Genomic DNA, 55,776 nt, shown 5'->3' with positions numbered 1-55,776 from the left:
ACTCGAACACCGGTTACAACGTCCTCGGCCTGCTGGTCGAGAAGACCACCCGGAAACCGCTGGAACGCGTGCTCGCCGAGCGGATCACCGGGCCGCTGCACCTGCGCGACACCTCGCTCCCCCGCGACTTCCCGTTCCTGATCCGCCCGGCCGCCCGCGGCTACGAGCAGCTGTACGACGCGCCGCGCGGCCTGACCGATCTCACCACCTACAACTACACGCGCTATTTCGGCGCGGGCGGCATGGTGTCGTCGGGCAAGGACCTCAACCGGTTCTTCGAGGCGCTGCTCGGCGGGCGCCTGCTGCCCGCGGACCTGCTGAAGCAGATGAAGACGACGGTCCCGATGGGCGGCGGCTCGGAGTACGGCCTCGGCCTGATGAAGGTGAACCTCAAGACCGCCGGCGCCTGCGCGGAGGACCACGTCGTCTGGGGGCACGGCGGTGACCTGCCGGGCTTCAACACCCTCAGCTTCCACGACGACGCGGGCAAGGACATCTCGACGCTGGCCACCGTCGACCTCACCGCGTCGCCGGAGGCCGACCTCAAGCGCCAGCTGCCCATGGTCAGCGAGTTCTGCACCCCGGTCGTGCCCTCGACCAGGGCGGTCGCCCAGGCCCCGGTGCCCAGCCTGTAGGCCGCTTACACTCACCCGTATGACAGCTACGACCAGCTCGTCAGCGGCGACGGCCACCCCGTCGCCGCTGGCGGACGCGACTCGCGACGAGGCGAGCCTGCGCCGGTTCCTGCACGGGCTGCCTGGTGTCGACCAGGTCGGCGTCGAGCAGCGGGCGGCGGGACTCGGCACGCGCAGCATCAAGAAGGCCGCCAAGCTCTGGGCGATCGACACCGCCATCTCGATGGTCGACCTGACGACCCTCGAAGGCGCCGACACCCAGGGCAAGGTCCGCGCGCTCGCGGCCAAGGCCAAGCGGCCGGACCCGGAACGCCCGGACACCCCGCAGGTCGCGGCCGTCTGCGTGTACCCGGACATGGTCGAGACGGCTGTCGAGGCGCTTCGCGGCACCGGCATCCACGTCGCGAGTGTGGCCACCGGCTTCCCGGCGGGCCGCACGAGCCGCGAGATCAAGCTGGCCGACACCAAGATCGCCGTGGACGCCGGCGCCGCCGAGATCGACATGGTGATCGATCGCGGCGCGTTCCTGGAAGGCCGCTATCTGGAGGTCTTCGAGGAGATCCAGGCCATCAAGGCCGCCTGTGGCAGCGCTCACCTCAAGGTCATCCTCGAAACCGGCGAGCTCGCCACCTACGACAACGTCCGCCGCGCGTCCTGGCTCGCGCTGCTCGCGGGCGGCGACTTCATCAAGACCTCCACCGGCAAGGTCTCGCCCGCCGCGACGCTGCCGGTCACCCACGTGATGCTGCAGGCCGTCCGCGACTGGTTCGTCCAGACCGGTGAACTGCGCGGCGTCAAACCGGCCGGGGGCATCCGGACGACCAAGGACGCGATCAAGTACCTGGTCGCGGTGCACGAGGTCGCCGGCGAGCAGTGGCTGAACCCGGATCTCTTCCGGTTCGGGGCGTCCAGCCTGCTCAACGACCTCCTGCTGCAGCGCCGCACCCAGGCCGACGGCCACTACAGCGGTCCCGACTACGTGACGGTGGACTGATCCATGGGCATCTTCGAGTACGCGCCCGCGCCCGAATCGCGCGACCTCGCGAACCTCAAGTCGCATTACCGGCCGTTCGTGAACGGCGAATTCGTCGACGGCTCGGGTGAGCCGCTCAAGACGATCAACCCGGCCACCGAAGAGGTGCTCGCCGAGGTCGGCACCGCGTCGGTGTCCGATGTGGACACCGCGGTCAAGGCGGCTCGCAAGGCGTACAACAACGTCTGGTCCAAGATGCCGGGCTCCGAACGCGCCAAGTACCTCTTCCGCATCGCGCGCCTGATCCAGGAGCGGTCGCGGGAGCTGGCCGTGCTGGAAAGTCTCGACAACGGCAAGCCGATCAAGGAATCGCGGGATTCCGACGTGCCGACGGCCGCCGCGCACTTCTTCTACCACGCGGGCTGGGCCGACAAGCTCGATTACGCGGGCTACGGCCCGAACCCGAAGCCGCTCGGCGTCGCGGGCCAGGTCATCCCGTGGAACTTCCCGCTGCTGATGCTGGCGTGGAAGATCGCGCCCGCGCTGGCCACCGGCAACACGGTGGTGCTCAAGCCCGCGGAGACCACGCCGCTGACCGCGCTCGTGTTCGCGGAGATCTGCCAGCAGGCCGAACTCCCGCCCGGCGTGGTCAACATCCTGCCCGGCGCCGGGGACATCGGCGCCGCGCTGGTGGGCCACGGCGACGTGAACAAGGTCGCCTTCACCGGATCGACCGAGGTCGGCAAGGCCATCCAGCGCCAGATCGCGGGTACCGCGAAGAAGCTGACGCTGGAGCTGGGCGGCAAGGCCGCGAACGTCGTCTTCGATGACGCTCCGCTGGATCAGGCCGTCGAGGGGATCGTCAACGGGATCTTCTTCAACCAGGGCCACGTCTGCTGCGCGGGCTCGCGGCTGCTGGTGCAGGAGTCCATCGCCGGCGAGCTGCTCGAAAAGCTGCGCTACCGCGTCTCGACGCTGCGGCTGGGCGACCCGCTGGACAAGAACACCGACATCGGCGCGATCAACTCCGCCGAGCAGCTCGCGAAGATCAAGGGCCTCGTGGAGTCCGGCGACGCCGAGGGCGCGCAGCGCTGGACCAGCCCGTGCCCGGTGCCGGAGCGCGGTTTCTTCTTCGCTCCCACGGTGTTCTCCGACGTCCAGCAGTCGATGCGCATCGCCCGCGAGGAGATCTTCGGCCCGGTGCTTTCGGTGCTGACCTTCCGCACGCCGGACGAGGCCGTCACCAAGGCGAACAACACGCCGTACGGGCTCTCCGCCGGAATCTGGACCGAAAAGGGCTCGCGCATCCTCTGGATGGCGAACCAGCTCCGCGCCGGTGTCGTCTGGGCCAACACGTTCAACCGCTTCGATCCCGCCGCGCCGTTCGGCGGCTACCAGGAGTCGGGTTTCGGCCGCGAAGGCGGACGCACCGGACTGGAGGCCTACCTCGATGTCTGACCGTATTTCGGTGGCGAAGACCTACAAGCTCTACATCGGCGGCAAGTTCCCGCGTTCGGAGTCGGGCCGGGTGTATCCGGTCACCGACACCAAGGGCAAGTTCCTGGCGAACGCCTCGCACGCGTCGCGCAAGGACGTCCGTGACGCGGTTTCCGCCGCCCGCAAGGCTTTCGGCGGCTGGTCGGCGGCGACCGCGTACAACCGCGGCCAGGTGCTGTACAGGGTGGCGGAGATGCTGGAAGGTCGCCGCGAGCAGTTCGTCGCGGAAGTCTCCGCGTCCGAAGGCGTCGCGACCAAGAAGGCTCAGTCCACTGTGGACGCTTCGATCGACCGCTGGGTCTGGTACGCGGGCTGGACGGACAAGATCGCGACCGTGCTCGGCGCGGCCAACCCCGTCGCGGGCCCGTACTTCTCCTTCACGGTCCCGGAACCGACCGGCGTCGTGGGCGTGCTCGCGCCGCAGCGGTCGTCGTTGCTGGGCCTGGTGAGCGTGCTGGCGCCGGTGCTGGCGACCGGCTCGACCGCGGTCGTCGTCTCCAGCGCGGACCGGCCGCTGCCCGCGATCACGCTTTCGGAGGTCCTGGCGACCTCCGACCTGCCTGGCGGCGTCGCGAACATCCTGACCGGCCGCGCGTCGGAGCTCGGCCCGTGGCTCGCGTCGCACGGTGACGTCAACGCCCTCGACCCGACCGGCGCGGAGCCGTCCGCGCGGGCGGATCTGGCGCGTGAGGCGGCGGGCACCGTTAAGCGGGTCCTGACCGTCCCGGACGCCGAGCCGGACTGGACCGCCGACGCCGACATCGCGCGGCTGCGGCGATACCTGGAGGCGAAGACCGTCTGGCACCCGCTGGGTGTCTGAGCCGGCCCGTTTTCCGCAGTTGGACACCTGACCGCGCGGGCAAATGTCAGGAAAGGGTCGTTCAGGACGTTTCATGTCCTGAACGACCCTTTCCTGACATCCGGGACTTCAGGAACTCACGGGTCGAGATCGGCCCCGGTCAGCGCCCGGCCCGGCAGCGGCCCGTTCGAGCCCTCGGCCCGCAAACCGTCGATCATGATCCCGATGCACCGCCGCGTCGCCATCCGCGCGACCTCTTCGCCCTTGCCTGGCATCTGCCGCAGCAGCGTCGCGAACAGGATCGCGACGTCACCCGTGGCGACGTCCGTCCGGAGCCTGCCCTCCGCCTGCGCGCCCTGGACGAAAGAGTCCATAACCAGGAGCAACTCGTCACGCAGGGCCTTGATCGCGGGGTCGCTCTTCAGGATCGCCAGCGCCCGCGGCGACACCATCGCGAGCTGAATGCTCAGCTGCAACTCCATCGACTGATGCAGGAGCCGGATCAGGGCCTCCCAGTCCGAAGACTCCTGGTCCTTCGCGGCCTTCGCGTCCCTGAGAACCCGGTCGAAGTTGTCGACGGCGACCGCCCGGATCAACGCGTCCCGGTCCGGGAAGCGCCGGTAAAGGGTGCCGACTCCGACGCCGGCCGAGCGCGCGATCTCCTCCATCGGGACCTCGGCGCCCTGGGCGGCGAAGATGACTCTCGCGGCGGCCAGGATCTGATCCCGGTTCCGGCGCGCGTCGGCGCGCAAGCGGGTCTCGGGGTCGGCTGTCATGGTCCTCGCCTCTCGAAGGTCCTTCAGGGCCGTGATTCTCGCACGTAAGGGCGTGCCCTTCACGCCTCCCGGGAAACCACCCCTTCGCGAGTGGACGACCTCCCTCCACTTGAGTACCTTGGTGACATAAGCGGAATGAATCCATCCGCATATGTTTTTGGGGCCCCTGTCCGATTCCGCCCGAACCCACCCGACATCTGGGGAGGACACTCCGATGACCGACGTCGAGGAAACCACCGCGACCTTGCCGCTGGCCCGCAAATGCCCGTTTTCACCGCCGCCCGAATACGAGCGGCTTCGCCGGGAAAGTCCGGTTTCCCGGGTCGGTCTCCCGTCCGGTCAAACCGCTTGGGCGCTCACCCGGCTCGAGGACATCCGCGAAATGCTGAGCAGTCCGCATTTCAGCTCCGACCGGCAGAGTCCGTCGTTCCCGCTGATGGTGGCCCGGCAGATCCGGCGCGAGGACAAGCCGTTCCGCCCGTCCCTCATCGCGATGGACCCGCCGGAACACAGCAAGGCCAGGCGTGACGTCGTCGGGGAATTCACCGTCAAGCGCATGAAAGCGCTTCAGCCGCGTATTCAGCAGATCGTCGACGAGCATATCGACGCCATGCTCGCCGGCCCCAAACCCGCCGATCTCGTCCAGGCGCTTTCCCTGCCGGTTCCGTCCTTGGTGATCTGCGAACTGCTCGGTGTCCCCTATTCGGACCACGAGTTCTTCCAGTCCTGCAGTTCCCGGATGCTCAGCCGGGAAGTCACCGCCGAAGAACGGATGACCGCGTTCGAGTCGCTCGAGAACTATCTCGACGAACTCGTCACGAAGAAGGAGGCGAACGCCACCGAGGACGACCTCCTCGGCCGCCAGATCCTGAAGCAGCGCGAAACGGGCGAAGCCGACCACGGCGAACTCGTCGGGCTGGCGTTCCTGCTGCTCATCGCGGGACACGAGACGACGGCGAACATGATCTCGCTCGGCACGGCGACCCTGCTGGAGAACCCCGACCAGCTGGCGAAGATCAAGGCCGATCCGGGCAAGACCCTCGCCGCGATCGAGGAGCTCCTGCGGGTCTTCACCATCGCGGAGACGGCGACCTCACGCTTCGCCACGGCGGACGTCGAGATCGGCGGCACGCTCATCCGCGCGGGTGAAGGCGTCGTCGGCCTGAGCAACGCGGGCAACCACGATCCGGAAGGCTTCGAGAACCCGGACGCCTTCGACATCGAACGCGGCGCGCGGCACCACGTCGCCTTCGGATTCGGTGTGCACCAATGCCTCGGCCAGAACTTGGCGAGGTTGGAACTCCAGATCGTGTTCGATACGTTGTTCCGGCGAGTGCCGGGCATCCGGATCGCCGTACCGGTCGACGAACTGCCGTTCAAGCACGATTCGACGATCTACGGCCTCCACGCCCTGCCGGTCACCTGGTAGGAGGAGCCATGAAGATCATCGCGGACACCGGGAAATGTGTCGGTGCGGGCCAGTGCGTGCTCACCGATCCCGATCTGTTCGACCAGAGCGAGGACGACGGAACGGTCCTCCTGCTGAACGCCGAGCCCGAAGGCGAAGAGGCGCAGGAGAACGCGCGCACCGCCGTGCACATCTGCCCGGGTCAGGCCCTTTCGCTCGCGTGAGGCGTGGGGCTCGTGAGTGGCGTTTCGGGTTCTAACCCGAAACGCCACTCACGACCACCCGGCTTGGGTCCCTGAAGTACATGAAGGCCCCCTTCCTTGCGCCTGGCGCAAGGAAGGGGGCTTTCATGTACATGGGAAGGTGTGAAGGTCGAGTTTCCTCGGCTGAGCCGAGTGAAGGGGCCCTTCACGCGCCGCCGTGGTGATTGCTGTGGTTGCTGGTGCAGGTGAGCTGCCGGTGGCGATCTCTGAAGGTAGTGAAGGCCTCCTTCACTACCTTCAGGGTAGGCAAGGAGGCCTTCACGGACCCGACCCGTGATCAGCCACAGCCAAATCAGTAGGTACTTAAGGCAACCTTCGTTCTAACCCGAAACGCCACTCACGACCACCCCGACCCAGGCCCTACTTGACCGCGCCCATCGAAAGCCCCCGTACCAGGTGGTTCTGCGCGATCCAGCCGACGATCATCACCGGTAGCGAAGCGAGCAGCGCGGCGGCCGAAAGCTGCGCCCAGTACAGGCCCTCGCTGGTGATGAAGCCGACCAGGAACACCGGCACCGTCCCGGCGCGCGCGGCGGTGAGGTTGACCGAATAGAAGAACTCGGTCCACGAGAAGATCACGCAGATCAGCGCGGTCGCGGCCACCCCGGGCGCGACCACCGGCATGATGATCTTCCGCAGCAGGATCGGCAGCGTCGCCCCGTCGATCCGGCCCGCCTCGATCATCTCGTGCGGCACCTCCAGGAAGAACGACCGCATCATCCAGATGGCCAGCGGCAGGTTCATCGAGGTGTACAGGATGATCAGCGCCCACACGTTGTCCAGCAGCTGGGTGTTCTGCGAGATCACGTAAAGCGGGATGATCGCCGCCACGATCGGCAGCATCTTCGTCGACAGGAAGAAGCCGAGCGCGTTGCTCGTCCCCTTCACCGGCGCCAGCGAGAGCGCGTACGCCGCCGGGATTCCCAGCAGCAGCACGAAAAGCGTCGAAACCACGGTCACGAACGCCGAATTCGACAGGTACGGCAGGAATCCGCGTTCGAGTACGCCAGCGAACTGGTCGAGCGTCGGGGTGAACAGCAGCCGAGGCGGGTCGGTGTAGGCGTCGGCCTCCTGCTTGAAGGCCGTGAGGATCATCCAGAGCAGCGGGAACACGAACAGGATCGCGAGCACCCAGGTCGCGACCGTCAGCGCGCCGGGGCAGAAACGGCTTTTCATTTCCCGCCTCCCTGTACCGAGAACGTGCGGAACATCAGCCGCAGCGCGAAGGTCGCGACGATCATCGTCAGGATCACGACGATCACGCCCATCGCGGACGACTGCCCGATGTCGAAACCTTGGAACGCCCGCTGGTAGATGTAGAACGGCAGGTTCGTGCTGGCCGTCCCCGGGCCGCCTTGGGTCATCAGGAAGATCGCGTCGAAGCTGTTGACGATGTAGATCGCGCCCAGCAGCGTCGCCAGCTGCAGGAACCGGCTCAGATGCGGCAGTGTGATCGCGGTGAACGTCCGCCAGCGGCCGGCGCCGTCGACCGAAGCGGCCTCCAGCACGTCCTTCGGCTGGCTTTGGAGCCCGGCCAGGATCAGCAGCATCATGAACGGCGTCCACTGCCAGACGACCTGCGCCATCACGGCGGCCAGCGGGAACTCCGAGAGCCAGTCGACGTCGGTGCCGAACACGAAGTGCAGCAACCCGTACGTCGGGTCGAACATCGTCGTCTTCCACAGCAGCGCGCCCGCCGCGGGCAGGATGAGGAACGGCGTGATCAGCAGGGTCCGGACCACGCCGCGGCCGAGGAACTTCCGGTCCAGCAGGATCGCCAGCCCCAGGCCGAGCAGCAGCGAGAAGAACACGCACACCACCGTGAGGACCACGGTGTTCAGCAGCGCCCCGAGGAACGTCGAGTCGGCGAAGACGTCGATGTAGTTCCGCAGCCCGACGAAATGCCGCGAACCCGGCCGCACCAGGTTCCACGACTGGAACGAGTAGAACACCGTCAGCACGAACGGCAACTGCGTCACGGCGACGACGAACAGCAGCGCGGGCAGCAGCGGCAGCCGTCGTTTGAACGGCGTATCGGTGCCACGCTTCGGAGCCGCCTTCTTCGCGTGGGCGGGCTCTGGGCGAGCAGGAGCGGAGATCGTGGCCATCACTGCACCTCCTGATACGACTTGCCGACGGTCTGCGCGTACTCCTGCGACTGTTCGAGCGCTTCGTCCACGGTGATCTGGCCCGCGATCGCCGCCGAGAGCTGCTGGCTCACCCGAGTGCCGAGGTCCTGGAACTCGGGGATGCCGACGAACTGGATCCCGGGATAGGGCACCGGATTCGCCATCGCCTTGCGCTGGTCGGCGTCCGCGATGCCGTCCAGCGTCGGCTGCGCGTAGGCCTTGGCGGCCTCGCGGTACTGCGGGATGTCGTAGGTCGACTTCCGCACACCCGGCGGGACGCGGTTCCAATCGCCGAACTCCTGGGCGACCCGCTGCACGTACGCCTTGTCGGTCATCCAGGACATGAACTTGAAGGCAATGTCCTTGTCCTTGGCGACCTTGGGGATCGCCAAAGCCCACGTGTAAAGCCAGCCGCTGGACTGCGTCTTCTCCACCGGCGCCGGCGCGTAGCCGGACTTCCCGACGACCTTGCTGGCCGACGGGTCCTCGTTCGTCCCCGCCATGACCGTGGCGTCGTACCACATGGCGGCCTGACCCTGGGTGTACCGCGTGCCGCATTCGGAGAAGCCCGCGCTCGACGCCCCGACCTCGCCGTGGTTCCGCACGAGGTTCACGTAGAACTCGGCAGCGGCCTTGAACTCGGGGCTGGTCAGTTTCGCGTTCCAGTCCTTGTCGAACCACTGCGCGCCGAAGGTGTTGGCGACCGTGGTGAACGGCGCGAGACTCTCACCCCAGCCAGGCTTGCCGCGCAGGCAGATCCCGGCGATGCCCTTGGCCTTGTCGTCGAGTTTCGCGGCGTACTCGGCGATCTGGGTCCACGTCGGTTTGGCGGGCATGGTGATCCCGGCCTGCTCGAACAGATCCTTCCGGTAGGCCAGGAACGACGACTCGCCGTAGAACGGCACCGCGTACATGGACCCGTTGTGCGACAGGGATTCCTTGATACTCGGGATGAAGTCGTCCGCGTCGTAGGACGGATTCGCCGCGATATGCGGACCGAGGTCTTCGAGCCAGCCGTTCGCCGCCCACTGCGGCGCCTCGTAGTTGCTGATCATGACGACGTCGAACTCGCCGCCTTCGGTGGCCGTCGACGCGGTGATCTTCGCGCGGGCCTGGTTCTCCGGCAGCGATACGAATTTGAGGCTGACGCCGGGATTCGCCTTCTCGAACTCGCCGGAAAGCTCGATGGCGTCCTTCATCTGCGGGTTCGCGACGATCGCGACGACGAGCGTCCGGTCGCCGGTCCCGAGCGCGCCCGCCCCGGCGCATCCGGTGAGGGTCAGCAGGAGTACCGCGAGCAGAGCGGCCGCTTTACGCACTTTCGCCTCCCGGTATGACCTGCACCTTCAAGCCGGCGCCGCTGCGCATGAGGGCGAGAGCGTCGGGGTACTGCTCCAGCGGCAGGGTGTCGGTGAGCAGCGCGGCGGTGTCGACCGCGCCGTCGGCGACCAAGTCGAGCGCGGTACCGAAGCTGTTCATGACGGCCATCGAGCCGACGACGGTGATCTCGTCGTTGTAGATCCGGAACGGCGAAAGCGCGACGCGTGCTTCGGCGGGCGCGACGCCGAAGACCAGCAGGCGGCCTCCGCGCTGAAGCGAGTCGAAAGCGGCTTCGATGGCGGGCGCGGCGCCGGTGCAGTCCGCGGCGGCGTCGAACTTCTCGTCGTCCAGGTCCTTCACGTCACCCGCGACCGCGGCCGCGCCGAGGTCCATGGCGCGGCCGAGCCGGGAGGTGTTGCGGTCGACCACCGTGACGTGGGCGCCCGCGCGCTGCAGCAACTGCTGCATGATCAACCCCATCGTGCCCGCGCCGACGACGAGGAACCGCTCCCCCGCCTCGACGCCGATCCGGCGCACGCCGTGGACCGCGCAGGAGACCGGCTCGACGAGGGCACCCTGTTCCCAGGTCATCGTGTCCGGCATGCGGTAGCAGTTCGCGGAGGGAACGGCGACGTACTCGGCGAAAGCGCCGTTCACGGTGTCGCCGGTCGCGTTCCAGTTCTCGCAGAGGTTGCCGCGGCCGGACCGGCAAGGCTTGCAGTAGCCGCAGAACAGTGACGGGTCGACGGCCACCCGGTCGCCGATCTTCCAGCCGCCCGGCACGTCCGCGCCGAGTTCGACGATCTCGCCCGCGAATTCGTGGCCGGGGACGATCGGATAGGGCGTCGGCGGGAAATGCCCGTCGGCGATGTGGAGGTCGGTCCCGCAGATCCCGCAGGCACCCACCTTGACGACGACCTGGCGATCCCCCGGTTTCGGGTCGGGTACCTCGCCGACCCTGATCTCCCCGGGCTTGTCCACGATCGCGGCACGCATGCCAGCTCCTCTTCTCTCCGCTCATATGAGCGGGCTGGTCTTATGCTTCGGACTGCATGTCCAGGCATGGTGAACTTTTCCCTGGTGTTACGTCAACCTTTCGGGTTGATTTCGCGTTATAGTGCTCATATGAGCGCGAAGAAACAGGGTCCCGGCCTGGTGGAGTCGCTGCGCCTGGCCGCGGTGGCCCGGCGCTTCTACGAACAGGGCGCCTCGAAACTCGAGATCGCCGAAGAGTTCGGGATCAGCCGGTTCAAGGTCGCGCGAATGCTGGACACGGCCAGGGAAAGCGGCATCGTCAAGGTCGAGTTCCACCTGCCCGCGCCGGTCGATCTCGTACTGTCCGAGGAGATCCGTGCCGCGTACCGGCTGGACCGGGTCTTGGTGCTCGAACGAGCACCGGAACCGGAATCCCGCGAGGTGGCCCGGCGCAAGATCGGCGCGCTCGCCGCCCGCCTCCTGACCGAAATCGTCACTCCCGGCGACGTCCTCGGCCTGTCGTGGGCACGTTCGGTGAACGCGATGACCGACGCGATCGAGTCCCTGCCGAAATGCCCGATCGTGCAACTGTGCGGCGTGCAGGCGGGGATGGACATGCGCGACCGGTCGGTGGAGACGGTCAGCCGGGTCGCGTCGGTGTCCGGCGGCGCTTCGTACCCGATCTTCGGCCCGCTCGTCCTCCCCGACCGCCGCACTACCGAAACACTGCGCAGGCAGCCGGGGATCGCGGAGACCTTCGGGCAGTTCAAGAACCTGACCAAGGCCGTCGTCAGCATCGGCGCGTGGAAACCCGAAGAGTCGACGGTGTACGACGCGCTCGACGAGGCCGAACGGAGCGCGATCGCGAAACGCGGCGCCAAGGCCGAGGTCTCGGCGCGCCTGTTCGACGCCGACGGCAACCCGATGTCCACCGGCCTGGCCCACCACGTCCTGGCCATCAGCGCCGAGGAACTCCTTGCCGTCCCCGAAGTGATCGCGCTGGGCTACACAGAGCCGAAAGCCGAAGCGATAGACGCCGTCCTGCGCTCCGGCATGGTCTCGACCCTGATCACCGACGCCGCCGCGGCCGTCCCGCTGCTCCGCCTGGCCGAGGCCCGCCCGCTCCCTTGACCCCGTGTCGTCCGCCCAATCACGCGTGATCGCTCCCCAATCACGCGAGTTCCGCCTTCAATCACGCGAGATCGCGAAACCGGGCCGCCTCGTCCTGCGCCGCCATCACCTCGTCGCCATGACGGAACGCCCACTCCCCGAAGGCCTCGATGGGCGCCAGCAACGTGGTCCCGAGATCCGTCAGCGAGTACTCGACCTTCGCCGTCCGCCCGCAGTCGCGCCGGTGGACGAGACCGTTGGACTCCAGCCGCCGGACCGTCTCCGTGAGCACCTTCGTGCTGATCCCGCCCAGCCGCCGCCGTAGTTCGGCCGGGCGCTGCGGTCCATCACGCAGTGCCCACAGCACGACGGGGTTCCACGTGTTCGCCATCAGGTCGAAGGCCAGCCGGGCACGGCAATCGGCGAGGAAGACGTCGTTCATCGGACCTCCGGTAACCATTCGGTACCCGCGCGGCTTTCTACGGTCGGTGTGGTCACTCGATCTTAGGGAGCAGCAAATGCGTATCGGTATTTTCGGGGCGGGCGGGATGGCGGAGGCGCTCGGCGGCCAGTGGTCCGGGCACGACGTGATGGTCGCGGCGCGCGATCAGGCCAAGGCCGCCAAGATCTCCGCACGGGTCGGAACCTGGGCGGAGACCGCCCGCGCGAGCGACGTGATCCTGCTCGCCCTCCCCGCCGCTTCGGTACTGGAAGTCCTTGCCGCGGCGGGGAATCTCGACGGGAAGGTGCTCGTCGACTGCACGAACGCGGTCGGTCCCGGCGCCGTGCTCACGGTCCCCGACCAGGCCGCCCGGATCGCCGCCGCCGCACCCGGCGCGCACGTGGTCAAGGCGTTCAACCTGTGCCACGTGGACGTCTGGCGGATGACCCCGCCGATGTTCGGCGGCCGCCCGCTCGCGGTGCCGCTCTGTGGTGCACCGGAGGCCGTCGAGGTGGTGAGCGCGCTGGTCCGCGACCTCGGCTGCACGCCACTGAACGCCGGCGGGCTCGATCGGGCAGGGCTCATGGAGGCGACCATGGCGTTCATGGTCGGTCTCTGGTTCGACGGCCACGACGCCCAGGCCTGCTTCCCGCCCCTTCCGGCCTGATTTCAGGGTCGTCCCCGATGTGCCGGGCCGGGTGGTGACGCGACCCTGTGCGCCATGCGGACGAAGACCTGGCGACAGCTGACCGTGTGGCTGCACATCGTCACGTCGGTGGGCTGGATGGGACAAGCCCTGGCGTTGTTCACCTTGCTGGTGATCGGCCGCACCAGCGACGACCGTGAGATTCGCGTGGCGGCGACGTCGATGGCGCACGAGATCGACACGTTCCTGCTGGCGCCGCTGGCCAACGCGTCGGCCTTCACCGGCTTCATGCTCGCCGCCGCGACGGCCTGGGGGTTCACCCGGCACTGGTGGGTGCTGGCGAAGTTCGCCATCACGCTCGTCCAGCTCTACGCCGGGATCTTCCTGCTGTCGGGGGCTTTGCGGGATTCCGTGGGCGGTGACCCGCCGCCGGTGCCGTTGGTCGCCGGGACCGCGCTGATGGCGAGCGCGTTGGCGTTCCAGGCGTGGCTTTCGGTGGCGAAACCGTGGGGCAAGGTCCGCTCCGGCGTGAAGCCGCCGACCGCGCCGACGTGGGTGTTCGCCGCCGCGGTCTTCGCGCCGCTCACCGACATCACGGTGGGGCTGCTCGTGGGCTATCCGCTGCCCGTGCTCTCGCTGGCGGTGCTGATCGTTCAGCTGGTCCGCCGCCGGCGAGAGCTGGGTCAGGCGTCCATGACGCCGGTGGCCTGAGACCAGACACAACGCCAGGTGCCGCCGTCATCGGTGTAGACGTCGGTGTGCCAGGCCTCGTGCCGCGGGATGTCCGCGCCGTCGACGGTGAGCTCGATGAAGCACCGGTAGCGGAGGACGACGACGTCGGTGCCGGCGATGGCGTCCATGTCGCCGTTCAGCTCCAGCTTCCGGTAGGCGACCCGCCCGGTGGTGAGGAGATCCAGGTATTCGGCCTTCGTCCACACGGTGCCGGTCGGGTTGCACAACCGGTACTCCTCGGCGTGCAAGCGGTCGTAGGTGCCGCGATCCACGTCGAGGAGACAGCGGATCCGCTCCTGCTCGGCCTCGATCACTCGGCCGGCCACGTCGTCGGTCATACCCCGCTCCCATTCACTGTCCTGCCCAGGAACGCGCCAGGCGTCAGAGCCGGTCCACCGCCGTGATCCGGATGACCGCCGAGCCCGCCTCGTCCGAAGCCGCCAGATCGACCTCCGCGCCGATGCCCCAGTCGTGGTCGCCCGCCGGATCGTCGAAGATCTGCCGCACCCGCCAGATCTCCTTCTCCTGCTCGATGATCAGCAGCTTCGGCCCGCGCGCGTCCGGGCCGATGCCGAGCGTTTCGTGCTCGTCGTAGTAGTCCTCGATGGCGTCTTCCCACGCGTCCGCGTCCCAGCCCGACGCGGCGTCCAGCTCGCCGAGCGCGTCGTAGGCACGCCGCGAAGCCAGCTCCACCCGGCGGAACAGCTCGTTGCGCACGAGCACCCGGAACGCCCGCTCGTTCCGCGTGACCGCGGGCGGCTCGGACGGCGGCCGCGTCGAAACCGGACCCTCCTCTTCAGGATGCCGCAAGGCTTCCCATTCGTCCAGGAGGCTGGAGTCGACCTGGCGCACGAGTTCGCCGAGCCATTCGATGAGGTCCTGCAACCCCTCGTTCTTGGCCTCGTCGGGCACCGTGTGCCGCAGCGAGTCGTAGGTGTCGGTGAGGTACCGCAGCACCAGCCCTTCCGAGCGGGCCAGCTGGTAGAAACCGATGTACTCCACGAAGTTCATCGCGCGCTCGTACATGTCGCGCACGACGGACTTCGGCTTGAGCTCGTAGTCCTCGACCCACGGATGTCCTTGCCGGTAGCGGGAATACGCCGCCTCCAGCAGCTCTTCCAGCGGCTTCGGGTACGTGACGTTTTCGAGCAGCTCCATCCGCTCGTCGTACTCGATGCCCTCGGCCTTCATCGCCTGCACGGCCTCGCCACGCGCCTTGAACTGCTGCTGAGACAGCACCGGACGCGGATTGTCCACAGTGGATTCCACAATGGACACGACGTCGAGCGGATACGAGGGCGACTCGACGTCGAGGAGTTCGATCGCCGCCAGCGCGAACGGCGAAAGCGGCTGGTTCAGCGCGAAATCGAACTGCAGGTCCACGGTCAGCCGGACGATGCGACCCTGCTCGTCGGGTTCGTCGAGCCGTTCCACGACACCGGCCGCGAGCAGCGCGCGGTAGATCGCGATCGCGCGCAGGATCAGTTTCCGCTGGGCGGGACGGTCGGAGTGGTTGTCCTCCAGCAGATGCCGCATCGAGTCGAACGCGTTGCCCGGCCGGGAGATCACGTTCAGCAGCATCGAGTGGCTGACGTGGAAACTCGACGTCAGCGGCTCCGGCTCGGCCGCGATCAGCCGGTCGAAGGTGCTCTCCGTCCAGTTGACGAACCCCTCGGGCGCCTTCTTCCGGACGATCTTCTTTTTCTTCTTGGGATCGTCGCCCGCCTTCTCCAGCGCCTTGGCGTTTTCGACGACGTGGTCCGGCGCCTGCACGACGACGTAGCCGTCGGTGTCGTACCCGGCCCGGCCCGCGCGGCCGGCGATCTGGTGGAACTCGCGCGCCTTGAGATGCCGTTGCCGCACACCGTCGTACTTCGTCAACGCTGAAAAGACCACTGTGCGGATCGGTACGTTGATGCCGACGCCGAGCGTGTCGGTCCCGCAGATCACCTTCAGCAGCCCGGCCTGCGCCAGCTGCTCGACCAGGCGCCGGTACTTCGGCAGCATGCCGGCGTGGTGCACGCCGATCCCGTGCCGGACCAGCCTCGACAGCGTCTTACCGAACCCGGCCGAGAAGCGGAAGTCGCCGAGCATCTCGGCGATGGCCTCTTTCTCCGCCTTCGAAGTGACGTTGATGCTCATCAGCGTCTGCGCGCGCTCGATCGCCGCGGCCTGCGAGAAGTGCACGACGTAGACCGGCGACTGCCCGCCGTTGAGCAGCTCGGACATCGTCTCGTGCAACGGCGTCAGCGCGTAGCGGAAGGTGAGCGGCACCGGCCGCTCCGCCGAGGTGACCACGGCCGTCGGACGGCCGGTGCGGCGGGTGAGGTCCTTTTCGAAGAACGAGACGTCGCCCAGCGTGGCCGACATGAGCACGAACTGTGCCTTCGGCAGTTCCAGCAGCGGCACCTGCCAGGCCCAGCCGCGATCCGGCTCCGAGTAGAAGTGGAACTCGTCCGCGATGACCTGGCCGACCGGCGCGTCGGCACCGAACCGCAACGCCATGTTCGCCAGGATTTCCGCCGTGCAGCAGATGATCGGCGCGTCGGCGTTGACCGCCGAGTCGCCGGTCATCATGCCCACGTTGTCCGCGCCGAAGATCTCGATGAGCTGGAAGAACTTCTCCGAGACGAGCGCCTTGATGGGAGCGGTGTAGAAGCTGCGGCGGCCGTGCGCGAGCGCGGTGAAGTGCGCCCCGACGGCGACCAGGCTCTTCCCCGAGCCCGTCGGGGTCGACAGGATGAGGTTCGCGCCGGAGACCACCTCGATGATGGCCTCTTCCTGCGCGGGGTACAGCTCCAACCCGCGCTCGGCCGTCCAGGTGGAGAAGGCTTCGAACAGCGAGTCGGGGTCGGGATCCGCAGGCAGGAGGTCTGTAAGTGTCATCAGAGGACCTATCGTGCCATCCGTTGGTCGCTTCTTGCCCAGGGGTGATCGCGCCCATCGGCGGAAACCCGTAGGCTTCGCGGTACCGCGCACCTTCCGGCACCATCGACCGGCCGCGCGCACACAGGCGGTAATCCGAGAGGGCTAAAGGAATGGCACAGGACATCATCCCGATCGAACTCGGCCTGCCACAGGGTGACGTCGTCACCCTCTGGGCGCCGCGCTGGCGGGAAGACGGCGAGGAATGGGAAGCCTTCCTCGGCGACGAGGAAGACCTGTACGCCTTCCCGGACGCCGCGCATCTCGCCGCCTTCGTGCGGACCTCCGAGCAGCACGACCTGCTCGACCACCCCGCGTGGGAGGTCGTCCCGGCGCTGAACGTGCCCGAGCTCATCCCGGACGACGACCACACCTACGACCTGGTGGGCGTCCCCGAGCTGGTGGCCGAGAAGCCGGACCAGTGGACGCTCGGCGAGCTGGCCGAGATCATCGGCATCGTGCGTTCGCTCGCGGACGTGTGCGAGCTCGAAGAGGTCCACGAAGTCCTCGACGCGCACGAGAGCTTCTCGCTGCTCGACCAGGGCACGCTGCCCTTCTCCGGCCGCGACGGCGAGCGCCTCTGGGCGGACCTGTCGCAGGCGGTCTCGGAGAAGTGGGACACCGTCCTCGACGCGATCGACGGCCTGGTGACCGTCCCCGACGTCGACGAGAAGGTGCTGGAGCAGACGGCGGAGGAGCTCGCGACCTTCCTCGCGGAGTCCGCCGAGGCCGAAGCGGCCGCCGTCGACGCGGACCTCATCGACGACTCGGACGACGAAGACGAGGAAGACGACGAGCCCGTCGGCTTCTGGGGCGAGGTCGGCATCGACCCGATCAAGATCATCACCTCCGGCGCCGAGTACTACACGCTGCGCTGCTACCTCGACGACAAGCCGATCTTCCTCGGCAGCGAAGGCGAGATCGACGTCTTCACCTCCGAGAAGGCCCTCATCCGCGCGATCGCGGACGGCAAGGAGCTGGCGGGCAACGACCTCGCCGGAGTGTCCACTTGGGACGAGGTGACCACGAAGGCCACCGCGGGCGAGCTCGAGATCGAGGTCGACACCGAGAACACCTACGTGCTGAACGGGATCGCCGACGACATCGCCGAAGGCCCGGAGTCGATCGACCCGACCCAGCTGGAGCTGGCCGTCGAGCTGATCACCGACGCCGCCGAGTGGGCCGAGGACGACAGCGTCGAAACCGCGCTGGCCGCCAACGAAAGCCTCGGCTGGCTGGTGTCGTTCGTGCTGCGGCCGGACCCGTCGCGGCTGGAGCCGAGCGCTCCGTTCGACGCCGAGCAGTCCGAGTGGCGCAAGCTCGTCGAGACCTTCGAGAACCGGCTCACGGTTCTCTGATCCACCCCGGAAAGGGCCCCTCAGGTTCGTCCTGAGGGGCCCTTTTCGTCTTTGACGGGCACCAGGGCGACGGCCAGCGCCGGGAAGATCGCGGCCACGCAGAACGCCAGCGCGTACCGCGAATCACCGATCACGAGGCCCAGCATCGGCGGCGTCAGCGCCGCGGCGATGTTCTGGCCGGTGTTCTGCGTGCCCATCGCCCGCCCCGCCCACGCGAGCCCGGCCATCTCCGCCGACGCGGTGAACCCGAGTCCGTTGTCCGACACGGTGATCACCGCGGCCAGGACGAGCGCGAGCAGCACCAGCCACGGCCATGTCGCGTCGCCGAGCGCGACCAGCAGCATCACCGCGCCGCTCGCGATCGCCAGCTGCCGCATCGGCCGCAGCCTGCTGCCGACGCGATCGGACCAGTAGCCCGACACCAGCCTGCCCAGCGCGCCGAGGATCTGGACGGCGCCGACGAACCAGCCCGCGGACGCCGCCGTCCAGCCGTGCATGGTCACCAGGTACACGGGGGTGAACGCGGAGACCGTGAACTGCGGGACGACGAGCAGCGCGCTCGCGCCATGGACCCGCCACAACGCCGGCCTCCGGTACGGCGACGGTGGCTTCTCCCCCGTCGTCCCGGATTCCGGACGCGGTGGGTCGATCAGGAGCCAGGCGACCAGCAGCGCGACACCGATCGCGGTCAGCGCGGGCAGCAGGAGCGAAACCTGGAAACCCCAGCGGTCCGCGAGCGGCGGGAGTCCGAAGGCGGCGACGCCCACCCCGAGCGGCTGCGCCATCTGGCGGATGCCCATCGCGAAGCCGCGCTCGGCCGGGCCGAACCAGCCCAGGACGGCCCGGCCGCTCGCGGCGTTCACTGACGCGGTGCTCGCGCCGGCGAGCAAGAACACCCCAAAGAGGATCCCGAGCGAGTGGTCACCGGCGGCCGCGTACACGAGGAGTAACCCCGATACGCCGAGCCCGATGGCCATTACCAAACGCTCTCCGTAACGGTCCGCGGCCGCGCCCCACAGGATCAAGGTGAACAGCAGGCCAAGACTCGGCGCCGCGACCACGGTTCCCGCCTCGGCGAGCGTGAGACCCTCCGCACGCTGCATCGACGGCACCAGGAACGGGAGCCCGTAGAGGAAGGAACAGCTCGCGGTCTGCGCGGCGAGGCCGAGCGCGAGGATGAGCCAGCGTCGTTTGCCGCCGATCCTCACGTCCGCGACCTGCGTCATTTTCGCCACCGTTCCACTATTTGGGATAGCACTCCTATATAGTGAACGATAGTTGTCGCTGCTAACTAACGCAAGGCCGCGTAGCCGGGCTTGATGACCGTGTTGATGATGTCGAGCCGCTGGTCGAAATCGAGGAAGGCGGATTTCATCGCATTGATCGTGAACCACTCGAGATCGGCCAACCCGAAGCCGAACGCTTCGCTCAGCGCCGCGAATTCGCTGGTCATCGAGCAGCCGCTCATCAGCCGGTTGTCGGTGTTGACGGTGACCCGGAACCGCAGCCTGGCGAGCAGGCCGATCGGATGCTCGGCGATCGAGCGCGCCGCTCCCGTCTGGACATTGGACGTGGGGCAGATCTCGAGCGGGATCCGCCGGTCGCGGACGTAGGCGGCCAACCGTCCCAAATGGACCGTGCCGTCACTGTCGGTCTTGATGTCGTCGACGATGCGCACGCCGTGGCCAAGCCGCTCGGCCCCGCAATGCTGAATCGCCTCCCAAATGGACGCGAGGCCGAACGCCTCCCCGGCATGAATGGTGAAATGCGCATTATTCGTCCGCAGAAACTCGAATGCGTCGAGATTTCTGGTAGGCGGGAATCCGTCTTCCGGTCCGGCGATGTCGAACCCGACCACGCCGGCGTCGCGGTAGCGCACGGCCAGCCCGGCGATCTCCAGCGCCCTGGCGTGCTGGCGCATCGCGCAGAGCAACGTCCCGACGCGGATCCGGCCGCCGCCGTCCGCCACTCTCCGTTCACCTTCGGCGAACCCGGCCTGAATCGCCTCGACCACCGCATCGAGTGACAGTCCGCGTTCGACGAAGAGTTCTGGGGCGTAACGCACCTCGGCGTAGACGACGCCGTCGGCCGCCAGGTCTTCAACCGCCTCGGCGGCCACTCTGACCAGCGCTTCCTCGGTCTGCATGACGCCGCAGGTATGCGCGAACGTCTCAAGGTACGAGACGAGGGAGCCGGAATCGGCGGCGTCGCGGAACCAGCGGCCGAGTTCCACGGGATCCGTGGCCGGCAAGGCCTCGTAGCCGGTCTGTTCGGCGAGTTCGGCGACGGTGGCGGCACGCAATCCGCCGTCCAGGTGGTCGTGGAGGAGAACCTTGGGAGCGCGGGCCAGTACCGCCTCCGGGATGCGGGAACTGCTGCTTTCAGAGGACATACGTAACGGTAACCAGCCTGTCATTCCCCTACATGGCTGTAAGTCTCATGCTTGACTTAACCCTCGGCTTTGTGGATCACCGGCTGAATCGGCCATCAGGGCAGAGCTCGGCATTGTCCGATACCCGGGGGCCATACGCAGAGCAATTCCGCAATGGATAAGCTTCACGTCACGTCCCTCCCATTTCCCCGCCCACGAAGGACACCGCAGTGACCACTGACAACCACATTGCAGCCCCGTCCTTCGACCGGATGCGCAACATGCTGGTGCGCGCGGCCGAAGTGCGTGAGAGCGAACAGCAGCAGATCTTCGACGCGCTGGACGACATCTACGCACGTCTGGCCCCGGTCGACTCGCTCGGCGCGGTGCGCAAGCGGCTCTCCGAGATGCCCGACCGCACCGAGACCAGCGTGCTCGCCGAGCGGCTCGACGAGACCATGTCGCGGCTCGAAGCGCAGGACACCGCGATCGCCGCGCTGACCCGCGCCGTCGAAAGCATCGTCGACAAGCTGGCCAAGCCGTTCGCTCAGCTCGACGGCCGCCTCGACGGCATGGCCGCGCGTCTGGAAGGCGTCGGGGGCCGGATGGACGGGCTCGAGGACAAGCTCCAGAACATCCACCGCCGTCTCGACGAGCTCGGCGCGCACCTCGACAAGCAGGACGTGAAGACCGACACGCTGCCGCAGTCGGTGATCGGCCCGGTGCGCGAGCGCGTCGAGCAGGCCGAGTCCACCCTGCGGGACCGCGTCGACACCGTCGACCGCGAGCTGCGCACCCGCGTCGAGAACCTCGACAAGGCGACCAAGGAAAGCCTCACCGCGAACACCGAGGCGCTCAAGACCGCGCTGACCGAGACCGGCGAGATGATCGACGCCTCGGAGCGGCTCGACGGCCTCGGCGACCGCCTGGAGAAGGTCACCTCGCGGCTCGACGACCTGGCGGAGCGGCTCGACAAGGTCGAGGACGGCTTCACCGGGCGCCTCGGCGACCTCGACGGCTCGATCCGCTCCGGCCTGTCGAAGGTCGAGAGCACGCTGCAGAAGCAGCCGGACACCGACTCGGTCGACTCGCTGGTGCGCAAGAGCAACGACGAGTCCGTGCGCCGTATCGGCGGCCAGCTGGACGAGGCCATGGCGACCTTCGCGGAGCTGATGCTCGGCGGTGGACCGGCCGTGCAGCAGATCTCCCCGCCGCCGCCCGCCCCGCGTCAGCCGCGTCGCAGCTCTCGCAACGGCAGGGCGCCGAAGGCGGCCGACGCCAAGGCGAAGGCCGACGGCGGCGACGAGTCCTCGGACTGACGCCCTCGCTTGACGCGTGAAGGCCCCCTTCCCACGGCTTCGCCTGGGACGGGGGCCTTCACGCTTTCTCGGGCCACGACCTGCGTTTAGCGGGCTAAACGCGATCCGCTTCCCCGCGTTTCGTCCTCTGGATGCGGTACTTGCGCGTGCAACTACCGCATCCAGAGGACGAAATGCGGGGGGTGCCGGGGCGCGGACGCGCGAAGGCCCCCTTTGGGACGTTGAGCGTCTCAAAGGGGACCTTCAGTGCACAGAGGGTCGCGAGCAGGGCGACCACCGGATCGCGTTTAGCCCGCTAAACGCAGGTCAGGGGCGCACGGTCTCCAGGACGAGCGGAGCGGAGGCCGAAGGCCCAGCGGAGCCGACCGCGTAGGCGTCTTCGAGCGCAGCGAGAGCCGAAGGAACAGCCTCCGGCGTATCGGTGTGCAGCTCCAGCAGCGGCTCCCCGGCCGACACGGTGTCGCCCGGCTTCGCCAGGCACAGGACACCCGCGGCGGCCTGCACCGGATCCTCCTTGCGCGCCCGCCCGGCCCCGAGCCGCCAAGCGGCGACCCCGACCGCATAAGCGTCCAAACGCGACAAAACCCCATCGGCGGGCGCCGGAACCACGTGCACATGGCGAGGCCGCGGCAAAGCGGCCTCCGGATCCCCGCCCTGAGCGGCGATCATCCGGCACCACGTCTCGTAAGCCCGGCCGGAAGCCAGCACCTCAGCCGGGTCCACATCGGACAATCCGGCCAGCGCCAGCATCTCCCGCGCCAACGCCACGGTCAGCTCGACGACGTCGGAAGGACCGCCGCCCCGCAGCACCTCGACCGACTCCGCGACCTCGATCGCGTTGCCGACCGCGTGGCCCAACGGCACGTTCATGTCCGTGATCAGCGCCGTCGTCGCGACACCGTGCGCGGTCCCGATCTCCACCAGCGTCCGCGCGAGTTCACGGGCCTGCGGCAACGTCTTCATGAACGCGCCCGAACCCGTCTTCACGTCGAGCACCAGCCCGGCCGAGCCCTCGGCGATCTTCTTGCTCATGATCGAGCTCGCGATCAGCGGAATCGACTCCACCGTCGAAGTCACGTCCCGCAACGCGTACAGCTTCTTGTCCGCCGGAGCCAGCCCGGAAGTCGCCGCACAGACCACCGCGCCGACCTCGTCGAGCTGCCGGACGATCTCCGATGTCGACAAAGAGGCACGCCAGCCGGGGATCGACTCCAGTTTGTCCAGCGTCCCGCCAGTGTGCCCGAGCCCGCGCCCGGACAGCTGCGGCACGGCCGCGCCACAAGCCGCGACGAGCGGCGCCAGCGGGAGCGTGATCTTGTCGCCGACCCCGCCCGTCGAATGCTTGTCGATCGTCGGACGGCTGACCTTCAGGTCCAGCCGCTCCCCCGACGAGATCATCGCGCCGGTCCAGCGCGCGATCTCCCCGGAGTCCATGCCCCGCAGGAAGATGGCCATCGCGAGCGCGGCCATCTGCTCCTCGGCGATGTCGCCGCGCGTGTACGCGTCGATGGTCCAGTCGATCTGCTCGTCGGTGAGCCGTCCACCGTCCCGCTTCGCGCGGATGACGTCGACGGCGGCGAACCCGCTCACGGCAGGTCGTCCGGCCCGAACGCGTCCGGCAGCACCGCCGACATCGGCAGGATGCCGCTCGGGGTGTCCACCAGGCAGTCGGAACCGCCGTGCTCGAACAGGATCTGACGACAGCGCCCGCACGGCATCAGCAGAGCCCCTTCACCGCTGCGGCACGCGACGGCGACGAGCTTGCCGCCGCCGGTCAGCCGCAGCTGCCCCGCCATCGTGCATTCCGCGCACATTCCCAAGCCGTACGAGGCGTTCTCGACGTTGCAGCCGACGACGATCCGGCCGTCGTCCACCACCGCGGCGACACCGACGTGCAGGCCCGAGTACGGCGCGTACGCCGACTTCGCCGCCTCGATGGCCTGAGCCCGCAAGGCTTCCCAGTCGTACTCCGCCATGTCAGTCCTCACCTCGCCGATAGGTGGCGCCGATCGCCTTGGGCGGCCGCAGCCGCTGCGAAGCCACCGCCAGCACGATCAGCGTCACGAAGTGCGCGGTGTACGGGATGAGGTCGCTGGGCAGGTCGTCGTTGGTCCAGTAGATCGCGTACAGCGCGGCCGCGCCGACGACACCGAGCGCGGAAGCGATCCACTGACGGCGGAACAGCTGCACCGCCACGATCACGGCGAGCAGGATCACCGCGCCGTACAGCAGCGCGAGCACCGCGGTGCCGCCACCGGCGAGCTGGAGACCGTCCGCGTAGCCGAACAGCGCCGCGCCGCCGAGCAGGCCGCCCGGCCGCCAGTTGCCGAAGATCATCGCCGCGAGGCCGATGTACCCGCGGTTGTTGGTCTGGTTCTCCAGGTAGTCCGCACCGCCGGCGAGCAGCACGAGCGACGCGCCACCCATTCCGGCGAGCCCACCGGAGATGATCATGGCGACGTACTTGTGCAGGTAGACCTTCACGCCGAGGGACTCGGCCGCGACCGGGTTCTCACCGCAGGACCGCAGCCGCAGGCCGAACCGCGTCCGCCACAGCACGAAGTAGCTGATCGGCACCAGCGCGATCGCGATCATCGTCAGCGGCGCGACCTCGGTGATCAGGCCGTTGAGGATGCCGGCGAGGTCGGAGATGAAGACGCGCTGCATCTTCTCCAGGTCCGACAACCAGTCCGAGAGGAACGTCGCCGAGTACGTGTCGAACTTCGGCACCGGCGGCGACTGGCGCGGGTTGCCCGAAAGCGGCGTGAACACCAGGTTCGCCAGGTACTTCGCGACACCGAGACCGAGCAGGTTGATCGCCACACCGGAGACGATGTGGTTGACGTTGAAGGTCACCGTCGCGACGGCGTGCAGCAGCCCGCCGAGCGCGCCGAACACGACCGCCGCGATCAGCCCGGCCCAGACCCCGCCGTGGTACGCGCCCCACGCGGCACCCCAGGTGCCAAGGATCATCATGCCTTCGAGGCCGATGTTGATCACGCCCGCGCGTTCGGCCCAGAGACCGCCGAGCGCGCACAGCAGGATCGGCAGCGCCAGCCGCAACGCGGTGTGCGCGGTGTTGGTCGAGGTCAGCGTGTTGACGCCGGTGGCGTACGACGCGATCGCGAGCACACCGACCGCCAGCAGACCCCAGATGGCGCCCTTGAGCCAGCCGGGGATACGCCGCTTCGGCGGTTTCACCGGCATGGTGGTCCCGCCGGTGTTGGGCGAAAGAACGTCCGCGGTGGTCACACCGCACCTCCCTCGGACACGCTGGAACCCTTGCGGCCGTTGCCTGCCAGCGCGCGACCCACGCGACGCTGTTCGGCGGCCAGGTCGGCGCGGCGCACGATCTCGTACGCGATGACGACCGACAGCACGATCACGCCCTGCATGATCGTGGCGATCTCTTTGGACACGTTGATCTGCTCCAGCGAAACGGCGGACCGGTCGAGGAACGCCCACAGCAGAGCGCCCAGCGCGATCCCGGCCGGGTGGTTACGCCCGAGCAGGGCGACCGCGATACCGGTGAAGCCGTACATCTGGGTCGAGGTGATGCCGTAGCTGAAGTCGCGGCCGAGCAGTTCCGGCATCGCGACCAGGCCGGCGACACCACCGGAAAGCAGCATCGCGATCAGCGTCATCTTCTTGGCGTTGACACCACCAGCCGCGGCGGCCGTCGTCGATTCGCCGGAGGCCTTGAGCTCGAAGCCGAACCGGGTCCGGTTGAGCATGAACCAGTAGGCCCCGCCGATCAGCGCCGCGATGACCACGAAGCCGAACAGCTCGCCCGACCCGATCGGGATACCGGGGATCCGGCCGGTCTCGGCGATCTCGCGGGTGGCGATGTTGTTGCCGGTCTGCACGCCGAACTGGTCCGCGTTGACCAGGAACGCCACGATGCCGCCGACGATCGCGTTCAGCATGATCGTCGAGATGACCTCGGAAACCCCGCGGGTCACCTTCAGCACGGCCGGGATGGCCGCGTACAGCATGCCGCTGAGCACCGCGACGATCAGGATCGCGATCACGTGGATCACGGGCGGCAGTTGCAACGCCCCGCCGATGATGGCGGTGACGATGGCGGCGAACCGGTACTGACCCTCGACACCGATGTTGAACAGGTTCATCTGGAAGCCGATGGCCACCGCGAGCCCGGACAGGTAGTAGACCGTCGCGAGGTTCACCGTGTCGACGGCCGTCGAGCCCTTGAAGAGCTGGCCGATCATCGTGCCGTAGGCCTGGAGCGGATCCGCCCCCGAGATGATCAGCGCGATGGCCGTCAGGATGACCGCGAAAACGATCGCGAGCAGAGGCGGCAGCAGCCTCGTACGCCAGCTACTCACGCTGCACCTTCCTCTTCGGAGTCTTCGGAAGCACCCGTCATCGCGGAGCCCAGTTCCTGCGGGGTCACGGTCGCGGGGTCGGCCTCGCCGACCAGCCGTCCGCGAAGCATCACCTGGATGGTGTCGGACAGCCCGATCAGCTCGTCGAGGTCGGCCGAAATCAGCAGGACGGCCAGCCCGGCCGCGCGCGCCTGACGGATCTGCTCCCAGATCAACGCCTGCGCGCCGACGTCGACACCGCGCGTCGGATGCGACGCGATCAGCAGGACCGGGTCGCCGGAAAGTTCGCGCCCGACGATCAGCTTCTGCTGGTTACCACCCGAAAGCGCGGCGGCGGGGACGTCGATACCCGGCGTGCGGACGTCGTACTCCTCGACGATGCGGCGGGTGTCCTCCCGCGCGCCGTCGATGTCGAGCAACTGTCCTTTCGCGACCGGCTTGCGCGTCTGGTAGCCGAGGATCCGGTTGACCCACAAGGGTTGCGTGAGCAGGAGGCTGTGCCGCGTGCGATCTTCGGCGATGTAGCCGATCCCGGCCTCGCGGCGGGCGAGCGTCCCCAGCTTGTGCAGTTCGACGACCTTGCCGTCGGTCTCGGTCAGTTCGATCCGGCCGCCGCCCTTGCGCATGCCCATGATCGTCTCGACGAGTTCGGTCTGGCCGTTGCCCTCGACGCCGGCGATCCCGAGCACCTCGCCCGCGTGCACGGTGAAGGAGATGTGGTCGAGCACGTTCCGCTCGGAACCCTCGACGCTCAGGCAGACGTCGTCCAGGCGGAGGACGTTCCGGTCGGTCACCGTGGACTCGCGGGTCTCCGGGCTGGGCAGCTCCGTGCCGACCATCATTTCGGCCAGCTGCCGCGAGGTGATCGTCTTCGGATCGGCCGTGCCGACGGTGGTGCCGCGGCGGATCACGGTGACCGTGTCGGCGATCGCGCGCACCTCGTCGAGCTTGTGCGAGATGAAGATGAAGGTGAAGCCGTCCTTCTGCATGGCGCGGACGGTCTCGAACAGCGCGTCGACCTCCTGCGGCACGAGCACCGCGGTGGGCTCGTCGAGGATGATGATCCGCGCGCCGCGGTAGAGCACCTTGACGATCTCCACGCGCTGGCGGTCGGCGACGCCGAGCTCTTCCAGCAGCGCGTCCGGGCGGGCGCGCAGGCCGACGCGTTCGGCGAGTTCCGCCAGCTTCGCCCTCGCCGCGCGGCCGATGCCGTGCAGGTTCTCCGCGCCGAGGAAGACGTTCTCCCCGACGGTCAGGTTGTCGGCCAGCATGAAGTGCTGGTGGACCATCCCGATCCCGGTCTTGATGGCGTCCTGCGGGTTGCGCAGTTTCACCGGCTGACCGTTGATCGCGATGTCGCCCTCGTCCGGCTGCTGCATGCCGTAGAGGATCTTCATCAGGGTCGATTTGCCCGCGCCGTTCTCGCCGCAGACGGCGTGCACCTCGCCCTTGGTGACGGTGAGGTTGACGTCGGAGTTGGCCACGACACCGGGGAATCGCTTCGTGATCCCGGTCAGCTGCACGGCCGGTTCACCCCGGTCGGGGGCGTCGGTGACCTCGGCCTGGGGAGCGCTCATGGAAAAGCCATCCAGTTCTGGGTAAACAGGTTGGGGCTCGGAAGGGGTTACCCTCCCGAGCCCCACTGCCTGGTCGAGCTTACTTCTGCGGCTTGTCGGAGACGGTGATCGCCCCGGAGACGATCTGCGCCTTGTAGCCGTCGAGGACGTCCTTGATGTCGTCGACCTTGCCACCGGAGGTGGCGTAGCCGATGCCGTCGACCTTGAGGTCGAAGCGCTTCGGCAGGGTCGTCAGGTCGCCCTTCGCCAGCGCGCGCAGGTAGTCGAACACCGCCACGTCGACGCGCTTGAGCATCGACGTGATGATGACGTCCTTCGACGCCTCGACCGTCTTCTGGTTGTACTGGTCGGAGTCGACGCCGATGGCCATGGCGTTGTTGGACTTGGCCGCCTCGAAGACGCCCTTACCGGAGGCACCGGCGGCGTGGTAGATCACGTCCGCGCCCTTGGCGATCTGCGCGGCGGCCTTCACGTTGCCCTTCGCCGGGTCCTGGAACCCGGAGAAGTCACCGGCCGGGGTGAGGTATTCGTCCTCGATCTTGGCCTTGGACGAAGCGGCCTTCACACCCTGGAGGAAGCCGGCCTCGAACTTCTGGATCAGCGGCGTGTTCACGCCACCGACGAAGCCGACGTGGCACTTCTTCGACTTGTAGGCGGCGGCGACACCGGCCAGGAACGAGCCCTGCTCTTCGGCGAAGACCAGCGGGGTGACGTTCGGGGCCTTGACGGAGTCGTCGTCGACGATCGCGAACTGGGTGTTCGGGTACTTCGGCGCGATGGCGCCGACGGCCTTGGCGTAGGCGAAGCCGACCGCGATGACCGGGCTGAAGCCCTGCGAAGCGAGCTGGTCGAGACGCTGCGACTTCGCGGCCTCGTCCTCGGTCGCGGCGGCGGTGCTTTCGGTCACCGAGGTGACGCCGAGTTCGGCCTTCGCCTTGTCGGTACCGGCGGCGGCGGAGTCGTTGAACGACGCGTCGCCACGGCCGCCGACGTCGAAGGCCAGCGCGACCTTGAGCTTGCTGCCGTCGACCTTTTCACCGGCCTGGCTGGAGCTGGTCGAGGCGGCCGCCGCGGCAGGCGGCTTGGGCGCCGTCACGCAGCTGGCGGACTGGTCCCCAGTGCTCGCGTTGTTGTTGTTCCCCGCACCTGAATCCTTCGCGCACCCGGCAAGTACCAGTGCACCGGCCATGGCGGCGGCGGCCAGCGCGGTTCCACGCATGCGACGCAACGTGTGTCTCCCTCCCCGCTGATCCAGCGGATGGTCCGAAGAAAGCGACCCGGCGACGCTGCCGGGTTCGACCGAGAGACGGTACCTAACGGCCGCTTTGCTGCCATAGGAAAGGCACGCTACGTAACACAAACGTTTACTCATGAGTCGTAAGCGCGACGAATGGAGTACGCACGGTGATCGGAATGGAGTAATCGCAGGCAGCGCCCGGCCCCCAGGCCGCGTGACGCGCCGAAGATCGTCACGCACCGTTCAGGCCCTCCGGTGGCGCCGTCCGGCGCGTCCACAGTGGACGAACCGGTGAGTTACCGGCCCTCGTCACTCGATCGTGCGAGGGCCTCGATGTCTGGTCCATCACACAGAGGAACCCGGAGGTGAGCCCACCGTGAGGTGCGGGTCTAGCATCCTTTTCATCCACGCTCGATGACCATGATCTCGGCACCGTCGCCGGAGCCGTCCCCAGGTGGACGTCCCGGCGGCAGGCGCGGAAACCAGCGGTCAGCGGGCCCAAGCCATGACGTTGGAGGCCGTTCACCGATGTCCACCACGGCTAGCACCGCCACCGAGGCGGCCGCGAGCGATCGGGCGGGTGCCTCACGCCGGCAAGGGACGTTCTACCGGGGAGACCCCGGTATGTGGTCCTGGGTGCTGCACCGCATCACCGGCGTGCTGACATTCTTCTTCCTCTTCGTGCACGTGCTCGACACCGCGCTCGTGCGCGTGTCGCCCGACACGTACAACGAGGTCATCGAGACCTACAAGACCCCGCTGGTCAACCTCCTCGAGGTCGGCCTGGTCGGCGCGGTGCTGTTCCACGCGCTCAACGGCATCCGGGTCATGCTGGTCGACTTCTGGGAGAAGGGACCGAAGTTCCAGAAGCCGATGCTCTGGACCATCCTGGCCATCTGGGTCGTGGTGATGATTCCCGGTGCCTTCTTCATGATGAAGCGCACCGTCGAAGTTATGTTCGGGGGGCACTGACCATGGCAACCGAAGTTCTCGCACTCGACAAGCCGCGCTCGCCGAAGCGCCCCGCTGCCCGCCGCAGCAACTTCGAGCTCTACAGCTGGCTGTTCATGCGCATCTCGGGCCTCGCCCTGGTCGTGCTGGTGCTCGGCCACCTGTTCATCATGAACATCCTCGACGGCGGCGTGCACCGCATCAACTGGGGCTTCGTCGCCGGCCGCTGGGCCTCGCCGTTCTGGCAGTTCTGGGACCTGTCGATGCTGTGGCTCGCCGAGATCCACGGCGGCAACGGGCTGCGCACGATCATCGACGACTACGCCCGCAAGGACAGCACCCGGTTCTGGCTGAAGATCGTGCTCTACGTCTCGATGGTGCTGATCCTCGCCGTCGGCACGATGGTGATCTTCACCTTCGATCCCGGTATCTCGGCCAACTGACGCCCCACCACACGTTCAAAGCGGAGTCCTCATGCAGTTCCACAAGTACGACGTGGTGATCGTCGGCGCCGGTGGCGCCGGCATGCGCGCGGCCATCGAATCCGGCCAGCGTGCCCGCACCGCGGTCCTCACCAAGCTCTACCCGACGCGTTCGCACACCGGCGCCGCCCAGGGCGGCATGTGCGCCGCGCTGGCGAACGTCGAAGAGGACAACTGGGAGTGGCACACCTTCGACACGATCAAGGGCGGCGACTACCTGGTCGACCAGGACGCCGCCGAGATCATGGCGAAGGAAGCCATCGACGCGGTCCTCGACCTCGAGAAGATGGGCCTGCCGTTCAACCGGACGCCCGAAGGCAAGATCGACCAGCGCCGCTTCGGCGGGCACACCCGTGACCACGGCAAGGCCGCGGTGCGCCGCGCCTGCTACGCCGCGGACCGCACGGGGCACATGATCCTGCAGACGCTGTATCAGAACTGCGTCAAGCACGGCACCGAGTTCTTCAACGAGTTCTACGTGCTCGACCTGGTGCTGACCCCGGACGAGAACGGCAACCCGGCCGCCTCCGGCGTCGTCGCCTACGAGCTGGCGACCGGCGAGCTGCACGTCTTCCAGGCGAAGTCGATCGTGTTCGCCACCGGCGGCGCGGGCAAGATCTTCAAGACGACGTCGAACGCGCACACCCTTACCGGTGACGGCCTCGGCATCATCTTCCGCAAGGGCCTGCCGCTGGAGGACATGGAGTTCTTCCAGTTCCACCCGACAGGTCTGGCCGGGCTCGGCATCCTCATCTCCGAGGCCGTGCGCGGTGAGGGCGGCATCCTCCGCAACGCCGACGGCGAGCGGTTCATGGAGCGCTACGCCCCCACCATCAAGGACCTCGCGCCGCGTGACATCGTCGCCCGGTCGATGGTGCAGGAAGTGCTGCAGGGCCGCGGTTGCGGGCCGAACAAGGACTACGTCGTCCTCGACGTCACGCACATCCCGGAAGAGACGCTGAACGCGAAACTCCCGGACATCATGGAGTTCTCGCGGACGTACCTGGGCGTCGACCCGGTCACCGAGCCGGTGCCCGTGTTCCCGACCTGCCACTACGTGATGGGCGGCATCCCGACCAACATCCACGGCGAGGCGTTGCGGGACAACGAAAACGTCATCCCCGGCCTGTACGCCGCGGGCGAGGTGGCGTGCGTGTCCGTGCACGGCTCGAACCGCCTCGGCACGAACTCGCTGCTCGACATCAACGTGTTCGGCCGTCGTGCCGGCATCGCGGCCGCCGAGTACGCGCTGGCGCACGAGCACATCGAGCTGCCGGAGAACCCGACCAAGCTCGTCGAGGACCAGCTGGCGCTGCTGCTCTCGGAGCACGGTGACGAGCGCGTCGCCGACATCCGCACCGAGCTGCAGCGGACGATGGACTCGCACGCTTCGGTGTACCGCACGGAGGACACGCTCAAGCAGGCGCTGACCGACGTGCAGGCGCTGAAGGAGCGGTACAGCCGGATCACCGTGTCGGACAAGGGGAAGCGGTACAACACCGACGTCCTCGAGGCCGTCGAGCTGGGCTTCCTGCTCGAACTCGCCGAGGTCCTGGTCGTCGGCGCCCTGGCGCGCAAGGAGTCCCGCGGCGGGCACGCGCGCGAGGACTACCCGAACCGCGACGACACGAACTTCATGCGGCACACCATGGCCTACAAGGAGGGCGAAGGTCTCACCGCCGACGTCCGCCTGGACTACAAGCCGGTGACCTTCACCCGCTACGAACCGATGGAGCGGAAGTACTGATGACCACGGCCACCCCCGAGAAGTCGGAGGCCGTGTCCTCCGACCACACGCCGATCACCGTCACGCTGAAGATCCTCCGGTTCAACCCCGAGATCGACAACGAGCCGCACTGGGAGTCCTACGACGTCCCGGCGCAGCGCACCGACCGGCTGCTGAACCTGCTGTTCTACGTGAAGGACTACATCGACGGGACGTTCTCGTTCCGGCGCTCGTGCGCGCACGGCGTCTGTGGTTCCGACGCGATGCAGATCAACGGCATCAACCGGCTGGCGTGCAAGGTCCTGATGAAGGACCTGCTCGAGACCAACGGCAAGAAGACGACCATCACCATCGCGCCGATCAAGGGCCTGACGACGCTCAAGGACCTTTACGTCGACATGGACCCGTTCTTCGAGGCGTACAAGGCCGTGAAGCCGTACCTGATCGCCTACGGGAACGAGCCCACCCGCGAGCGGATCCAGTCGCAGGCCGACCGCGACCGGTTCGACGACACGACCAAGTGCATCCTGTGCGCCTGCTGCACGTCCTCGTGCCCGGTGTACTGGAACGACGGCTCGTACTTCGGCCCGGCCGCGATCGTCAACGCGCACCGGTTCATCTTCGACTCGCGTGACGAAGGCGCCGAAGAGCGTCTCGACATCCTCAACGACTCCGAGGGTGTCTGGCGCTGCCGGACGACGTTCAACTGCACCGATGCCTGCCCGCGTGGCATCCAGGTCACGAAGGCGATCCAGGAAGTGAAGCGCGCTTTGCTCTTCAAGCGCGTCTGACGCCTCTGGTTGGCGTTGAAGTCCGTGAAGGCCTCCTTCCCTACTCTCAAGGTAGGGAAGGAGGCCTTCACGGCGTTTCGGAGTTATCCACAAACACCCGGTTATCCACAGGTTCGTGAAGTGAGGCTGTCGCGGACGGCCACCGGCGGACAGGCTGGGTCACGTGGTCAAAAGGGGAAGATGGGCACAGCATCCCGAACTGCTGCTAGCGCGAAGCCGTAAGGGCGTCGTCCGGGTCGCCGACCTGGAATCACTGGAGATGCCCAGTAAGACGATCTACAACCGATGCTTGCCTGGTGGGCCGTGGCAGCGACTCCTTCCCGGGATCGTCCTCATGCATGATCAGAAGCCGACCTCGGCGGAACTGGTGACTGCGGCACTTCTCTACGCGGGTGCGAAGACAGTGCTCACGGGAATCGAAGCGTGCCGACTCCACGGATTGCGTCCGTCCGCGCTTCCGGACGACCCGGAGCTGCATGTGCTGATACCGCACGATCGGAAGATCCGAAGCGTCGGCTTCGTGGTCACGGAGAGAACGCTGCGTCTACCCGCACCGGTGAACCGGACCGGAGTACCGCTCGCGCCGTTGATCCGAGCGACGACCGACGCCGTCCGTCGGCTCATTGATCCGCTGGTGGCGGAAGAGTTACTGATCGAGGCGATCCAACAGGGCAAATGCCACCCCAAGGCGCTGCTATGGGAACTGAACCACGGAACCCAGCGTGGAACCGCAGTGCCTAGGCGGATCTTGAGCGACTGGGTTGACATCCGCTCGATGGCCGAATCGCGGGCGAAGGTGCTCAGCCAGCGACTGAAGTCACCGCCAAGTCACTGGAACGCCGAACTGTTCGATGTTTTCGGCAACTACCTGGGAAGGCCGGACGCATGGTGGGACGACGTCGGCCTTGTATGGGAAATCGATTCGTTCGACTTCCATTTCCGCCGGGCCGCCTACCGGCGGACCGTGGACCGGAACACCAGGTACGCGACGGCCGGGATCGTCGTCGTTCAGACGCTTCCTTCGCAACTGCTGGACGATCCGGCCGGCGTGATCTCGGATCTGGAAACAGCGTGGCAGGTCGCCGCTTCCCCGCCGCGTCCTCAGGTCCGCCTTGCTGTTGCTGCCTGATGGTCCGTGAAGGCCTCCTTCCCTACCCTCAAAGTAGGGAAGGAGGCCTTCACGGAAAGCCGCTACTCCAGGATCCGGGCGTCCAGCGAGTGATGATCGGCACCGGAGTCGGCGGTACCCGGCAGCAGGTCGAAAGCCTCCGGATCGATGCGGTCCACAGCACCCGTGCTCACGTCCCGCAGCATGTTGTACAGCCCCGCCATCACCGCGCGCGTGAAGTGCTCCCGGTGCTGCTGCCCGAGCGTCTGCGTCTGCCCGCGCACCTCGAACAGCACCGTCCCGGTCCCGTTCAACGCGAACGAACACCGCGCCTGCCCCGGCAGGTCCCGGTCCGGCGCATGCGGATACCGCGCCCCGACGAACCCACGCGACGTCATCCCGTTGAACGCACTGATCGCCAGCTGCCGCGATTCGTCCTTTGTGTACACGTCGCGGTACTTCGCGTACTTCTGGCCGGGCTCGAAGAACTTGTCCGGCAGCGGCGGGTAGTCGATGCTGACGTCGAGGAGCCGGTTGCTGCCTTCCTGGCGGACGCACGCGCCTTGGTGATGCAGATCGACGTACACGTCGGGCACCTTCCCGCGCCGCGCGGTCAGCTCCAGGTACACCGAACGCAGCGCCCGCGCCTCGGGCGTGATGAACCAGCCCGGCTGATCCGGCGCGCCCGGGACGTCCTCCGCGCGCGGGACGTAGTTCAGGTCCGGATTGAAGTCGCGGTTGACGTCGAACCCCGGCCGCTTGCGGTAGTCGTCGCCCTGGAGGACGTCGCTGAGGTAGTTCCAGGTGGGCGGCCGGTCCTTCAACTGGGGGAACTTCCGCTGCACCTCGGCCCACGACAGATCGTTGCCGCGCCGGTCGAGTTCGGCGCCGTCCGGGTTCAGTTTCGGCACCGCCACGAAGGTGATGGTCTTCCGCAGCCGCTCGGCGTCCCGCGACTCCGACGTGCCGAGGTAGTCCAGGATCCGGAGCAGGGCGTCGGTGCCGGTCTTCTCGTTCCCGTGGATCTCGCTGGAGACCACGAAGACCTTCGGCCCGGTCCCGACGGTCGCCTGATGGAGCACCCGGCCGCGGTTCGACCGCCCGACCTCCTTGACCGCCACTCGCCCCTTGCTCACGCGCTCGAGCCTGCCGAGTTCCCGCACCATTTCGCGATAATCGGTGAACTCGTCGATGGGCAGCTCCCGCGGTTCCTCGCTGCAAGGTGCCACCGGCGCCGCCACCGCCGTGGGCGCGCTGACAAGCGGGAGCATCGCCAGCCCCACCACCACGGGAACCAACCGACCGGACAACGACATCGTGAACTCCCCACTGTCGAAGGTGCTCACAACGTAGCGAGAAGGACCCCGATCGCGAATCCGGCGAAAGTGCCGAGACCCGGCGAACGCGTGGTCGAGCTAGCCTGGTGGGTCATCGGCTGGTCGATCCGAGGGGATCCCATGGAAACGACGACCGAACTGCGCAAAACCCTGTCCCGCCGGCTCCTGCCGCTGCTCTCGGACCTCGAAGACCTCGTATACCGTCACGGCTACCTCCGGGTGGTCACCAGCGCTGTCGCCACGTTGGGCACCATCGGGTTGCTCGGCCAGGTTCTCGGCCTCGCCTGGCTGCGCACGATCTTCGCGACAGCGGCCGCCTGCCTGTTCTTGACCACCGCGCTCATTTCGTTCTCCGGGACTCGGAGGCTGCGAGATCGCTTGACCCAGACCGAGCAACTCCTTCACTCCTACTTGCCGGACTTGCCCCAGACAGACCCAGTGAGCATTCGTCGCTGGAAGCAGGAAACATCGATCGAGGAAAACGGCGATACCTGGATTCGCCAGGAGGTAGCGATGGCAGAGGCCGCGGACCGCCACCTTCGATACCTCACATTCACGGCGATTTGTTACAGCCAAAACAAGCTTACAAATCGCGACAAGCGGAAAGTCGCCTACGACTTCGTCCATGCCATGGCTTCGGCACCAGGCTCCGGAGTGCGGATTCCCACGACTTCAAGGTGGTCAGAGACGGAACGAGGCTGCTCAAGACTGACGGTCTATGTTCATCTCGGCCGCGCGGTGGAAGAAGGAGACGTGGTCACCGCCGAATGGCATTGGCCGAAACACTCGGCTGAGCTCATGAAGGAAATTCGCCCCGAGGCGTTTGACATCCTCTTCACCACCACGGTCGCCGAGTTCGATTTCCAGGTGAAATTCCGGAATCTCAAAGACGACACCGCACTGAAAGTGAAACCCCTGCCCACGACGCAAGTGGAACGTTCACGCGATGGCCAGGACACGATACTCCGGCTTTCGGGAACATCACCGCGGCGCGGCGACCGCTTCGGGTTCATCGCCGACGTACGACGGCCCGCATGACCGGAGGCCGGCCCGAATCACCCGGGCCGGCCTCCGAAAAGCGAAACCCTTTTACTTCACCGCGTCCAGGGCGTTGACGCGGCCGTGCCCGTAGTACGAGTTGTCCTTCGCCGGACCCTCGCAGACCGGAGCCGCGGTTCCACAGGGAACCTCGTCCGCCTGGTGCTCCAGCAGCCAGGTCAGCACCCGCGGCGGAGCGTGGCGGTAGCGCGACGCCAGCAGCGCGGCGACACCGGCGGCGTGCGGGGACGCCATCGACGTGCCGCACTTGGCGCCGTAGCCGCCGTTGAAGATCGTCGACAGCGGGCAACCGACACCCTGGCCGGCGGGCGGCAGCTGGGCGCGGTCGCCACCGGGGGCGGTGACCGAGACGTCGTCACCGTAGTTGCTGTACGACGACTTCGTGCCCGCGTAGCCGATGGCCGAGACGTTGACGACGCCGTCGATGGCCTTGGGCAGGATGCCGCAGCTCTCGTCGACCGGGTGCGGGCGGTTCGGGTCGGTGGTCTGCTTGTCCGGGTCGAAACCGCTGTTGCCGGCGGCGGCGACGTTCAGCACGCCACGGCCGGTCGAGTAGGTCACCGCGCGGCGGACGGCCTCGAACGCGGCCGCGTCGCCCGGCTCCTTCGCGCAGTAGAACATGCCCGGGTCGATGTAGTAGCTGTTGTTCGTGACCGGGAAGCGGTGCTTCGCCGCCCACATGAATCCGCACACCGCGGCCTCGGGGAGGATCAGGCCGTCGTCGTTCACGACCTTCACCGACGCCAGCTTGACGCCGGGCGCGACACCCGTGAAGCCACGCGCGGCGTCCTTGCCCGCGATCGTGCCGGCGACGTGCGTGCCGTGGTCGGAGTTCGTGGGCGCCCAGGCGGCGGGCGTGGTGTCCGGCGCGCCGCTGTTGCAGCCTGCCGACACCGCCGGGTCGAGGGCCGCCTTCAGCGCGGGGTGGGTGGGCTCGATACCCGAGTCCAGCACGCCGACGGTCACCGAGCGGCTGCCACCGGAGATCTTGTTCGCCTCGGGAGCCTGGATCGCCCGCATGTCCCACTGCTGGGCCGACAGGTCCTCTTCGACCGCGACGCTGGTGGTCTCTTCGTTCTCCTTGGTGTCGACCACCGCGGAGCGGGTCGAGCGGGTGGTGGCCGCCGGCGGGAACGCGACGTCACGGCCGCCCGAGTAGGCGCGGAAGACACCGATCTTCGCCTGGAAGTCGGCGTTGCGCGAGGTCGCCACCGCGACCCCGATCTCCGGGTAGTACGCGACCTTCTCGCCGCACTTCGCGCGCAGCTCGGCGTCGACCTTGCGCTCCGGGGTACGCGGGTTGTAGAGCACCACGTAGTTGAACGGCGCGCTCGCGGTGTCGCACTGCGGCGCGGGCGCGGCGCTCGCCGACGGGGCCACGAACACGCTTCCCGCCGCCGCCGCGACGAGCGCGGGGACGAGCAGGCGTCTGATCCGGGACATTCCACCTCCATGATTCGGTGGAGTGAACCTAAGCGAGCCGGACCCCGCCCAACACCGTCAAAAGGACGACAAAACCCGATCAGGCGTCAGCCTTTTCCGCGTCCCGTGACTTGGCGCCACGAAGCGTGCGCAGACCGATGAGACCGATGATGGTGCCGAGCACGAACGAGACCACCGTCAGCACCGCGTGCACGATGAAGTAAGCCGTGGGCGAGCCGTCCGCGGCCCAGGCGCGGTCACTGTCCCAGAGGTTCTTGGCGAACGTGATCCAGATGATCCACGACCACACGCCGAAACCCAGCAGGAACATCGAAGTACCTCGCGAAATGCGCATGCCCCTGAGTATGCAGCGGGCCCGGCGACGCTACATTGCTCGGGTGCACAGCGCTATCTCCCGGTCGCTCCTGGTCCTCGTTTCCGGTGTGCTCGCCCTCGCGGTGACGCCGGTGGCCACAGCCGCCCCGAAGCCACCAGCCCAGGCGCAGCCGTGCGCGAACAAGGTCATGCCTCCCCCGCCCGTCGACACCTCCGAGAAGCCGCGCCCCGGCGAAACCGCGCCGGCTCCGCTGCCGGTGCCGCCGGTACCGGTGGGCGGCGACCGGATGGCCGAATGCGGGCTCGTGCTCCCGAAGCGCGCCCTGAACCCGCCCGAGGGGAACACCTCGGCGGCGTGGGTGCTGCAGGATCTCGAAACCGGTGACGTCATCGCGGCGAAGGATCCGCACGCCCGTCAGCGCCCGGCGTCGCTGATCAAGGTCCTGCTCGGGCTGGTCGTGGTCACCGAACTCCCGCCGGGCAAGATCGTCGTGGCGACCAAGGAGGACGCCGAGCAGGAGTGCACCTGCATGGGCATCGGCGCCGGCGGTCAGTACACAGTGGACCAGCTGCTGCACGGACTGCTGATGCACTCGGGCAACGACGCGGCGCACGCGCTCTCCACCGTGCTCGGCGGCCTGGACGCGACCCTGGCGAAGATGAACGCGCTGGCCACCCGCATCGGCGCCACGGACACCCGGGCCGCGACACCGTCCGGGCTCGACGGCCCCGGCATGTCGACCTCCGCCTACGACATGAGCCTGATCTTCCACTACGCGATGAAGAACCCCGAGTTCGCCAAGGTGGTCAAGACCAAGAGCTTCGAGGTGCCGGCGACCGGCGGAAAACCGGTCGTCACGATCTACAACGACAACAAGCTCCTCGGCAGCTACCCCGGGTTCACCGGCGGGAAGACCGGCTTCACCGACGACGCGCGCCACACCTACGCGGGCAGCGCAGTCCGGAACGGCCACCGGGTCGGGGTCGTGATGTTGCGCGCCGAGCAGCGCCCGACCCGGGTCACCGAGCAGGCGGCGAAGCTTCTCGATTACGGCATCGCGCTGCGCGAGGCCAAGGCCGAATCGGTGGGGCGCATCGAATACCGGTCGCCGGAAGCCGTGAACGCGGACCCGGCCAACGCCGCACCGAACGCCGACGGCGCGTCGAACAGCGGCGCAGCGGCCGCGGCCGAAGACCCCTTCGGCGTGACGGGCTGGATCATCACGCTGGTGGTCTTCCTGATCATCGTGGCGTCGTTCGTCATCGGCCACCAGCGCAAGAAGGCCATGGCGGGCGAATAACGTCAGGACTTGCGGCGGCCGAGCCAGCCCAGCAGCGCGCCGGTCGCGAAGGCCCCGCCGACGGCGCCGAGCCCCGGCCCTTGCTGAACGGTCACCCTCGGGTGGATCAGCACCGGGGCGGGCGGCTCGACGACCGTGTGCTGGTTCTCCTTCGCCGTCGCCGTCCACGCGGTGACGAACAGCAGGAAGCGCGACACCAGGTTCGCGAACACGAGCAGACCGATCACCGGGCCGAACAACGTGAACGCCGGTGATTTCGTGACGCTGCCGAGGTAAACGGTCGCGGCCTGCTGGAGCACGATGAACCCGACCGCGGCGAAGATCGCGCCCTTGACCGCGCTGCGCAGCGCGACGTGCTCACGGGGAAGCCTCGCGATGACCCACAGGAAGACCAGCGTGTTCGCGAGCAGGCCGAGCAGGATCGTCGCGACCTTCAACAGGAACACGGCCCAGCCCTGGTTTTCGAGGCCGACCAGTTCGAGCAGGAATCGCCCGACCCCGCTGCCCGCCGCGGTGAGGCCGAACGAGATCACCAGCGCGAGACCGAGCCCCACAAGGGACAGCAGGTCCTTGATCGTCGTCGACACCAACGGCAACTGCTGCTTTTCCTGGCCCCACTGGGCGGTCAGCGCGTCACGCAGGTTGGTCATCCAGCCGACGCCCGAATACAGGGCCAGCAGCAGACCGAACACCCCGATGCCGCCGCCGGAGTCCAGCGCCGCCTTGATGATGCTGCCGACGAGGTCGCTCAGGCCTTCCGGGACCGACTTCTTGATGCCGTCGACGAGCTGGTTCGTCACCACCTGGTCGCCGGCGAGCACGATCTTGAGGATCGCGAAGGCGACCATCAGGATCGGGATCACCGAAAGCACGCTGAAGTACGTGATGGCGGCGGCGTAATGGTTGCCGTAGCGCTCGGTGAAGGCGTCATTGGCCCGGATGAGGTGATCGAGCCAGCCGTACTTCCGCCTCAGGCGCGGTAACAGCTTGTCCTGTTCCGGCTTCGCGCCGTCATCATTCGCCACCGTCAAACGCTAACCACACGGCGACGACATCGCAGCGCGAATCAGCCCGCCGGGGGAAGGAACCCGATGTTCTCGTAGACGTTCCGCAACGTCACCGAAGCGACTTCCCTGGCCCGTTGCGCACCGAGCGCCAACGCCTTGTCGAGCTCGGCGACGTCGTCCAGGTACGACCGGACGCGCTCCTGCACCGGCGTGACCCACTCGACGAACGCCTCCCCGACGCCCTTCTTCAGGTCGCCGTAACCCTTGCCCTCGTACGAGTTCTCGAGTTCGGCGACCGGCTGGTCGGTCAGCGCGGAGAGGATCGTCAGCAGGTTCGAGACGCCCGGCTTGTTCTCGGCGTCGAAGACGATCTCGCGGCCGGTGTCCGTGACCGCCGAGCGCACCTTCTTCGCCGACTTCTTCGGGTCTTCGAGCAGCTCGATGAGGCCGTTGCCGGTCGACGAGGACTTGCTCATCTTCGCGGTCGGGTCCTGCAGGTCGTAGATCTTCGCCGTGTCCTTGACGATATGCGGCTCCGGCACGGTGAACGTCTTGCCGTAGCGGTTGTTGAACCGCTGCGCGAGATTGCGCGTCAGCTCCAGGTGCTGCCGCTGGTCCTCGCCGACGGGAACCTCGTTCGCCTGGTACAGCAGGATGTCCGCGGCCTGCAGGACCGGGTACGTGAACAGGCCGACACTGGCGCGATCCGTGCCCTGCTTCGCGGCCTTGTCCTTGAACTGCGTCATCCGGCTCGCTTCGCCGAACCCGGTCTGGCACTCCAGCACCCAGCCGAGCTGGGCGTGCTCGGGCACGTGGCTCTGGACGAACAGCGCGCTGCGGGCCGGGTCGACGCCGAGCGCGAGCAGCTGCGCTGCCGAGCGGCGGGTGCGGTCCAGCAGCACCTTCGGGTCCTGCTCGACGGTGATCGCGTGCAGGTCGACGACCATGTAGAAGGTGTCGTGGGTGTCCTGCAGCCGCACCCACTGCCGCAGCGCACCCAGGTAGTTGCCCAGGTGGAACGAGTCGGCGGTCGGCTGAATCCCGGAGAGCACGCGCGGGCGCTTCTGTTCGTCGGACACGTCCGGATTCTGTCAGGCCACGCCGGGGCGGGTCATCCGAGGTCGGCCCGGCCGAACGGGCTAAACGGTTAAACGCCACATACTTCCGACGGTTCTGAGCACGGTGCCCGATTCCTAGCGTTCATGGCACCGGATCTTCCGGCCACACCGAAGGAGAACCCAGATGAAGGCACGATCCCTACTGATGGGCTTGGCCATGGCGGCTGCGGCCGTCTTCTCGCTTTCCGGCGTCGCGGCCGCGGCGGAGCCCACCGGGGGCGTCCAGCCGAACATCGTCGGCGGCGGCAACGCGACCCAGGTCTATTCGTTCATGGTGTCCCAGCAGTCGAGCTCCGGCAGCCACCAGTGTGGTGGCTCACTGATCAGCTCGACCTGGGTCGTCACCGCGGCGCACTGTGGCACGCCGTACCAGGTGCGGGTCGGCACCACGAACCGCACCAGCGGTGGCACCGTCGCCCGCGTGGCGCAGCGCATCGCCCACCCGAGCGCCGACCTGGCGCTGCTGCGTCTCTCGACGGCGGTGTCGCAGGCGCCGGTCACGATCGCCGCTTCGTCCGGGGCCGTCGGCACCGCGACGCGGATCATCGGCTGGGGCCAGACCTGCCCCACCCGCGGTGGTTGTGGCGCCCCGATCAACCTCCAGGAGCTGAACACCTCGATCGTCGCCGACAGCCGCTGCCTCGGCATCAACGGCGCCAGCGAGATCTGCACCAACAACCCCAACGGCAACTCGGGTGCCTGCTACGGCGACTCGGGCGGCCCGCAGGTCAAGCAGGTCAACGGTGTCTGGCAGCTCGTCGGCGCGACCAGCCGCGCGGGGAACAACAGCAGCACCTGCGCGACCGGGCCGTCGATCTACGTGGACGTCCCCTACTTCCGCAGCTGGATCCGCACCAACTCCGGCGTCTGATCCCGGTCCCGCGTCGCCCCACCGTCCCCGGGGGCGACGCGGGCCCAGCCGGTTCAGCAAGGAACCGTGCGGCAGTTCGAAGAGCCGCTCCAGCAGCGCGACCGCCTTCAGCGAGTCGCACCGCTCGGGGCGGCTTCTTCCTGTCCGCCAGTAGCTCAAGGTCGCGACACTGATCCGGACGCCCTGCTGGGCGAGCCGGTGCCGGATCCGGTCGAGCCCGAGGCCGCTTTCCGTGATCGCCCGGTCCAGGGCGCGGGGGAAGGGGTCACCGGGCCGGCTGCGACGCCGCGTCACCGTCATGGACCCGAGAGTGGCGATCAGCGGGCGGCGAAACAATCCGGGCGGGACTAGGTGTACCTACCCAAGAAATCCGCCGCGTCGCCTTTAGCGGGCTAAACGCGATCTGGCGGGCCCAGGGCACCGACCTGCGTTTAGCCCCCTAATCGCGATCCCGGGGGCGCGTCGCCTTTAGCGGGCTAAACGCGATCCGAGCCGGGAAGGCGCAGGTCAGGGACGCTGCTGGCGGGTGAGGGCGTCGTCGGCGAGCACGGCCTCGGCCATCGCGGCGACGTGCGGCGCGGCGGGCTGGGCCGGGGTGACGGGAGCGGGGGCGACGGCGGCCGCGCGGGCCTTCCGGCGCTGACGGAACACACCGAAGGCCATGCCGACGATGCCGAGCGCGACGGCGATCAGGCCGACCGGGCCCAGCAGACCGAACGCCATCTCCGAACGTGACGCCGACTCCGCGGCCGATGCCGGGACCGCGCCCGCGACGAGCAGCGCGACCGGGATCGCGACGACCGTCGCGGCCCGGGCCGCGGGCACGGACGATCGCATCAGGAGATGAACTGGGTTCCGCACCGGAGTGCCTCCCGTGACGTGACTTTGCCGAACCGGAACGCTAACCCGAACGAGTGAGCATTTCCAGGTTGCTGGTCAAAAAACTACCGAGCGTGTCAAGACCTGTGAGTTCTGATCAACTCGGGGCCCGAGACTAGCCCCTCACAGGGGGGATGTTTCGAGCACCCCTCTCCTCAGAGTTGTCGCGCGGGCAATCGGTTTCCGACAAAACCGGACAACGGTTAGGCCATTCGACTGTCACACGCGGCCGAACAGGCACGATCCGGCTTTCCCCGGTTGGTTTCTTGCGCGCAATGGTCTATACCTGTTGGCCATACCCCTTAAAAGGTATAGACCAATATCTCCCTGCATGGTCCCCTCGTACGAAGGAGCCACCGATGTCTCTTCGACGTATTCTCGCGGCGGTCGCCGCCACCTTCGCCGCCACCACGGTCGCCGTGGTCGTCCCGACGCAGTCCGCCTCCGCCGCGGACTGCGTGGCGCCGTGGAACGCGAGTTCGGTCTACTGGGGCGGCAACACCGCGTCCTACAACGGGCACAACTGGTCCGCGAAGTGGTGGACGCAGAACGAAACCCCAGGTGCAGCGCAGGTCTGGGCCGATCAGGGCGCCTGCGGCGGCGGGACGACCAACCCGCCGAACCCGTCCGGCTTCGTGGTCAGCGAGGCACAGTTCAACCAGATGTTCCCGAGCCGGAATCCCTTCTACACCTACAACGGCCTGGTCACCGCGCTCAGCGCCTACCCGGCCTTCGCGGGCACGGGCAGCGACACCGTGAAGAAGCAGGAAGCGGCGGCCTTCCTGGCGAACGTCAGCCACGAGACCGGCGGACTGGTCCACATCGTCGAGCAGAACGAAGCGAACTACCCGCACTACTGCGACACGAGCCAGTCCTACGGCTGCCCCGCCGGCAACGCCGCGTACTACGGCCGCGGCCCGATCCAGCTCAGCTGGAACTTCAACTACAAGGCCGCCGGCGACGCGCTCGGCCTGCCACTGCTGACCAACCCGTGGCTGGTGCAGAACGACGCGGCGGTCGCCTGGAAGACCGGCATCTGGTACTGGATGACCCAGAACGGTCCCGGCACGATGACCCCGCACAACGCGATGGTCAACAGCCGCGGCTTCGGCGAGACGATCCGCAGCATCAACGGGAGCATCGAGTGCAACGGCGGCAACCCCGCCCAGGTGCAGAGCCGCGTGAACAAGTACCAGCAGTTCACCGGCATCCTCGGCGTCACCCCCGGCGGCAACCTGTACTGCTGATCCATCCAGGGAACCGAAGGGGCCCTTCGCCGCATGTGACGCGGTGGAGGGCCCCTTCAGCTTTCGTCGAGGGACGCCAGCAGCCGACGCAGCGACGCGTCGAGGACGTCTACGTCCTCCCCCAGTGGCGAGAGCAGCTTCGCGACGTTCGCCGCGTGCTCGGTCATCGCGGCGTCGACGACCTCGAACCCGCGCTCGGTCAACGTGACACGGAAGCTGCGCCGGTCTTCGGGATCGAGCGCCCGCTCGACCAGCCCGGCCGACTCGAGCCGGTCGATCCGGCTGGTCATCCCGGCCCTGGACATCATCAGGGTCGCGGACAGTTCGGACGGGATCAGCGTGTACGGCTTCCCGGACCGCCTGAGCGCCGCGAGCACGTCGAACTCCCCTTGCTTCAAGCCGTGCTTCGCGAAGACGGCCTCGATCATCGGCGTGCTCAGCATCGTCACGCGGCCGAGGCGGCCGGCGACCCCGATCGCGGTCAAGTCCAGTTCCGGCCGCTCGCGGTGCCAGGCGTCGACGACGGCGTCGATCGCGTCCGCGCTTCGTTGTTCACTCACGGGCGCAGTCTATTCGACGGGAGATAGTTTGACAGCGAACTATCAGTGATGGAACTATCGTCGTCATGACCCAGCGCATCGAAACCCGCGACCCCGTCCTCGTCCGCGCCGCCGAAGCCGAGACCGTCGGCGCGGCCCCCACCCTCGTCACATTGCTCGCCGACGTCTCGACCACAGGCGGAGTCATGAGCAGTGCGAGAACACAGCTGGGTGTCGGCGCCGACGGCGCCGCGCCGCACTACCACACCGGCTCGTCCGAGATGTTCTTCATGCTCGGCGGAAAGCTGGAAGTCCTTGTGGGAGAAGAGATCGTGACCGTTTCCGAAGGCGACATGCTCGTCGTGCCGCCACTGACCACACACGCTTTCCGGGCGGCCGCGGACTCGCCGGCGGACGTCCTGATCGTGTTCGTCCCCGGCGTGGAACGGTTCGACTACTTCCGGCTACTGGAGAAGGTCGGGCACGGTGCGGCGACCGTCCAGGATCTCCTGGACAGTCAGGAAAAGTTCGACAACCACTTCGTCGAGAGTCCAGTGTGGACGGAGAGCGCGAAGTCGCGTCAGTAACCGCGCGGCGGGTATCCCGGCGGCGGATACTGCTGGGGCGGGTACTGCTGCGGAGGATAGGGCTGTGGTGGGTACTGCTGCGGCGGGTATCCCGGGTGTTGCGGCGGATACGGCGGCTGACCGTAGTGCGGCGGGGGCGGATACTGCGGTGGGTACTGCTGTTGCGGATAGTGGGGCTGCGGCGGCGGAGGTGGCGCAGCGGGCTGCCCGCCGGCGAGATGGAACGGCAGCAGCGACACCAGCTGCGCGAGCCTGCCGAGCGTGGAGAGCACTTCGTCCGGCTTGGTCCGGCCGAAGGTCGGATTCTCGACGTAGACCAGTTCCGCGCCGACCAGCGACCAGGTGTGCAGCTTCGACGACCGCATGGTGGCGGCGACCTGCGGCGTCAGCACGGCGACCGCGACGTTCGGGTCGGTGTCGATCAGCTTGTACCAGCGATTGAACTTCCGGTCCGCGGTGGCGGGCTCCGGGTACTGCTCGACGTCCCAGGCGGACTCGATGCTCGACACGATCTGGAAGTTCGGCATCGGCGCGGGCAGGGTGACGACCCAGACCGTGTCGATCGAGATCGTGTCGAGCTCGTTGACCTTCTTGTTGGTCCACCGCGTGTGCACGCTCGTGACCGTCGGGCGGCGGTGGTAGTCGAAGACGCTGAACCGAAGCCCGTTGTACGCGCCGCTCAACGCGCCGAACGCCATCCGCTTGTCGCCGCGCTGGTTGAACGGCAGGACCGTCCAGCGCTCCAGCAGGTTTGGCGCGTCCGGGCTGAACTCCCACCCGTACTGGCCGGACATCGCGTAGCGCTCGGCGTTGGTCGCCTCGATACGCCTGGCTTCGTTCGTCTCCATCGCAAACCCCCGGATCTCCTGCGCGCAGGTTATCCGGAGTACGGCGCGTTGTCGGATCTAGGCATCCTGCAGCCGCCGTAGAACGTCGATCAAGCCAGGGAGCCGGTACCTGCGCCGCAGTCCGCTGTCCAATGATGATCTCGAACTGACGCTCGACCACCGAGCGCGGCATGGTGCCCTCAAGACATCCCAAAGGTGAGCCTCACGCTGCATAGAGAAGCTCCCGGCTCTCCAACACTCGCTGTTTGAAGAACGGGTTGCGAATACTGGTCACGCTGACGAGGTCGACCGGGCGACCCAGCACCCGCTCAAGACCTTCCTTCAGATCGAAGTAGGTCCCGAAGTAGTCGAAGCCGGGTCCCGCGTCGAACTCGACGAGCACATCGACATCGCTGGACCGCACGTCGAATCCGTTCGATCGACTCATGCATGACCGCACGATTGTGCCTGACCGGATCCCGGAGGCCACGACCTCCGGGATCACGGGGCCGAGCGCTCAGATTCCGTACGTCGCCGTCACCGGCGCGTGGTCGGACCAGCGCTGGTCGTAGGTCTCGGCGCGCTCGACCACGACGGAGGTGCACCGCTCGGCCAGGCCGGGGGTGGCGATCTGGCAGTCGATGCGCCAGCCCGTGTCGTTGTCGAACGCCTTCCCGCGGTACGACCACCACGTGTACGGGCCGGGGCCTTCCGGGTCGAGCTTGCGTTGCACGTCGACGTAGCCTGCCTCGCTGAACACGCGGCCGAGCCACTCCCGCTCCTCCGGCAGGAAGCCCGAGCTCTTCTGGTTCCCGCGCCAGTTCTTCAGGTCGATCTTGTCGTACGCGATGTTCCAGTCGCCCACGACGACGACCTCGCGGCCACCGGCCTCGGCCTTGGCGCGCAGGTCGACGAGGTAAGGCAGGAACGCCGCCATGAAGCGCTCCTTTTCGTCCTGGCGCGGTGTCCCGACGTCGCCGCTGGGCAGGTACAGGCTCGCGACCACGACGTTCGGCAGGTGGATCTCGGCGTAGCGGCCGCTGTCCTCGAATTCGGGCTCGCCGAAACCGATGCGGACCTCTTCCGGCTCCGCCCGGCTGAACAGCATGACGCCGTTGCGCCCCTTCTGCACGGACGGCGCGTGCACCACGTGCCAGCCTTCGGGCGCGGCGGCACCGGCCGGGAGCTCCTTGAGCTCGGCCCGGACCTCCTGGCAGGCGACGACGTCCGCCTTCGTCGAGCCCAGCCACTCGACGAAGCCTTTTTTGGCGGCGGCACGGAGGCCGTTGACATTCACAGTGGAGACGGTCAGCACCCTTCGCACGCTACCCGGGGGGTCCGACAGAATCGGCACTGGGAGACTGCGCGCATGAGCGAGCTGACCGTGCTGGGCAGCTGCGGCGCCTGGCCCGAACCCGGCCGGGCCTGCGCCGGCTTCCTCCTGGTCCACGAGGGCTTCAAGCTGGTGCTCGACCTCGGCTACGGCGCCGCTTCACGGCTGTTCGAGCACTGCCCCGAAGGCCGGGTCGACGCGGTGGTGGTGACGCACGAGCATCCCGATCACTGCGCCGACGTGAGCGCGCTGGGCCGGGCCCGCGCCTACGGGCTGCCGGACGAGCCGAGGATCCCGCTGCACTGCACGCCGGGCACGGTGCGACGGCTCGAAGCCATGGAGCCGCGCCCGCATCCGGCGACGATCTTCGACGTGTTCGAACTCGGCCCGCCGCGTGAGGTCGGGCCGTTCCGGATGACGACGTTCCTGCTGCCGCACCACGTGCCGAACCACGGGATCCGGCTGACCACGCCCGGGCTGACCGTCGCCTACACCGGAGACAGCGGGCCCAGCCCGATCATCGCGGAGCTGGCGCGCGACGCCGACCTGCTCATCGCCGACGCCACGCTCCAAGGCCCGTCCCCCGACGAGACGCCACGCCTGGTGTCGACGGCGGGCGAGGCCGGGTTCTGGGCCGAGCGCGGCGGCGCCCGGCGGCTGCTGCTCACCCACTTCTGGCCCGGCTCCGACCGCGGGATCTCGGTGGCCGAAGCGCGGAAGGAGTTCAGCGGCGAGGTCCTGGCGGCCGCGGAAGGCACCCACCTGCGTTTAGCGGGCTAAACGCGATCCCGCAGGTCAGGGAGCACGTCGCAGTTAGCGGGCTAAACGCGATCCGGCAGGTCACGGGCCACATTTCGCCCCTTCGACCGGGGGCGCGAACTCGGCCGAAACCCATTTGCCCTCGGCGATCTTGCGGAAGCCGTTCTCGACCACCGGCTGCGCGTCGATCTTCGCGTCCTTGACGTACTTGCCGACGATCTTCTGCCCGCCGGGGGCGTCGCGCGCGTTGAGCACGTCCGCGGTCACCACGACCTGGCAACCGGTCGGGCTCGACGCGCTCGACTCCCTGTCCTGTCCCGAGATGGCGACGACGACGATCAGCGCCAGTCCGCCGCCGATGAACAGGACCGGTTTCGAGATGGCCATGATGGTCACTCCTCGAACAAGGGAATCGTTTTCCGTCCGGTCCAGAGTGGCAGAAGCCGGGGCGGCCGCCCAGATCCCGGAACGCCAACCACCCGGAGGCGCCAACCCCGGCAGGCCACGGGCTACCCACCGTCACAACGCGAAAAGGCCCCCTTCCGCGGAGGAAGGGGGCCTTCAAACGCTTACGCGACTCAGCCCTGGGCGATCTTCTTGGCCAGGTTGGCGTCCAGCGTCGCGAGGAACTCCTCGGTGGTCTGGAACGCCTGGTCCTTGCTGATCAGCAGCGCGAGGTCCTTGGTCATCTTGCCGCTCTCGACGGTCTCGATGACGACCTGCTCCAGCTTGTTCGCGAAGCCGATCAGCTCCGGGTTCGAGTCCAGCTTGCCGCGGTGCTCGAGGCCACGGGTCCACGCGAAGATGGACGCGATCGGGTTGGTCGAGGTCGGCTTGCCCTGCTGGTGCTGGCGGTAGTGCCGGGTCACCGTGCCGTGCGCGGCCTCGGCCTCGACGGTCTTGCCGTCCGGGGTGCGCAGCACCGAGGTCATCAGGCCCAGCGAGCCGAAGCCCTGCGCGACCGTGTCGGACTGCACGTCACCGTCGTAGTTCTTGCAGGCCCAGACGTAGCCGCCCTCCCACTTCATCGCCGCGGCGACCATGTCGTCGATCAGGCGGTGTTCGTAGGTGATGCCCTTGGCGTCGAAGTCGGCCTTGAACTCGGCCTGGTAGATCTCCTCGAACACGTCCTTGAACATGCCGTCGTAGGCCTTCAGGATGGTGTTCTTGGTCGACATGTAGACCGGGTACTCGCGGTCGAGGCCGTACTGCAGCGAGGCACGCGCGAAGTCCTCGATGGACTTGCGGAAGTTGAACATGCCCATGGCGACGCCGCCGCCCTCGGGGTACTGCGCGACCTGGAACTCCATCGGCTCGGAACCGTCGGCCGGGGTGTAGGTCATGGTCAGCGTGCCCGGGCCGGGGACCTTGAAGTTGGTCGCCTTGTACTGGTCACCGTGCGCGTGACGGCCGATGATGATCGGCTTGGTCCAGCCCGGTACCAGGCGCGGGATGTTCTGGATGACGATCGGCTCGCGGAAGATCACGCCGCCGAGGATGTTGCGGATCGTCCCGTTGGGCGACAGCCACATCTTCTTCAAGCCGAACTCTTCGACGCGCGCCTCGTCCGGCGTGATCGTGGCGCACTTGACGCCGACGCCGTGCTTCTTGATCGCGTTGGCGGAGTCGACGGTGATCTGGTCGTCGGTGCGGTCCCGCTCCTCGATGCCCAGGTCGTAGTACTCCAGGTTCACGTCCAGGTACGGGTGGATCAGCCTGTCCTTGATGAACTGCCAAATGATGCGGGTCATCTCATCACCGTCGAGCTCGACGACGGTGCCCTGGACCTTGATCTTGGCCATGAGCAGCGGTGCTCCTTCCGCGGATCTTCGCGTTTCTTCTTCAGTCTCCGGTAGCGGTACAAGCGTACTGCTTAACGGTCCTGGATGGTTCCAGTAGTGGTCGGTATCAAGTCTCCACGAGACGGATGTGTCCGACGTCACCCGGTCGCACGACGGCCATCCGGCCGTCACGGGAACGGCGGCGACCGCGTCATCATCGAACCGAACCCGACAATCGGCACGTCGGCCACCGGAAAGGCGGACCTCATGACCACCGACCCCTACGCCGTGCCACCGCACGGGCAGCCGGCGACACCGGAGCCTTACCTCCAGCCTAGGCAAAGCAGCCGCGCGGTGCCCCGGGTGATCAGCGGGCTCGGCGGTTTCCTGCTCACGCCGGTCGCGCTCGGCGTGACCATCTACGGCGGCACACTGCTCCAGCGGGGTTTCTCGCGCTCCCTGTCCATCAGCGAGGACCCGCTCGGCATCCTCCTCCTGTTCCTGGGCGGCCTGCTCCTGCTCGGTGTCGCGTTCCTCGGGGCGTTGTCCGGGCTCGGGCCGGTGCTGGGCGGGCTGGTGTGGGGTGTGCTGCCGGGCGTGGGGTTCCTCCTGAGCCCGCGCGACGTCATGAGCGTCATCTACGACATCGGCGGCAGCGGCCTCGGTGTCGGCCTGGTGACCTGGCTGGTGATGGGCGCGCTGGTCGGGAGCGGTTTCCTGTTGATCGGGGCAGGTCTGGTCGGCACCCTCGCGCGGCGTCGTTCAAATCGCGTTTAGCGGGCTAAACGCGCTCCGCGGAGATCAAAGTGAACCGAAGGGGGCCGGTGTCCGTAGTCCGGGTCAGGGAGGTGACCCGCCCATGTCATCGCACCGGTACGTCGCGGAGTACGACGACGAGGACTACCAGGAGTACGGCGAGTACGAGCAACCCGAAAACCCGCGAGACCCCCGGAGGCCGTACGAGGACGTCGAGTCGTATGAACCGTACGAGCCTTTCGACGACGACCTGGGCGCCGAAGACCCGCGCGCCGGCCGAGGTGTGCGGCGCGTCCTCAGCGGCGCCGGCGGCCTGATCCTGACGCCGGTCGCACTCGGCCTGCTGTCGTGGGGCGGGCTGCGGCAGCAGATGCTCGTCCAGGCGACGCTCAGCACCCAGCGTGACGTCTTCAGCATCGGCCTGCTCGTGGGCGGCGGGATCCTCCTGCTGGCCGTCGGGCTGCTCGGCGCGCTCTCGGCGACCGGCCCGATCCTCGGCGGCCTCGTCTGGGGCGTCGCCCCCGGAGTGGCCACCATCGCCGTGCCGGAGTGGGGCTTCCGGCTGGTGAAACTGTTGCCGCAGAACGACGTCACCTACGGCGTCACGAGCTGGCTGTTCATCGGCGGCCTGCTCGCGACCGGCTTCCTCCTGATCGGCGCGGGCCTCGCGTCGAGACTCGCCCGGAGGCGCCGCTGAGCGGGCTGGGACCATCGGCGCATGGGTCTGTTCACCGTTCCCGAAGCCCGCGCCGAGCTCGCCCGGCTACGCCCGGTGCTCGACGAGCTCGTCCGGCTCCGCGCCGACGCGGCCGAGCTCGCCGCTTCCCTGCGCCCCGGCGGCCGGGAGACCTCGCTCGGCGGGATGCCGGAATGGAAGGCCGCGCAGGCCCGGCTGGACGACCTGATGACCACCGTCCAGCGGACGGGTGCGGAGCTGAAGGGGTTCGCCCCGCTCCTGATCGACTTCCCCGCCGAGCTCGACGGCGTCGACGTCCTGCTGTGCTGGCTCGAAGGCGACCCGGAGCTGTCCTGGTATCACCGCGTCGACCTGGGTTTCGCCGGGCGCCGCCGCCTCCCGGATAGGGTCTCGGTCGTGAGCGAGGAAATCGCGGCCGGCCTGTTCGACGGCATCGCCGCGCACTACGACGAAGACACCTTCCACGGCTTGGTCGCCGACGCGCTCGTCGACGGTCTCGGCCGCACGGCCCCCGAACGTGTTCTCGACGTCGCGACCGGGACCGGGGTGGCCGCGTTCGCCGCGCTGCGTCTGGAGCCTGGCGAAGTGCTGGCGATCGACATCTCCCCGGGCATGATCGCCCAGGCCGAGGCGAAGGCGGCGACCCACGATCCCGGCAAGCGCATCACCTGGCAGGTCGCTTCCGCGGTCCCGTCGCCGGTGGAGGACGAGGGCGCGGACGCGGTGCTGTGCGCGTCTTCGCTGCATTTCCTCGGCGCGGCCGCCCTGCGCGACTGGCTGCGCGCGCTGCGCCCCGGCGGACGGGTCGGGTTCAGCCTGCCGATCGCGTCGGCGTTCCGGCCGTCGGAGGCGTTCGCCGCGATCGTCCCCGCCGACCTGAAGCTGCCGGAAACCGAGGACGACGCGGCGGAACTGGCCGCCGAAGCCGGCTTCACCGAGGTGACGGTGAAGCGGCTCGACGTCGAATCCGAGGATCGGGTCCGGTCGGTGTTCGTGGTGCACGCGACCAGGCCCTGAGGTCTACAGCGGCGCGAAGAACGGCACGCACTTCGGCGCGGGCGCGTTCTCCGGGTCGAGCGCCTTGAGGATCAGGCTCGTCACGTTCGGATCGATCGCCTGGCTGAGGTGCCCGGAAACGTCCACGCCACAACGGTCCTGCAACACGATGTCGGTCGTGCCCGGCTCCCCGAGCACTCCGCTGGTGTACGGCGTGACCACTCGATCGTGCCGGCTCACGATGCTCGTGTACGTCGGCCCGGGCACGCTCACCCCGCCGCGGGCGAGGTCGTCGAGGAACGCCGATGGCGCCAGGTATTCCCGGCAGGCCCCGCACACGCCGTCGGCGAGCAGGTCGATCCCGGGCAGCGAAAGCACGGCCTTCGCCAGCTCGGAGAAGCCGTTGAGCGACGTGCCCTTGAAGTTCGAACCGAAGCCGACGAAATGCTTCACCTTCTCCGCGCCTCCCTCGAATTTGAGGTAGTACGCGGGCATCGTCGTCCCCTCGGAATGCCCGACGATGTCGACCTTGTCCGCTCCGGTGCTCGCGCGCACGCGGTCGACGAACGCGCCGAGTTCGACCGCGCTCTTCCGCATGGAGGCGAGCCCGCCGAACAACTGTCCACCCAGGACGGTGGAGCCGTAGGTCAGCGAGTAGACGCAGTAACCGGCGTCCTTGAGCTTCGGCGCGTGGTGGAACCAGTTGGTCGTCGCGTTGCCGCCGAGGCCGTGCACCAGCACGACGGGCTCGGGATGGCTCGCGCTCGGTTCGCACGACCAGTCGTTCCAACCGCTCGACGGCGCCGCGCTCGCCACCGCCGGGACGGCGATCGTGAACGTCAAGGCCGCGACAAGCGTGGTGAGGATCCGAGCCCGCATCCCTGCCTCCGGTTACTCGTCAGTATGTGATGCGAGTCATCCTGCGTCACAAACCGACGGCCGGAGCCGGGAGAAAGACCAGACTTACGCGCCATGCCTTGTGATGGATCACAAGGGCAGCAGCACCCGCCTTTCGATCGGGCTGGACATGACGATCGACGTCGTCGTGGAGCCGAGCGCGGACAGGTCCTCCAGCAGTTCTTCCAGGTGACCCGTGTCGCGCACGGCGATCTTCAGGATCCAGCAGTCCTCGCCCACCACATGGTGCAGCTCGAGGATTTCGGGGCGGTCCATGATCTTCCGGGTGCGCGGATGCCGGACGGTGAACCCGCTGTGCGGCGCCATCCGCACGAACGCCCGCAGCCCGAGGCCGATCCCGGACGGCGAAACGAGGGCCGCGTAGCCGGTGATCGTGCCGTCGGCTTCGAGGCGTTTGACGCGTTCGCCGACGGCGGCGGGGCTCAGCGAGACACGGCGCCCGAGTTCGCTCAGGGTGATGCGGCCTTCCTCCTGGAGGAGTTCGAGAAGTCGCCGGTCGAGCACGTCCAGTGAGCTTTCAGCGAATCCTCGATTAGACCGAGAATCTTTCAGTGATTCCGCCATTTCACCCATGTTTTCCCCTTCAACCACCCGGATCACCACCGTAACACTGGTGACCATGAAGAAAGTGCTCGTTCTCGGCGGAAGCCGGTACTTCGGCCGAGGGGTGGCCGAGCGGCTGCGCGATGCCGGGATGGACGTCACCGTCCTCAACCGCGGCTCCACACCCGCGCCGTCCGGCGTCGCGCATCTGATCGCCGACCGCGACGACGAAGCCGGACTCAAGGCCGCTCTGGGTTCTCGTTCCTTTGACGTCGTCCTCGACCAGGTGTGCTACACGCCGGTCCAGGCGGAGATCGCGCGCCGCGTCCTGCGTACGGACCGCTACGTGATGACGTCCACGATCGAGGTCTACGACCAGGTGCGGACGGAGACCCCGATGACCGAATCGCTGGTCACCCCGGCGAACGTCGACCTCGAACTTTCCGAGTACGAGTACGGCGAAGGCAAGCGACAGGCCGAAGCGGTCTTCGCCGCGGGAGACACGCCGTTCGTCTCCGTACGCGTCGCCCACGTGCTCGGCGGCGAAGACTTCACCGGACGGCTGCGGCATTACGTCGAACGGCTGGACGCCGGCGACGCGGTGGACATCCACGCGGATCCACGCCCCTCGACGTTCATCCACGCGCGTGAGATCGCGGACTTCCTGACCTGGACCACGCTCGCGGACTTCACCGGTCCGGTCAACGCCGGCTCGCACGGCGAACTGTCGGTGCTCGATCTCGCCGCCGCCATCAGCACGGAGCCGGGGTTTCGAGTCGTCGAGCGGGACGCCTCACCGTTCTCCTTCGATCGCTACGCCGTCTTGGACACGTCGCGCGCGACCGGCCTCGGCTTCTCCTTCTCCACCACCACCGACTGGCTCGGCGAAGCCGTCGAAGAACTCAGAAAGGCTTGACCCCCATGCGTTACCGCAGCATCGGAGACGTCGAAGTGAGCGCGATCGGTCTTGGCGCGATGCCGCTGTCGATCGAGGGCCGTCCGGATCGGGATCGCGCGATCGCCACCATCCACGCCGCGCTCGACGCCGGGGTCACGCTGATCGACACGGCCGACTCCTACCACTGGCACGCGGACGAGATCGGCCACAACGAGGAGCTGATCGCCGCCGCGCTGTCCGTCCACAGTGGATCGGACGCGGTACTCGTCGCGACGAAGGGCGGGCGCGGCCGTCCCGGTGACGGCTCGTGGACCGTCACCGGGACTCCCGCGCATCTCAAGGCGGCCTGCGAAGGTTCGCTGAAGCGACTCGGCGTCGACGCCATCGGGCTCTACCAGCTGCACAAACCCGACGAGAACGTGCCGTGGGCGGAGTCCGTCGGCGCGATCAAGGAGCTGGCCGACGAAGGCAAGATCCGGCTCGCCGGGATCTCCAACGTGTCCCGGACGCAGATCCTCGAAGCACGGGAGATCCTCGGCGGGACACTGGTTTCGGTGCAGAACGAGCACGCGCCCGCGTATCTGGCGCACGAACCGGAACTGGCGCTGTGCACCGAACTCGGGCTCGCGTATCTGCCGTGGGGCCCGCTCCGCGGGATCGGCGCGGAGT

The 55,776-nt window shown here is 67.7% G+C and carries 57 protein-coding genes (2 of these 57 only partly in view); 27 read left to right on the top strand and 30 right to left on the bottom strand.

What is annotated here, in order from left to right; translation table 11 throughout:
• The 4 genes in view from AORI_RS45425 to AORI_RS45410 are tightly spaced (at most 19 nt apart) and all read left to right on the top strand, a layout consistent with a single transcriptional unit that may run on beyond the window.
• Positions 1–635, top strand: the 3' portion of a protein-coding gene (locus AORI_RS45425; protein ID WP_016331286.1) for a serine hydrolase domain-containing protein. 529 nt of this gene lie to the left of the window's left edge; only the last 635 of its 1,164 coding nucleotides appear in the window; its start codon lies beyond the left edge, outside the window; it ends in the stop codon at positions 633–635.
• Between the two features lie 19 nt (positions 636–654).
• Positions 655–1,629: a deoxyribose-phosphate aldolase gene (deoC, locus tag AORI_RS45420; RefSeq protein ID WP_016331285.1), complete on the top strand. Its 975-nt coding sequence runs from the start codon at positions 655–657 to the stop codon at positions 1,627–1,629.
• A 3-nt stretch (positions 1,630–1,632) separates the two neighbouring features.
• Complete coding sequence (locus tag AORI_RS45415; RefSeq protein WP_016331284.1) at positions 1,633–3,066, top strand: aldehyde dehydrogenase family protein; 1,434 nt, start codon at positions 1,633–1,635, stop codon at positions 3,064–3,066.
• Positions 3,059–3,925 carry an aldehyde dehydrogenase family protein gene (locus AORI_RS45410; protein WP_016331283.1) on the top strand — a complete coding sequence of 289 codons (867 nt, stop codon included), beginning with the start codon at positions 3,059–3,061 and terminating at the stop codon, positions 3,923–3,925. The genes AORI_RS45415 and AORI_RS45410 overlap by 8 nt, the downstream gene beginning before the upstream one ends.
• 116 nt (positions 3,926–4,041) lie before the next feature.
• On the opposite strand, the gene AORI_RS45405 is transcribed toward AORI_RS45410, so the two are convergent.
• Positions 4,042–4,680: a TetR/AcrR family transcriptional regulator gene (locus AORI_RS45405; protein WP_016331282.1), complete on the bottom strand. Its 639-nt coding sequence runs from the start codon at positions 4,678–4,680 to the stop codon at positions 4,042–4,044.
• Between the two features lie 214 nt (positions 4,681–4,894).
• Between AORI_RS45405 and AORI_RS45400 the strand changes: the two genes are divergently transcribed.
• Together AORI_RS45400 and AORI_RS45395 are read left to right on the top strand one after the other, a co-directional pair.
• On the top strand, positions 4,895–6,109 hold the full coding sequence (locus tag AORI_RS45400; protein ID WP_016331281.1) for a cytochrome P450: 1,215 nt from the start codon (positions 4,895–4,897) through the stop codon (positions 6,107–6,109).
• An 8-nt stretch (positions 6,110–6,117) separates the two neighbouring features.
• Complete coding sequence (locus AORI_RS45395) at positions 6,118–6,312, top strand: ferredoxin (RefSeq protein WP_016331280.1); 195 nt, start codon at positions 6,118–6,120, stop codon at positions 6,310–6,312.
• 399 nt (positions 6,313–6,711) lie between these two features.
• Here the strand turns inward: AORI_RS45395 and AORI_RS45390 are convergent, their stop codons facing one another.
• From AORI_RS45390 to AORI_RS45375, 4 genes are read right to left on the bottom strand one after another with little or no spacing between them, the layout of a single operon-like run.
• The gene (locus AORI_RS45390; protein ID WP_016331279.1) at positions 6,712–7,527 is read right to left on the bottom strand and encodes a carbohydrate ABC transporter permease; all 816 of its coding nucleotides are present in this window, start codon (positions 7,525–7,527) and stop codon (positions 6,712–6,714) included.
• Entirely contained in the window at positions 7,524–8,459 is a 936-nt protein-coding gene (locus AORI_RS45385; RefSeq protein ID WP_043847901.1) for a carbohydrate ABC transporter permease, read from the bottom strand. The genes AORI_RS45390 and AORI_RS45385 overlap by 4 nt, the downstream gene beginning before the upstream one ends.
• Positions 8,459–9,799, bottom strand: coding sequence for an ABC transporter substrate-binding protein (locus AORI_RS45380; RefSeq protein ID WP_016331277.1), 1,341 nt, complete (start codon positions 9,797–9,799; stop codon positions 8,459–8,461). Before AORI_RS45380 ends, AORI_RS45385 begins: the two co-directional genes overlap by 1 nt.
• A complete protein-coding gene (locus AORI_RS45375; RefSeq protein WP_016331276.1) occupies positions 9,792–10,796 on the bottom strand; it encodes a zinc-dependent alcohol dehydrogenase family protein in 1,005 nt (334 codons plus the stop codon). Before AORI_RS45375 ends, AORI_RS45380 begins: the two co-directional genes overlap by 8 nt.
• A gap of 129 nt (positions 10,797–10,925) precedes the next feature.
• Here AORI_RS45375 and AORI_RS45370 point away from each other — a divergent pair, with 129 nt between their 5' ends.
• Complete coding sequence (locus AORI_RS45370; RefSeq protein WP_016331275.1) at positions 10,926–11,906, top strand: sugar-binding transcriptional regulator; 981 nt, start codon at positions 10,926–10,928, stop codon at positions 11,904–11,906.
• Between the two features lie 61 nt (positions 11,907–11,967).
• Here AORI_RS45370 and AORI_RS45365 read toward each other — a convergent pair whose 3' ends face one another.
• The gene (locus tag AORI_RS45365; RefSeq protein ID WP_016331274.1) at positions 11,968–12,327 is read right to left on the bottom strand and encodes a winged helix-turn-helix transcriptional regulator; all 360 of its coding nucleotides are present in this window, start codon (positions 12,325–12,327) and stop codon (positions 11,968–11,970) included.
• A 76-nt stretch (positions 12,328–12,403) separates the two neighbouring features.
• On the opposite strand from AORI_RS45365, the gene AORI_RS45360 reads away from it, so the two are divergent.
• Together AORI_RS45360 and AORI_RS45355 are read left to right on the top strand one after the other, a co-directional pair.
• On the top strand, positions 12,404–12,994 hold the full coding sequence (locus AORI_RS45360) for an NADPH-dependent F420 reductase (protein WP_016331273.1): 591 nt from the start codon (positions 12,404–12,406) through the stop codon (positions 12,992–12,994).
• A gap of 54 nt (positions 12,995–13,048) precedes the next feature.
• Positions 13,049–13,684, top strand: coding sequence for a hypothetical protein (locus tag AORI_RS45355; protein ID WP_016331272.1), 636 nt, complete (start codon positions 13,049–13,051; stop codon positions 13,682–13,684).
• Here the strand turns inward: AORI_RS45355 and AORI_RS45350 are convergent.
• Together AORI_RS45350 and AORI_RS45345 are read right to left on the bottom strand one after the other, a co-directional pair.
• On the bottom strand, positions 13,657–14,043 hold the full coding sequence (locus AORI_RS45350; protein WP_016331271.1) for a nuclear transport factor 2 family protein: 387 nt from the start codon (positions 14,041–14,043) through the stop codon (positions 13,657–13,659). The genes AORI_RS45355 and AORI_RS45350 overlap by 28 nt on opposite strands.
• A gap of 43 nt (positions 14,044–14,086) precedes the next feature.
• The gene (locus AORI_RS45345; RefSeq protein WP_016331270.1) at positions 14,087–16,591 is read right to left on the bottom strand and encodes a DEAD/DEAH box helicase; all 2,505 of its coding nucleotides are present in this window, start codon (positions 16,589–16,591) and stop codon (positions 14,087–14,089) included.
• Positions 16,592–16,743: 152 nt separating this feature from the next.
• Here AORI_RS45345 and AORI_RS45340 point away from each other — a divergent pair, with 152 nt between their 5' ends.
• Entirely contained in the window at positions 16,744–17,988 is a 1,245-nt protein-coding gene (locus tag AORI_RS45340; RefSeq protein ID WP_016331269.1) for a hypothetical protein, read from the top strand.
• A gap of 20 nt (positions 17,989–18,008) precedes the next feature.
• Here the strand turns inward: AORI_RS45340 and AORI_RS45335 are convergent, their stop codons facing one another.
• Together AORI_RS45335 and AORI_RS45330 are read right to left on the bottom strand one after the other, a co-directional pair.
• Entirely contained in the window at positions 18,009–19,214 is a 1,206-nt protein-coding gene (locus AORI_RS45335; protein WP_016331268.1) for an MFS transporter, read from the bottom strand.
• A gap of 65 nt (positions 19,215–19,279) precedes the next feature.
• Positions 19,280–20,380: an adenosine deaminase gene (locus tag AORI_RS45330; protein WP_016331267.1), complete on the bottom strand. Its 1,101-nt coding sequence runs from the start codon at positions 20,378–20,380 to the stop codon at positions 19,280–19,282.
• A 209-nt stretch (positions 20,381–20,589) separates the two neighbouring features.
• Between AORI_RS45330 and AORI_RS45325 the strand changes: the two genes are divergently transcribed.
• Positions 20,590–21,678, top strand: a complete 1,089-nt coding sequence (locus tag AORI_RS45325) for a hypothetical protein (protein ID WP_016331266.1) — start codon at positions 20,590–20,592, stop codon at positions 21,676–21,678.
• Between the two features lie 306 nt (positions 21,679–21,984).
• On the opposite strand, the gene AORI_RS45320 is transcribed toward AORI_RS45325, so the two are convergent.
• The 6 genes from AORI_RS45320 to AORI_RS45295 form a co-directional block, all read right to left on the bottom strand.
• Positions 21,985–23,268, bottom strand: coding sequence for a thymidine phosphorylase (locus AORI_RS45320; protein WP_016331265.1), 1,284 nt, complete (start codon positions 23,266–23,268; stop codon positions 21,985–21,987).
• Positions 23,265–23,654, bottom strand: coding sequence for a cytidine deaminase (locus AORI_RS45315; protein WP_016331264.1), 390 nt, complete (start codon positions 23,652–23,654; stop codon positions 23,265–23,267). The genes AORI_RS45320 and AORI_RS45315 overlap by 4 nt, the downstream gene beginning before the upstream one ends.
• 1 nt (position 23,655) lies before the next feature.
• Positions 23,656–24,930, bottom strand: coding sequence for an ABC transporter permease (locus AORI_RS45310; RefSeq protein ID WP_016331263.1), 1,275 nt, complete (start codon positions 24,928–24,930; stop codon positions 23,656–23,658).
• The gene (locus tag AORI_RS45305) at positions 24,927–26,024 is read right to left on the bottom strand and encodes an ABC transporter permease (RefSeq protein ID WP_016331262.1); all 1,098 of its coding nucleotides are present in this window, start codon (positions 26,022–26,024) and stop codon (positions 24,927–24,929) included. The genes AORI_RS45310 and AORI_RS45305 overlap by 4 nt, the downstream gene beginning before the upstream one ends.
• Complete coding sequence (locus AORI_RS45300; protein ID WP_016331261.1) at positions 26,021–27,601, bottom strand: ABC transporter ATP-binding protein; 1,581 nt, start codon at positions 27,599–27,601, stop codon at positions 26,021–26,023. The genes AORI_RS45305 and AORI_RS45300 overlap by 4 nt, the downstream gene beginning before the upstream one ends.
• Before the next feature lie 79 nt (positions 27,602–27,680).
• Positions 27,681–28,820, bottom strand: coding sequence for a BMP family lipoprotein (locus AORI_RS45295; RefSeq protein WP_016331260.1), 1,140 nt, complete (start codon positions 28,818–28,820; stop codon positions 27,681–27,683).
• 546 nt (positions 28,821–29,366) lie between these two features.
• On the opposite strand from AORI_RS45295, the gene sdhC reads away from it, so the two are divergent.
• The 5 genes from sdhC (at position 29,367) to AORI_RS45270 (ending at position 33,917) form a co-directional block, all read left to right on the top strand.
• Positions 29,367–29,810, top strand: coding sequence for a succinate dehydrogenase, cytochrome b556 subunit (gene sdhC / locus AORI_RS45290; RefSeq protein ID WP_081809635.1), 444 nt, complete (start codon positions 29,367–29,369; stop codon positions 29,808–29,810).
• Between the two features lie 2 nt (positions 29,811–29,812).
• Positions 29,813–30,232 (top strand): succinate dehydrogenase hydrophobic membrane anchor subunit, encoded by a 420-nt coding sequence (locus AORI_RS45285; protein WP_016331258.1) that lies wholly within the window; start codon positions 29,813–29,815, stop codon positions 30,230–30,232.
• Between the two features lie 31 nt (positions 30,233–30,263).
• Positions 30,264–32,018 (top strand): succinate dehydrogenase flavoprotein subunit, encoded by a 1,755-nt coding sequence (gene sdhA / locus AORI_RS45280; protein ID WP_016331257.1) that lies wholly within the window; start codon positions 30,264–30,266, stop codon positions 32,016–32,018.
• The gene (locus AORI_RS45275) at positions 32,018–32,788 is read left to right on the top strand and encodes a succinate dehydrogenase iron-sulfur subunit (protein ID WP_016331256.1); all 771 of its coding nucleotides are present in this window, start codon (positions 32,018–32,020) and stop codon (positions 32,786–32,788) included. Before sdhA ends, AORI_RS45275 begins: the two co-directional genes overlap by 1 nt.
• 334 nt (positions 32,789–33,122) lie before the next feature.
• Positions 33,123–33,917: a hypothetical protein gene (locus AORI_RS45270; protein ID WP_016331255.1), complete on the top strand. Its 795-nt coding sequence runs from the start codon at positions 33,123–33,125 to the stop codon at positions 33,915–33,917.
• A 62-nt stretch (positions 33,918–33,979) separates the two neighbouring features.
• Here AORI_RS45270 and AORI_RS45265 read toward each other — a convergent pair whose 3' ends face one another.
• On the bottom strand, positions 33,980–35,212 hold the full coding sequence (locus AORI_RS45265) for a M14 family zinc carboxypeptidase (RefSeq protein ID WP_228688299.1): 1,233 nt from the start codon (positions 35,210–35,212) through the stop codon (positions 33,980–33,982).
• 141 nt (positions 35,213–35,353) lie between these two features.
• Here AORI_RS45265 and AORI_RS45260 point away from each other — a divergent pair, with 141 nt between their 5' ends.
• Positions 35,354–36,271 (top strand): hypothetical protein, encoded by a 918-nt coding sequence (locus AORI_RS45260; RefSeq protein WP_043848556.1) that lies wholly within the window; start codon positions 35,354–35,356, stop codon positions 36,269–36,271.
• 51 nt (positions 36,272–36,322) lie between these two features.
• Here AORI_RS45260 and AORI_RS45255 read toward each other — a convergent pair whose 3' ends face one another.
• A complete protein-coding gene (locus AORI_RS45255) occupies positions 36,323–37,735 on the bottom strand; it encodes a S8 family peptidase (RefSeq protein WP_016331252.1) in 1,413 nt (470 codons plus the stop codon).
• 79 nt (positions 37,736–37,814) lie between these two features.
• Positions 37,815–38,069, bottom strand: coding sequence for an SCO4848 family membrane protein (locus tag AORI_RS45250; protein ID WP_026467335.1), 255 nt, complete (start codon positions 38,067–38,069; stop codon positions 37,815–37,817).
• A 43-nt stretch (positions 38,070–38,112) separates the two neighbouring features.
• On the opposite strand from AORI_RS45250, the gene AORI_RS45245 reads away from it, so the two are divergent.
• Positions 38,113–39,351, top strand: coding sequence for a D-alanyl-D-alanine carboxypeptidase family protein (locus AORI_RS45245; RefSeq protein WP_016331251.1), 1,239 nt, complete (start codon positions 38,113–38,115; stop codon positions 39,349–39,351).
• Positions 39,352–39,353: 2 nt separating this feature from the next.
• Here the strand turns inward: AORI_RS45245 and AORI_RS45240 are convergent, their stop codons facing one another.
• Positions 39,354–40,382 (bottom strand): YhjD/YihY/BrkB family envelope integrity protein, encoded by a 1,029-nt coding sequence (locus AORI_RS45240; protein WP_016331250.1) that lies wholly within the window; start codon positions 40,380–40,382, stop codon positions 39,354–39,356.
• 35 nt (positions 40,383–40,417) lie between these two features.
• Entirely contained in the window at positions 40,418–41,437 is a 1,020-nt protein-coding gene (gene trpS / locus AORI_RS45235; RefSeq protein WP_016331249.1) for a tryptophan--tRNA ligase, read from the bottom strand.
• Between the two features lie 163 nt (positions 41,438–41,600).
• On the opposite strand from trpS, the gene AORI_RS45230 reads away from it, so the two are divergent.
• Positions 41,601–42,347: a S1 family peptidase gene (locus AORI_RS45230; RefSeq protein ID WP_016331248.1), complete on the top strand. Its 747-nt coding sequence runs from the start codon at positions 41,601–41,603 to the stop codon at positions 42,345–42,347.
• Between the two features lie 507 nt (positions 42,348–42,854).
• Here AORI_RS45230 and AORI_RS45225 read toward each other — a convergent pair.
• Positions 42,855–43,184 (bottom strand): hypothetical protein, encoded by a 330-nt coding sequence (locus tag AORI_RS45225; RefSeq protein ID WP_016331247.1) that lies wholly within the window; start codon positions 43,182–43,184, stop codon positions 42,855–42,857.
• Positions 43,185–43,585: 401 nt separating this feature from the next.
• Here AORI_RS45225 and AORI_RS45220 point away from each other — a divergent pair, with 401 nt between their 5' ends.
• On the top strand, positions 43,586–44,473 hold the full coding sequence (locus tag AORI_RS45220) for a glycoside hydrolase family 19 protein (protein WP_016331246.1): 888 nt from the start codon (positions 43,586–43,588) through the stop codon (positions 44,471–44,473).
• Between the two features lie 56 nt (positions 44,474–44,529).
• Here the strand turns inward: AORI_RS45220 and AORI_RS45215 are convergent, their stop codons facing one another.
• Complete coding sequence (locus AORI_RS45215; RefSeq protein WP_016331245.1) at positions 44,530–45,033, bottom strand: MarR family winged helix-turn-helix transcriptional regulator; 504 nt, start codon at positions 45,031–45,033, stop codon at positions 44,530–44,532.
• Between the two features lie 65 nt (positions 45,034–45,098).
• Here AORI_RS45215 and AORI_RS45210 point away from each other — a divergent pair, with 65 nt between their 5' ends.
• Positions 45,099–45,599 carry a cupin domain-containing protein gene (locus tag AORI_RS45210; protein WP_016331244.1) on the top strand — a complete coding sequence of 167 codons (501 nt, stop codon included), beginning with the start codon at positions 45,099–45,101 and terminating at the stop codon, positions 45,597–45,599.
• Here the strand turns inward: AORI_RS45210 and AORI_RS45205 are convergent.
• The 3 genes from AORI_RS45205 to AORI_RS45195 form a co-directional block, all read right to left on the bottom strand.
• Complete coding sequence (locus AORI_RS45205) at positions 45,593–46,447, bottom strand: hypothetical protein (protein WP_016331243.1); 855 nt, start codon at positions 46,445–46,447, stop codon at positions 45,593–45,595. The two genes, AORI_RS45210 and AORI_RS45205, sit on opposite strands and share 7 nt — an antisense overlap.
• A 202-nt stretch (positions 46,448–46,649) precedes the next feature.
• Positions 46,650–46,874, bottom strand: coding sequence for a nucleotidyltransferase family protein (locus AORI_RS45200; protein ID WP_016331242.1), 225 nt, complete (start codon positions 46,872–46,874; stop codon positions 46,650–46,652).
• Between the two features lie 69 nt (positions 46,875–46,943).
• On the bottom strand, positions 46,944–47,750 hold the full coding sequence (locus AORI_RS45195) for an exodeoxyribonuclease III (RefSeq protein ID WP_037332458.1): 807 nt from the start codon (positions 47,748–47,750) through the stop codon (positions 46,944–46,946).
• A 45-nt stretch (positions 47,751–47,795) separates the two neighbouring features.
• Here AORI_RS45195 and AORI_RS45190 point away from each other — a divergent pair, with 45 nt between their 5' ends.
• Entirely contained in the window at positions 47,796–48,539 is a 744-nt protein-coding gene (locus AORI_RS45190) for an MBL fold metallo-hydrolase (protein WP_016331240.1), read from the top strand.
• 60 nt (positions 48,540–48,599) lie between these two features.
• On the opposite strand, the gene AORI_RS45185 is transcribed toward AORI_RS45190, so the two are convergent.
• Together AORI_RS45185 and AORI_RS45180 are read right to left on the bottom strand one after the other, a co-directional pair.
• Positions 48,600–48,905 carry a hypothetical protein gene (locus AORI_RS45185; RefSeq protein WP_081809767.1) on the bottom strand — a complete coding sequence of 102 codons (306 nt, stop codon included), beginning with the start codon at positions 48,903–48,905 and terminating at the stop codon, positions 48,600–48,602.
• 191 nt (positions 48,906–49,096) lie between these two features.
• A complete protein-coding gene (locus AORI_RS45180) occupies positions 49,097–50,320 on the bottom strand; it encodes an NADP-dependent isocitrate dehydrogenase (RefSeq protein ID WP_016331238.1) in 1,224 nt (407 codons plus the stop codon).
• A 246-nt stretch (positions 50,321–50,566) separates the two neighbouring features.
• On the opposite strand from AORI_RS45180, the gene AORI_RS45175 reads away from it, so the two are divergent.
• From AORI_RS45175 to AORI_RS45165, 3 genes are all read left to right on the top strand, one after another.
• Positions 50,567–51,076, top strand: a complete 510-nt coding sequence (locus tag AORI_RS45175) for a hypothetical protein (RefSeq protein ID WP_228688298.1) — start codon at positions 50,567–50,569, stop codon at positions 51,074–51,076.
• An 82-nt stretch (positions 51,077–51,158) separates the two neighbouring features.
• Positions 51,159–51,752, top strand: a complete 594-nt coding sequence (locus tag AORI_RS45170; RefSeq protein ID WP_016331236.1) for a hypothetical protein — start codon at positions 51,159–51,161, stop codon at positions 51,750–51,752.
• Between the two features lie 21 nt (positions 51,753–51,773).
• Positions 51,774–52,769: a DUF2203 family protein gene (locus tag AORI_RS45165; protein ID WP_016331235.1), complete on the top strand. Its 996-nt coding sequence runs from the start codon at positions 51,774–51,776 to the stop codon at positions 52,767–52,769.
• Positions 52,770–52,772: 3 nt separating this feature from the next.
• Here AORI_RS45165 and AORI_RS45160 read toward each other — a convergent pair whose 3' ends face one another.
• Both AORI_RS45160 and AORI_RS45155 read right to left on the bottom strand, forming a co-directional pair.
• Positions 52,773–53,627 (bottom strand): esterase/lipase family protein, encoded by an 855-nt coding sequence (locus tag AORI_RS45160; protein WP_016331234.1) that lies wholly within the window; start codon positions 53,625–53,627, stop codon positions 52,773–52,775.
• Positions 53,628–53,735: 108 nt separating this feature from the next.
• Positions 53,736–54,170 (bottom strand): Lrp/AsnC family transcriptional regulator, encoded by a 435-nt coding sequence (locus AORI_RS45155; protein ID WP_016331233.1) that lies wholly within the window; start codon positions 54,168–54,170, stop codon positions 53,736–53,738.
• Positions 54,171–54,285: 115 nt separating this feature from the next.
• On the opposite strand from AORI_RS45155, the gene AORI_RS45150 reads away from it, so the two are divergent.
• Positions 54,286–55,125 (top strand): NAD-dependent epimerase/dehydratase family protein, encoded by an 840-nt coding sequence (locus AORI_RS45150; protein WP_016331232.1) that lies wholly within the window; start codon positions 54,286–54,288, stop codon positions 55,123–55,125.
• 5 nt (positions 55,126–55,130) lie between these two features.
• Positions 55,131–55,776 carry the 5' portion of an aldo/keto reductase gene (locus AORI_RS45145; RefSeq protein ID WP_016331231.1) on the top strand. It continues 179 nt past the right edge of the window, so the window shows 646 of its 825 coding nt (coding positions 1–646); the start codon lies at positions 55,131–55,133; its stop codon lies beyond the right edge, outside the window.

Source organism: Amycolatopsis keratiniphila (genome assembly GCF_000400635.2).
GTDB lineage: Bacteria > Actinomycetota > Actinomycetes > Mycobacteriales > Pseudonocardiaceae > Amycolatopsis > Amycolatopsis keratiniphila.
This window is presented reverse-complemented; position numbering and strand designations above follow the sequence as displayed.

Coding starts and splice junctions, on each gene's coding strand:
- AORI_RS45375 (WP_016331276.1), bottom strand. CDS start 10,796: ATGCGTGCCGCGATCGTGGACAAGCCCGGGGAGATCAGGGTCGGCGAG.
- sdhC (WP_081809635.1), top strand. CDS start 29,367: ATGTCCACCACGGCTAGCACCGCCACCGAGGCGGCCGCGAGCGATCGG.
- AORI_RS45400 (WP_016331281.1), top strand. CDS start 4,895: ATGACCGACGTCGAGGAAACCACCGCGACCTTGCCGCTGGCCCGCAAA.
- AORI_RS45175 (WP_228688298.1), top strand. CDS start 50,567: ATGACCACCGACCCCTACGCCGTGCCACCGCACGGGCAGCCGGCGACA.
- sdhA (WP_016331257.1), top strand. CDS start 30,264: ATGCAGTTCCACAAGTACGACGTGGTGATCGTCGGCGCCGGTGGCGCC.
- AORI_RS45205 (WP_016331243.1), bottom strand. CDS start 46,447: ATGGAGACGAACGAAGCCAGGCGTATCGAGGCGACCAACGCCGAGCGC.
- AORI_RS45230 (WP_016331248.1), top strand. CDS start 41,601: ATGAAGGCACGATCCCTACTGATGGGCTTGGCCATGGCGGCTGCGGCC.
- AORI_RS45180 (WP_016331238.1), bottom strand. CDS start 50,320: ATGGCCAAGATCAAGGTCCAGGGCACCGTCGTCGAGCTCGACGGTGAT.
- AORI_RS45225 (WP_016331247.1), bottom strand. CDS start 43,184: ATGCGATCGTCCGTGCCCGCGGCCCGGGCCGCGACGGTCGTCGCGATC.
- AORI_RS45210 (WP_016331244.1), top strand. CDS start 45,099: ATGACCCAGCGCATCGAAACCCGCGACCCCGTCCTCGTCCGCGCCGCC.
- AORI_RS45345 (WP_016331270.1), bottom strand. CDS start 16,591: ATGACACTTACAGACCTCCTGCCTGCGGATCCCGACCCCGACTCGCTG.
- AORI_RS45340 (WP_016331269.1), top strand. CDS start 16,744: ATGGCACAGGACATCATCCCGATCGAACTCGGCCTGCCACAGGGTGAC.
- AORI_RS45350 (WP_016331271.1), bottom strand. CDS start 14,043: ATGACCGACGACGTGGCCGGCCGAGTGATCGAGGCCGAGCAGGAGCGG.
- AORI_RS45160 (WP_016331234.1), bottom strand. CDS start 53,627: ATGCGGGCTCGGATCCTCACCACGCTTGTCGCGGCCTTGACGTTCACG.
- AORI_RS45300 (WP_016331261.1), bottom strand. CDS start 27,601: ATGAGCGCTCCCCAGGCCGAGGTCACCGACGCCCCCGACCGGGGTGAA.
- AORI_RS45355 (WP_016331272.1), top strand. CDS start 13,049: ATGCGGACGAAGACCTGGCGACAGCTGACCGTGTGGCTGCACATCGTC.
- AORI_RS45190 (WP_016331240.1), top strand. CDS start 47,796: ATGAGCGAGCTGACCGTGCTGGGCAGCTGCGGCGCCTGGCCCGAACCC.
- AORI_RS45185 (WP_081809767.1), bottom strand. CDS start 48,905: ATGGCCATCTCGAAACCGGTCCTGTTCATCGGCGGCGGACTGGCGCTG.
- AORI_RS45250 (WP_026467335.1), bottom strand. CDS start 38,069: ATGCGCATTTCGCGAGGTACTTCGATGTTCCTGCTGGGTTTCGGCGTG.
- AORI_RS45330 (WP_016331267.1), bottom strand. CDS start 20,380: ATGTCCTCTGAAAGCAGCAGTTCCCGCATCCCGGAGGCGGTACTGGCC.
- AORI_RS45365 (WP_016331274.1), bottom strand. CDS start 12,327: ATGAACGACGTCTTCCTCGCCGATTGCCGTGCCCGGCTGGCCTTCGAC.
- AORI_RS45370 (WP_016331275.1), top strand. CDS start 10,926: ATGAGCGCGAAGAAACAGGGTCCCGGCCTGGTGGAGTCGCTGCGCCTG.
- AORI_RS45315 (WP_016331264.1), bottom strand. CDS start 23,654: ATGGCGGAGTACGACTGGGAAGCCTTGCGGGCTCAGGCCATCGAGGCG.
- AORI_RS45170 (WP_016331236.1), top strand. CDS start 51,159: ATGTCATCGCACCGGTACGTCGCGGAGTACGACGACGAGGACTACCAG.
- AORI_RS45410 (WP_016331283.1), top strand. CDS start 3,059: ATGTCTGACCGTATTTCGGTGGCGAAGACCTACAAGCTCTACATCGGC.
- AORI_RS45260 (WP_043848556.1), top strand. CDS start 35,354: ATGGAAACGACGACCGAACTGCGCAAAACCCTGTCCCGCCGGCTCCTG.
- AORI_RS45265 (WP_228688299.1), bottom strand. CDS start 35,212: ATGTCGTTGTCCGGTCGGTTGGTTCCCGTGGTGGTGGGGCTGGCGATG.
- AORI_RS45415 (WP_016331284.1), top strand. CDS start 1,633: ATGGGCATCTTCGAGTACGCGCCCGCGCCCGAATCGCGCGACCTCGCG.
- AORI_RS45285 (WP_016331258.1), top strand. CDS start 29,813: ATGGCAACCGAAGTTCTCGCACTCGACAAGCCGCGCTCGCCGAAGCGC.
- AORI_RS45220 (WP_016331246.1), top strand. CDS start 43,586: ATGTCTCTTCGACGTATTCTCGCGGCGGTCGCCGCCACCTTCGCCGCC.
- AORI_RS45270 (WP_016331255.1), top strand. CDS start 33,123: ATGCATGATCAGAAGCCGACCTCGGCGGAACTGGTGACTGCGGCACTT.
- AORI_RS45295 (WP_016331260.1), bottom strand. CDS start 28,820: ATGCGTGGAACCGCGCTGGCCGCCGCCGCCATGGCCGGTGCACTGGTA.
- AORI_RS45165 (WP_016331235.1), top strand. CDS start 51,774: ATGGGTCTGTTCACCGTTCCCGAAGCCCGCGCCGAGCTCGCCCGGCTA.
- AORI_RS45405 (WP_016331282.1), bottom strand. CDS start 4,680: ATGACAGCCGACCCCGAGACCCGCTTGCGCGCCGACGCGCGCCGGAAC.
- AORI_RS45390 (WP_016331279.1), bottom strand. CDS start 7,527: ATGAAAAGCCGTTTCTGCCCCGGCGCGCTGACGGTCGCGACCTGGGTG.
- AORI_RS45255 (WP_016331252.1), bottom strand. CDS start 37,735: ATGTCCCGGATCAGACGCCTGCTCGTCCCCGCGCTCGTCGCGGCGGCG.
- AORI_RS45335 (WP_016331268.1), bottom strand. CDS start 19,214: ATGACGCAGGTCGCGGACGTGAGGATCGGCGGCAAACGACGCTGGCTC.
- AORI_RS45150 (WP_016331232.1), top strand. CDS start 54,286: ATGAAGAAAGTGCTCGTTCTCGGCGGAAGCCGGTACTTCGGCCGAGGG.
- AORI_RS45275 (WP_016331256.1), top strand. CDS start 32,018: ATGACCACGGCCACCCCCGAGAAGTCGGAGGCCGTGTCCTCCGACCAC.
- AORI_RS45395 (WP_016331280.1), top strand. CDS start 6,118: ATGAAGATCATCGCGGACACCGGGAAATGTGTCGGTGCGGGCCAGTGC.
- deoC (WP_016331285.1), top strand. CDS start 655: ATGACAGCTACGACCAGCTCGTCAGCGGCGACGGCCACCCCGTCGCCG.
- AORI_RS45385 (WP_043847901.1), bottom strand. CDS start 8,459: ATGGCCACGATCTCCGCTCCTGCTCGCCCAGAGCCCGCCCACGCGAAG.
- AORI_RS45200 (WP_016331242.1), bottom strand. CDS start 46,874: ATGAGTCGATCGAACGGATTCGACGTGCGGTCCAGCGATGTCGATGTG.
- AORI_RS45360 (WP_016331273.1), top strand. CDS start 12,404: ATGCGTATCGGTATTTTCGGGGCGGGCGGGATGGCGGAGGCGCTCGGC.